Genomic DNA, 56,349 nt, shown 5'->3' with positions numbered 1-56,349 from the left:
CCAGCGCGAAGAAATAGCCGACGTTCACAAAAAGATAGAGCGCGATGATCAACACGCTGGCGCCAATGATCGCGCGCGGCAGCGTGACACCAGGGCGTCGCACCTCCTCGGCCACGAAGGACAGGTCGGCCCAGCCGTTATATGCCCACAAGGCGCCGATCATCGCCGCGCCGAAGCCTGCGACTCCGCCCCGCGCGCTCGCCGGGACGTCCGCGCACGCGACGCTTTCCGCGTTGCCCGCGAAGTGCGCGATCGAGCCGCCAGAGTACCAGAAGGCGGCGCCCCCTATCCCGACGATCAATAACAGCTTCAGCACGGTCGCCACGGCGAAGATTCTGCCGTTGGCGTGCATCGAGGCGCAGGCCAGCGCAGTCGTGACGGCGATCGTCGCTTGCGTGGCCAGCATCACCTCGCCCGGCGACAGCGCGCCGCCGCTCAAGTCGTTCAGGAATACCGCGAACACCATGGCGATCGCGGCGATGCTGGCCGCGCCGTCGAGAAACGTCTCCATCCAGCCAAACAGGAAGGCCCAGAAACGGCCGAAGGCGGTGCCGATATAGGCATAGTGGCCGCCCGAACGGGGCAGCATCGCTCCCAGTTCCGCGAAGGTGAGCGCGCCCGCGAGCGTCAGCAGGCCCGCCGCCGCAAAGGCCAGCAGCACCAGCCATGGCGAGCCGACGTTACAGGTCATCACGCGGGTTTTTGTGAAGATGCCGGTACCGACGACGTTGGTCACGATCAGCGCCATCGCCGGCAGCAAGGTCAGTGCGCGGGTCAGCGACGCTTTGTCGGTCCGTCCATCGATACCAATATCCATCGGCGCCTCTCGGGACGTGGTTGTTTATCTGTCGCGCTTCGTTGAACGAGTGTACCATCTGCGCAAAGCTTACCAAGGCCACTTCCTAAGGCGTCATGAAATCCTCTGAAATCCCACCTCCCGCAGGCGACGCTCACGTCGACCACCTACGCTTTCATCGCGAGCACGAACACCTGGCCAAGCCTTTCGGCGGCGATATGTTCGGACTCAAGGCGGAAGCCTTCGCCAGGCTATTCGGCACACCCGGTTTTCTCGGCGTGCAGACCGTCCTCGTGGCCGGCTGGATCGCGGCCAATGTGACGGGACTGGTGAAGTTTGACGTCTACCCGTTCATCCTTCTGAACCTGGCATTCAGCCTGCAGGCGGCTTACGCTGCGCCGCTGATCCTGCTCGCGCAAACACGCCAGGCGTCGCGCGACAAGGCGCTTTCGGACGCCGACGCCAAGCACCGCGAGGCGATCTCCCTGGCTTCCGCCCAACAATCCAAACAGATGCTGGAACTACTCCGTCAGAACACCGAACTCACGGAGATCACGAAAGCCATGGCGCAACGCATCGAGAAGCTGACGGCGGAAATGCACTGCCACTTCCTGGAGGATAAGCGCGAACATTGATCGATTGGTGCTTAGGCGGCACCAGAGTGCTTACCGATGCGTGTCTACCGCGAGGCCCGGCTGTTACCTACAATCCGGCGCGCGATAATCGCTACCGGTACTCAGCCGCACTGAGATTTCTATGAAGGACCCGCCAATGTTCCGCCTCTCCCGCCTCCTCTGCGTTCTCTTGCTTGCCGCCGGCGGCGCACAAGCCCAGAACCATGCCCATGAAGTCCCGTCCAAGAAAATCGTCACGGAACTGATGACCAAGGCCTTGCCTGATATGCCAGGCAAGGAAGTGCTCATGCTGACGGTCGTCTATCCGCCGGCCGGCGACGACGAAATCCACCGCCACGATGCGCACGGCTTCGTTTATGTCCTCGAAGGCGAGATCGTCATGGGCGTCAAAGGCGGCAAAGAGCAGACGCTGGGCCCAGGCCAGATTTTCTATGAAGGCCCGACCGACATCCACACGGTGGGACGCAACGCCAGCAAGACCAAGCCGGCGAAATTCGTCGTCTTCCTGCTCAAGGATCAGAACAAGCCACCCGTGATACCGGTCGCTAAATAACGATCAGATCCAGCTCGCGCATGAAGCTTGCGGCTTGGGCGTGGGAGATCACCGCGCCTTTAAACAAGCCGGCCTCGTTCAGCTTGACGCCTTCGATATCGGTGCCGCGCAAATCGGCGCCCTGGAATTTGGCCAGCTTCAGCGTGGCGTTGCGCAGGCTGCCGCCTTCGAACACGGCGTCGCGGAAGTCGCAGCCGGCCAGGTAGGCATCCGAGAAGTCCAGCTCCTTCAGCGTGGTTTTCTTGAACGAGAAGCCGCGCAGGTCGGCGCCGACCAGCAGGCATTCTTCGAAGCTGACCGCCAGGTGCGACACTTCTTCGAACGAGGCGCCGGTCAGCTTGCAGCCCCGGAACGTGGCGGCGGCCAGTTTGCCCCGTCGCCATTTGGTGTTATTCAGGTCGCAGCCTTCGAAGCGTGCGTCGACCGCGTCGACCGATTCAAGGTCTGCGCCACCGGCGCGGCAGCGCAGCAAGCTGACGCCGGCCATTTTGCAGGCGAACAGCGTGGTGCCGAGAAAGGTGCAGCGTTCGAAGCTGCAGCCTTGCAGGTCCAGGCGCGACAAGTCTTCGTCGTCGAAGCTGCACGATTCGAAGTTGCGTACCGATTGCGACAGATGCTCTTCAAGCTCGGCGCGCGTCAGGGCGACGCCGGTGATGGTGGTGTTCTTCGATTCCATTGATTTACTTGGCCTCGCTGGACCAGACCTTCATCGTCTGCACCGCCAGCAGCTTGCAGGCGCCGCCGACGTTCACATAGGTGCGCAGGAACTGATAGCGGTTGCTGCGGAAGGTCTTGCCGTCCTTATTCCATTGATCGACGGTGCTCAGGCCGCGCAGCACGACGGTGTCGCCCTGCACATGGGCGTGGACCTCGCTGGTGGTGCGGGCCTTGTAGATGGTGGCTGGCTTTTCGGAACGGGCCAGGATCGCGGCCTTGGTTTCGATCTGCGATCCCAGCGTGTGCACCCAGACGTATTCGTCGGCCAGCAGGTCGCGCAGGAACGGCACGTCGCCGACGCGCAGCGCTTCCTCATACTGCGAATCGCGGGCGATCAGCGCGTCGGTGGGCAGGCATGGCGCCGCCAGTGCGGATAGTGGAAGTACGCTCAAGGCATACAACATCAGCTTTTTCATCTATCATTCCCGTCATGAAAAGTCATACGATTATTTGTTTCGATATCGGCGGAAGCGCGATCAAGTGCGCCGGCGCGGCCGACGACGGCCAGGTCGGCCCTTTACGCCGCGTCCCGACGCCCACCAACGACTTCGACGCCTTCGTCGCCGCCATGCGCGCGTTGATCGATTCCGCCGGCGCCGTGCCGCGCGGTGTGGCCATCTCCATCGCCGGGGTCATCGATCCCGCCGATGGCCGCATCAAGTGCGCCAATATACCTTGCATCGATGGCCGAACGCTAGCCTCCGATCTTGAGGATGCATTCAATCTCCCGGTCTGGATCGCCAACGACGCGGATTGCTTTGCGCTGGCCGAGACGCAGGCCGGCGCGGGACGCGGCCATGCCAACGTCTTCGGGCTGATATTGGGCACCGGCGTTGGCGGCGGCCTGGTGATCGACGGTCGCTTGATCGGCGGCCCGGGCGGCTTCGCGGGGGAATGGGGACATGGGCCGGTGGCGGCGCACTTTGCGGGCACGCCGCCGCAGGCGATTCCGCGATTCGCTTGCGGCTGCGGCCAGATCGGCTGCCTGGATACCGTCGGCGGCGCGCGCGGGCTGGAGCGCCTGCACATGGCGCTGCATGGCGCGGCGACCATCGCGCTCGACAGCCGGCAGATCGTCGATGCATGGCAGGCCGGCGATGCCGACGCGGCCCGCACCATCGATTGCTTCATCGATCTGCTGGCCGGTCCGCTGGCGATGCTGGTCAATACCATCGGCGCTTCGGTGCTGCCGGTCGGCGGAGGGCTAGCCAACAGCGCAGCATTGATCGCCCGCTTGGACCTCGCTGTGCGCGGGGCGATCCTGCGCAAGACTACACAGCCCATTATCGTGTCCGGCCAGTCTGGTGCGGAGCCGGGGCTGATCGGCGCTGCCTGGCTCGGCCTCGCCAAAGCTGCGGCCCCGGCAAAGGCCGCGCCATGACTGGGCACCCGATCAAGCTGGAAGTCTGCGTCGACAACACGCACGGGCTGGCCGCAGCGATCGCCGGCGGCGCCGACCGCATCGAGCTATGCGCGGCGCTGGAGACCGGTGGTCTGACGCCGAGCGCGGGCCTGCTGCGGCTGGCATCGGCATCGCCCATTCCGGTGGTGGCGATGATCCGTCCGCGCGGCGGCGCGTTCTGCTACGACGGCATCGAGATCGACCAGATGCTGGGCGAGATCGATGCCGTGGCCGCCGTGGGCTTGCAGGGAGTAGTGCTTGGCGCTTCGCTGGCCAGCGGCGATCTCGATCTGCAGACGCTGGAGCGGCTGCTGCGCCACGCGCGGGATCAAGGCTTGCCCGCCACGCTACATCGCGCCATCGATCTATGCCCGGACATCGCGCTGGCCACCCGCCACGCCGTCGATCTCGGATTCGAGCGCATCCTGACCTCGGGCGGCGCATTGGCCGCGACGCAGGGCATGGACGGCTTGCAGCGCTGTTTCGACGCCGCCGCCGGCCGCATCACCATCATGCCCGGCGCGGGTATCGGGCCGGATAACGTCGGGCAGTTGATGGAGCGCTTCCCGTTGCGCGAGGTCCACGCCTCCTGCTCGGTGGCGGCGCCGCCCGGATCGCCGCAAGAACTGGCCTTCGGCTTCGACACCGCAGGGCGTCGGCAGACCAGCGGCGCGCGCGTCGCGGCGTTGAAAGCGGCATTGGCACGGGCGTCTGGCGGCAGCTGATTGCGCCCTCCCTCTTGAAAGTCGCGCCGGTTTGTGTGACACTCGTCCGCATTGGAGTGAAACCGGTTTCACTCGGCTAAGCTGGAGCTGTACGTTTGACGTTCGATCCGACCATCCTCACTCCCTATCTCGGCGACCTCGCGGCCGGCGCGCGCCTGACCGCGCTGGCTTGCGCGCTGGCCCTGAGCGGCGCACTGGCGCTTGGCATATGCGTCGCCTTGATGCGGACCGCCGCGTCGGCGCCGGCCCGCCGAGCTGCCGAGATCTACGTCGACGTGTTCCGCAACGTCCCCTTCATCGTCCAGCTGTTCTTCCTGTTCTACGGCCTGCCCGAGATCGGCATGGAGCTCGACGCCTTCAGCACCGGCGTGCTGGCGCTGTCGCTGGCCGGCGGCGCATACACCTCCGACGCGATCCGCGCCGGCATCCTGGCCATCGAGCCGGGCGTGCTGGAAGCGGCCCAGGTCAGCGGCCTGTCGCGCCTTGTGATCTACCGCCGCATCGTGCTGCCGATCGCATTGCGCACCTCGGTGCGTCCGCTGGGCGCGGTGTTCGTCAACCTGATCCTGACCTCGTCCATCCTGTCGGCCATCACGCTCAACGAACTGACCGGCGCCGCCAAGATCGTCGCCGCCGACACCTTCCAGCCGTTCGAAGTGTACGCGGTACTGCTGCTGGCCTACGTGACGCTGACTTATGCGGTGTCGCTGTCGGCCGGCGCCCTGCACCGCCGCCTGAACCGCGACCGTGCGATGGGCAACGGCTGATGCGCTTCACCGACTTCACCCCCAACGATGTCCTGCTGCTGTTGCAGGGCCTGGGCGTCTCGGCCGCGCTGTTCGCCGCCACGACGCTGATCGGCCTCGCGATCGGACTGACATGGGCGACGCTGCGCTACTACCGCGTGCCGCTGCTGGCGCCCTTGTTCGCCGCCGTGGCCGAGCTGTTGAAAAACTCGCCGGTGCTGGTACAGCTGTTCCTGGTCTTTTTCGGTCTGCCGGTGCTGCTGGAGACAGACATCACGCCGGTGCAGGCGGCTGTCATCACACTGTCCGGCAACACCGCCGCGTTCATCTACATCATCGCCGTCTCCGCCATTGAATCGGTGGGCCGGGAGCAGCTGGAGACGGCGCGCGTGTTCGGCTTGAGCCGCTGGCAGACGTTGCGCCGCGTGGTGGCGCCGCAGGCTGCGGCCTTCGGCCTCGGCCCCTTGACCGGGCTGCTGGTCAACCAGCTACAGGTGACGTCGCTGATCTCGGTGGTCGGCGTGCTCGATCTTACACGCATGGGCGCGATCCTGAACCTGCGCACGCTCAAGCCATTCATCGTCTGGACCGTGGTCGGCCTGCTGTACTACCTGATGGCGAAACTGATCGCCAAGACCTGCGCCCGTCTCGAAACGCGCTTGCGCGCCCACACCGCTTGGAAAGGCTTGTAGCATGATTCACATCGAAGGCGTCGGCAAAAGCTTCGGCGCCACCACGGTGCTCGACGGGATCAACCTGCGCATCGCGCCGGGCGAAGTGGTCTCCATCCTCGGCGCCAGCGGCTCGGGCAAGTCGACGCTGATCCGCTGCATCAACGGCCTTGAAAAACTGGATCGCGGCACGATCAGCGTCGACGGCTTCGATGTCGCCGATCCAAAGCAGTTGCAGCAGGCGCGCCGCTGCTCGGGCACTGTGTTCCAGCTGTTTAACCTGTACCCGCACATGACGGCGCTGCAAAACATTGCGCTGGCGCCGGTCGAGATGCTGAAAGTGCCGCGCCGCGAAGCCGAGGAGCAGGCACGCGCGCTGCTGGCCTCCGTCGGCCTGGCCGACCGCGCCGACGCTTTCCCGGCCCAGCTGTCCGGCGGCCAGCGGCAGCGGGTCGGCATCTGCCGCGCGCTGGCGATGAAGCCGCGCTATCTGCTGTTGGACGAAGTCACCAGCGCGCTCGATCCCGAAATGACCGGCGAGGTGCTCGATATCCTGGCCAAGCTGGCGGCCGGCGGCACGACAATGCTGTTCGTGACCCACGAAATCGAATTCGCGCGCACCATCTCGAACCGCGTCGTATTCCTCGACCAGGGCCGTCTGCTGGCCGACCTGCCGACCGCGAAGTTCTTCGCCGCCGACGGCGGCCTGGCGCATCCGCGCATCACCCAATTCCTTACCCGTATGAGTAAATCATGAAAATGCTGCTTGCAAACGCCGAGGCCTGGCCCGGTTTCGATACCACCGTGGCGCAATTGAAGGACGGCGGCGCCGGCCTGGACGCCATGGTGGCCGGCATCGCCAAGGTGGAGCGCGAGGCCAAGGTGCGCAGCGTCGGCTACGGCGGCTGGCCCAATATGCTGGGCGAGATGGAGTTCGACGCCGGCGTGATGGACGGCACCACCCGCGACGTCGGCGCGGTCGGCGCGGTGCCGGCCACCCTGCCCGTCTCCGCGCTGGCGCTGGAAGTGATGCGCAATTTGCCGCACGTGATGCTGACGGGCGCCGGCGCGCGCCGCTTCGCGACCGAACGCGGCTTCGCTATCGACGAGACGCTGCACCCGGACAGCAAGCGTGTTTGGTGGGAGCGCCTGCAAAAAGAGATGTCGCCCGAGCAGTTGGCGGCCTTCCCCGACATTGCGCTGGCGCCGCTCAGCAACGCCATCACCGACCCGGAACGGGTGCGCGACACCACCGTCTTCCTCGGCCGCGACGCGAGCGACGGCATCGGCGTGGTCACGTCGACGTCGGGCTGGGCGTGGAAGTATCCGGGCCGCCTGGGCGATTCCCCCATCGTCGGCGCGGGGTTTTACGCGGACAGCCGCTACGGCGCCGCCGCCTGCACCCACACCGGCGAGATGACGATGCGCTGCGGGACCTCGCGCAGCATCGTGCTGGCGCTGCGCCTCGGTCATTCGCTGGGGGACGCCGTCAAGCTGGCGGTCGAGGAGCTGGGTGAATTGACCACCGGTTTCCTGGCCGGGGTGGTAATCCATGCCATGGACGCCAAGGGCAATCACAAAGTCGTGAGCTTCCGCTGCGAAGAAGAGATACGCTACTGGTATTGGGACGAGCGCATGGCCGCTCCGGAATTGCGCATCGCTGACAAAGCTTAAACCATCAAAGGACAGCACATGCATACGTTGAAACGCTACGCCGCCACCGCAGCTGTCGCACTGGCCGCCGTGATCGCGGCACAGGGCTCCGCCGTCGCCGGCCGCATCGAAGAAATCAAGGCCCGCGGTTATGTGCGCATCGGCGTTTCGCTCGGCGGCGAACCGGTCGGCTTCCGCAACGCGAAGAACGAGCCGGTCGGCTACGACGTCGATGTCGCCACGCAGCTGGCGGCGAAGCTGGGCGTGCCGGTGCGCTTCTCGGATGTGTCGAGCGATGCCCGCATCTCGATGCTGATGTCCAGGCAGCTGGACGTGGTGGTGGCCAATGTGTCGATCACGCCGCAGCGCTCGCGCGTGGTGGACTTCTCGGCGCCGTACAACCAGGCCGGTTTGCGCGTGATCGTGCAGAAAAGCGCCGGCGTCAAGACGGTCAAGGATTTGAACGGCAAGCGGGTCGTGGTCGGACGCGGCACGACAGCCGACGCCTTTCTGCGGCAAGCCGCGCCGCAGGCGATTTTCATTTACACCGACACCTTCGCGCCGGACGGCGTGCTGATGTTGCAGCAAAAGCGCGCCGACGCCGGCGTCGAGGATTCGTCGCTGCTCGACTACCTCGCCAGCAAGAACCCGCAGTTGGAGACGCTGCCGGGACTGTATGCGAATTCGCCGATCGGCATCGCCATCGCCAAGGGCGATCCGGCGCTGCTCCAGTTCATCAACAACTTCGTCGCCGACTACGTCAAGTCCGGCGCCTACGAGGCCAATTACAAAAAATGGTGGGGCCCGAACAACGTGCCGCCCAAGCTGTAACGTCTAGCCGGTCAGGCGCGGCACGTAGCGGGTGGCGACCAGCACATGGCCGCCGCCTGAGGCTAGGCCGGCCGGGTCGTTGAGGATGCGGACGATCTGCGCCACGTATTCCTTGCGGTCGGCGCCGATCGACGAAATCGGATAGGCGTCGAACTGAGTCAGCGAGATGTTGTCGAAGCCGTAGAGACGGAAACGCGCCGGCCGGTGATCCGGAAAATGCTGGCGGTGCGCGTCGAGCACGCCCATCGCCATCGCGTCCGAGGTGCAGAACACCGCGCCGGTGGTGTCGACATCGATCTGCCGCGCCAGTTGTCGCCCGCTGGCATAGGAATAATCGCCCGCCAGTTCGGCCAGCAGCTCGATGCCGTGCGCTTGCAGCGCGGCGCGGTAAGACGCCACGCGCGCCTGTTCCACCAGCGACATCATGCGGCCGGTCAGCAGCATCGCGCTGCGCACGCCCTTGGCCGCCGCGTCGGCCACGGCTTCTCCGATCCCTTTCGCCTCGTCCATCGTGACCGATGCCGCGCCGGCGTCGTGATGGCCGTTCAGCATCAGCACTGCGTTATTGCGGAACATGGTGCGCATCGTCGCCGCGTCGGCGAAGTCGGCGAATACCAACGCCGCATCGACGTGATAGGCGACGCCGTCGCGCAAAAAGCGCTCCGCGTCCTCGCCGGCGCCGACGCGGATGAAGATCACCTGCTTGCCGATGGCCTGTATCTCCGTCAGCAGCAGGTCGAACAGATCGAGATCCGACAAGTCATGGATATGGTTAACCAGGATGGCCACCAGGTTGACGCTCTTGTTGGCCAGGCCGCGCGCCAGGGAATTCGGCCGGAAGCCGAGAGTCTCGGCGGCCCGCATCACACGCTCTCGCTTGTCGGCGGACACCGGCCGGGGCTGCGCCGACAAGGCCCGCGACGCGATCGCGCGCGAAACGCCGGCCAGCGCGGCGACGTCGGACAAGGTTGGTTCCGGGGCGGATTTCGGGACAGTGCTCATTGCATGATTATAGACGCACACAGTGCCCTAACCCACAGACGGCACGGACAAAACCTCATACTCTATGGGTATGAAAAAGTATCGTAAACAAGATTTCGACACCGCCGATGTGCGCCGCCTGCTGGAACCGGGGCCGGTGGTGCTGGTCAGCTCCGCCTGGAACGGCAAGACCGACATCATGACCATGGGCTGGCACATGATGATCGGCTTCACGCCCGCGCTGTTCGGCTGCTACATCGATGAAAGCAATCATAGCCATGAGCTGGTCCGGCGCAGCAAGGAGTGCGTGATCAACCTGCCGACCGCAGACCTGCTGGAACAGGTGATCGGCATCGGCAATTGCAGCGGCGCCGACAGCGACAAGTTCGCGCTGTTCGGCCTGACGCCGGAACCGGCCATTGAAGTGCGGGCGCCGCTGATCGCCGAGTGCTACGCCAGCTTCGAATGCAGGCTGGCCGACGCCGAGCCGAATCCGAATGGCTCGCTGTTCGTCTGGCAGATAGTGCGCGCCCATGTCGCCAGGACGCCCAAGCTGCCGAAGACGCTGCACTATCGCGGCGATGGGCAGTTCATGATCTCCGGCCGCGAAATCGACAGCCGCCGACAGTTTCCCAATCAGGCCAAGTAATAAACAAGGAGGCGGTGTGGGTACAAACCAGTGGTTTCTGCTGATCGGCTGCGTGATGCTGGCGCGAGGACTGGCGGCGACCACGATCTCGCGCTCGCCGTTCACGTCGGCAATCGTGTATCTCGGCGTCGGCATCCTGTTCGGCCCGAGCGTCTTGAATGTCTTTGGCTTCGATCCCACCACCCAATCCGCCCTGCTAAAGCTTTTGACCGAAATCGCCTTGCTGATTTCACTCTTCTCGGCCGGGATCAAGATGCCGGTGCCGTTCAAGTTCCGGCGCTGGGATGTGCCGCTGCGGCTGGCGTGGCTGTCGATGTCGCTGACGGTGGGTATGGTGGCGCTGTTCGGCTACTACGTGCTCGACCTGCCGGCCGGCGCCGCCGTGCTGTTGGGCGGCATACTTGCGCCGACCGATCCTGTGCTGGCCACCGACGTACAGGTGCGCCACGCCGGCGACAAGGACCAGCTGCGCTTCACGCTGACCTGCGAAGCCGGCATGAACGACGGCAGCGCCTTCCCCTTTGTGATCCTGGGCCTCGGCATGCTGGGCCTCGGCGACACCGGCGACTATCATCTGCACTGGCTGCTGGTCGATGTGCTGTGGGCCACGGGTGGCGCTGTGCTGGTCGGCGTGGCCGCCGGCGCGGGCCTGGCGCGGCTGGGCTGGAAACTGCGTATTGTCGAACCGCGCCACGAGATCATGGACGACCTGGTCGGCCTCGGCATGATCGCCGTCGTCTACGGCACGGCGAGCCTGATCAAGGCATCCGGCTTCCTGGCGGTGTTCTTCGCCGCAGTCGCGCTGCGCCAGACCGAATTGATCCTGGCTGGCGCCCCCAAGGACCGTCACGGCCTGATGGAGCCGGACACCGCGAAATCCGAAGTGGCCAAGGCCAGCGAGACGCACGAAGCCCCGCTCACCGTCAGCGCCGAGTCGCTGGTGTTCAAGGAACACCTGGAGCGCCTGTCCGAACTGACGCTGGTGCTGGTATTGGGCGGCATGCTGACGCTGAAGGAGATGCCGTGGGAAGCGCTGGCCCTGGCCGCCTTCCTGTTCGTGATCGCGCGGCCGGTCAGCGTCCACCTCGGCCTGATCGGCAGCGACACCAGCATGCGCCTGCGCGGCATGACCGGCTGGTTCGGCGTGCGCGGCATCGGCTCGATCTTCTACCTGGTGTTCGCCATCGAGGCCGGCCTGCCCGCCGACCTCGCGGTCAGGCTGACGAACATCTCGCTGTTCGTCATCATGCTGTCGATCCTGGTGCACGGTTTCAGCGTCAAGCCCTTGATGGACCGACGTTAGTTCGCGCCGGCGCCCTCCACGTACACTTCGTCGGCGCAGCCGATCTCGCGCGACGAAGCCGGCGATGCACTGCCCACCATCGTGGTCAGGTCGCGCTCCGCGCTGAATTCCAGCGGCAGCGAGACGCGGATCTCTTGCAGGTATTTGTGCTGCGTGCAGACCAGCGTGATGCTGCCCGCCACCTTGTCGCCGTAGCGCGCCTTGACGCGGTCGAAGAATTCGCTGACGCGGAACGATTTGCCGACGCTGCCCAGCACGATCTTGCCGACTTCCGAATCGTTGACCACCTTGACCGCCGATACGGCCTTGATGAAGTACTCGTCCGGCGGCAGCGACTGGCATTTGCCATGCTTGTTCCACTCGTACGCGCCGAACGTGCGCTCATAGAAGAAGTTGGGCATCCACGGCGCGACCTTGTCGATGGTCTCCTTGGTCAGCGCGAAAGCTTCGCCGGTGCAGCTGCCGTACTGCGTGCCGCACTCCTTCTTGTTCGGCCACAGGCCGTGCAGGCTCAGGGTCTTGGCCGGCAGCGCGCCTTTGTTCATGGCGTCGCATTCCGGCTTGGTGCCCTTGTAGCTGACGTGCTCGCAGAAGCCCGGCTGCCACGTGATCGCCAGCACATAACTGTCCTGCTTGTTGGCGACGCTGCAAACACCGCCGCCGTCGCGCGGAATGGCGGCCTGCTTGTCTTCCAGCGCCGGCGTGCCGCAGCCGCGCTGCACCCAGCGCAGCGATGGTTGCGCGCCGGGCACTTCCACCCGCACCCAGTCGTAATCGGCTTTATTGATTTCACGCACCACATAAGCCGTGCCCGGCGCGACCTGCACGGCGCCCGGATTGCTGCGCTTGGCAAAGGAGGAGAACGCTTCGCAACTCTTGGTGGCGGTGAAGGTGCCACCGGCGGATTCGCTGGCGCCGCAATCCAGCACGGTAAAGGCAAACAGGACAATTGCTAACTGGCGATGCATGGGGTCTCCTACGGTTTGCCAAATGAAAACATTTTACAACGCTTGACGGCCTAGTCCTACGCGCACGCCTCAAGAACGCTGATAGCGTCTCCTGGAAAGATTGGTTAGGATACAACTCAGCCTTTTTCCCTCCTAGGAGCAAACCATGAAACAGCTACACCTCACCGGCAAGATTGCATGTGCAGTGGTACTGACGGCCGCCGCCGTCGCAGGTTGCAAGGATAAGGACCCGGTTACGCCGCCGACTCCTTCGGTGGAAACGCCAGCCGTGACGCCGGCCCCGACTCCGGCGCCCGATGCCAGCGCGACGCCGCCAGCAGCCACCCCGGCGCCGGATGCTGCGGCACCCGCTCCGGCGCCAGCGCCCGAGCCAGCACCGCCGGCACGTTAAGTTCGCTTCAAGACCAGTTGCGCCGCGATCAGATCGCTCAAGGCGGTGCCGACCGATTTGAACAAAGTGATCTGATCGCGACCGCGCCGGCTGCTTGCAGCGGCGCGGCACAAGTCCTTGAGCTCTCCTGCGATGGCGTCGGCGCGGAACTCGCCTTCCGCGATCGGGATCAGCAACTCGCCAGCTTCACGCAGCACATTGTCGAGGCTATCGACATAGACGGTGCTGTTCGCAACCAGCGCGCTGTCGCACTCGCGACGGTCGGGACTGTGATTGCCCAGCAGATCGACATGGCAGCAGGCGGCGATCCACGCGCCGTGCAGCAGCGGCGTCGCGGAGCCGGTCGCGCTGACGATGATGTCGGCGCTGGCCGCATGCGGCTCGATGTCGTCGACACTAATAAATTCCACCTCCGGATGGCTGGCTTGCAAGCGGGCTTGTAGTGCGCTTGCCTTGGCGCCGTCACGTCCCCACAGCCGGACCCGCTTCAGGCCGCGCACCGAGAGATGGGCGGCGACCAGAAACGGCGCCAGCTTCCCGGTCCCCAACAGCAGCAACTCGGTCGCGTCGGACCGCGACAGATGGCGCGAGGCCAGCGCAGAGACGGCCGCCGTACGCCAGTAGGTGACCGAGGTGCCGTCGACCAGCGCCATCGGCACGCCATGGGCGCGGTCGAACAACAGTATTTTCGAATACAGCGACGCGAAACCGGCCGCCTCGTTTTCCGGGAAATAGGTAAAGGCCTTGAGGCCGATCAGCGTATCGTTCCACGCCGGCAGCAGCGCGAAGCCGTCATGGGAGGACGATGCCGCGCCGCCCAGTTGAAACACCTGACGCGGCGGCATGCCGTAATCGCTGCGGAAGCCCGCTTCCAGCGCATCGATCAGGCTGGGGAAATCCAGCACCGCGTCGACCTGGCCTGCTTCGATGATTTTCATGTGAGCTCCTTTGGCTGTCACCAGTCCAGCTTTTGACGGATGAAGGCGGTCAGCAGGTCCGCATTGGCCTGGTGATGGCGCACGCGCGGGTGCGCGGTGTAGCCGGTGAATTCGAACATCAGCGTGTCGATGCGCTGGTCGTTCTGCTCCTCGCGGATCTGCGCCACAGCGCTACGCACGTAGTCCGGCCACTTGGAACCGGGACGGATCATGTCCATGCTACCGAGCGCGCAGACGATGTAAGCCTTCGGATACAGCGCGCGGATCTTTTGCACGAACCGCTTGTAGGCCTGCACGCGCTGCGCGTCGTCGGGCATCGGCACCAGGCGCTTGTGGTCGTCGATCAGCCAGTGGTCGTTCTGCATCAGGTTGATGACCACCACGTCCGGCGTCCAGCTGCCGAAGTCCCACTTGCTGTCGTTCTTGCCGACCGCACTCAATTGTCCGTAGAAATCCGGCATGGTGAACGGGAACCAGCTGATCATCACGCCGATGCCGCTTTGCGAAATGATATGCGCCTCGGCATCCAGATTGCGCGCCGTGATCGACGCATACGACATGAAATTGTTCTTTTCATTCAGCAGATGATCGGGCTGGCCGTCGGCCGCCTCGTTGCCCATGCCGCTGGTGATCGAATCACCGAAGAACTCGATGCGGCGCTGCTTGCGCGGCGGCGGCGCCAGCAGCTTGCCGCCGTCGGCCAGCTCCAGCCCGAGGAAGGCGGTGGCGCCCTCCTCGCCTTCGGTGCGCTTGGTGATCAGGAAGCGGTGCGGCCCAGGCGCCAGGTCGGATGCCACCGGATAGGTCTTGCCGCCCTTGGCCGCTTCGACAATCACCGGATGCGCCAGGTCGCCGTCGATGAACACGTTGAAAAAGTTTTTGCCCAAGACGTCGTCCAGCTTGATGGCCAGGCTGCCGCCGGTGAAATTTCCCTCGATGCTGGTGCCGGGCCAGGACAGCTGCGGCGCCGCGCGCTCGGTGAAGTCCACCCGGCCGATGTATTGCAACTGGGCGTCGTCGGGCTGGACGGCGGTGGCGGCCAAGGTTTGGCCGGCCCACAGGATGGCGCTCATCACGAGCAGTTTGAAGGTATGCATAGGGCTCTGTCGCAAAAAACGACAACATTACCATCACAACGAAGCGCTGTGCGAAAATGCCGAGCGTTGCCACAGCCGTAAAGCCCAGCATGATCCAGTCCGCCGCCTCTCCCCTGTCCCCGCGCGATGCCCGCCGTATCGAGCGCTATGCCGCCCTGGCCGAGGCGTCGCGCTTCCTGCATCCGGTACAACAAGCCTTGCTGCACCGGCGCGGCTGGCTGAAGATGCTGGCGCCGCGCGCCAGCGGCGGCGCCGAGCTGCCCTTGCCGCAAGTGGTGCGTCTGGAGGAGGCGGTGGCGGGCGTCGACGGCAGCATGGCCTGGGTATTGACGCTGTGCGCCGGCGCCGGCTGGTTCGCCGGCTTCCTGCCGCCGGACCTCGCGCGCGGGATCATCGGCACCCACCGCGTTTGCCTGGGTGGCAGCGGTGCGCCGACCGGCCACGCCGAACAGGACGGCGACGGCTGGCGCATCACCGGCAGCTGGGACTACGCCAGCGGTGCGCCGATGGCGACCCATTTCACCTTGAATGCCGTACTGCGCGCCAATGGTCAGCCGCTGCTCGACGAGCATGGGGCGCCGCGCATCCGCGCCTTCCTGGTGCCGGCGGCGCAGGTACAGATCGTGCCGTCGTGGCGCAGCATCGGCATGCGCGCCAGCGCGTCGCACAGCTACCGTATCGATAATCAATGGGTGGACCAGCGGCACGGCTTCACCATCAGCCCGGCCGCGGCCACCGCCGATGGCCCCCTGTATCGCTATCCGTTTTATTCGCTGGCCTTCGTCACGCTGGCGGCGAACGTCGCGGGCATGGCCGGCCACTTCCTGCGCCTGGCGCCGCCGTGCATGGGCCGCCGCCGGCATGCGGTCAAAAACCTGCCGTTGCTGGACGTGCCCGAAGTCGCCGCGCTGCTGCGCGACAAGGAAGAGGCGCTGGCCACGGCCCGCGCACATTTCTACGCCGAGCTGGATCGCAGCTGGACGCTGGTGGCGTCCGGCACGCGGTTGGCGCCGGACGATGCGCTGTCGGTGCAGACCGCCTCGTTGGCGCTGGTGGCAGCGTCGCGCGCGGCGGTCGATGAGCTCTATCCCTACTGCGGCCTGTACGCCGCGCACGAGGACAGCACCATCAACCGGGTCTGGCGCGACTTCCACACCGCCAGCCAGCACACGCTGCTGTTGCCGTGATCACTTGAGCACACGCTGCGCCAGCATCGTCACCGCGCCGATCAAGGAAAGGACCAGAAGGAACGCGAAGTAATCCAGGCTGGCCAGCAAGGTCGCCTGCTGGATCAACTGCTGCGCCAGCTGGCCGACCGCTAGTTGCGCCGCTTGGGCGCCGTGGCTGGCGCTTAGTGCCGAAGTCAGCTCCCCGGCCGCTTCGGCGAAGGCGGTGTCGCCGGGGCTGAAACGCGCCGTCAACGCCGTGTAATGCTCGCCGCTGCGCCATTGCAGGCTCAAGGCCGCGCCAGCGACGCCGGCGGCGATCCCGAACTGCGACATCATGTTTTTCAGCTGCTGGCCGTGGCTGAACGCCTGCGCATCGGCCTGCAAGCCGGTGAAGGCTTGCAGGGCGGTGGTCGCCATGACCAGGATGATGAAGGCGCCATAGCCGGCGACGGCGGGAAACACGTCGCGCCACAAGTCGGCGTCGCCGTTGAGGCGCGTCAGCAGGCCGCCGCAAGCCGCCAGCAGCACGAAGCCGGCCACGTAGAATTTTTTCGGGGACGGATCCTTCGGCATGATGCTGGCCATGGTCCAGAACGCGACCAACGCCGCCAGCAGGCCGGCGCCCTGCACCATGCCCGCCACCTGCCAGCTGAAGCCAAGCGCGCGCTGGGTCAGCACCGGCAACATATAGTTGTTCGCGCCCAGCACCATGTAGCACAGCGTGAACAGCGCCAGTCCGGACAGGTAGCGCGGCTGGCCCAGCCGCGCCAGCACCAGCAGCGGATGCGCTTGCCGGCGTTGGTGGTAAACGAAGTACCACAGCAAGGCGCTGCCGGCGGCGAAGGTGGCCAGCAGCGGCAGCGCGTCGTGGTAGAAATCGTAGGTCGCGCGCTGCAGCGCGTACAAGGTCAGGAAGCAGCCGCCGACCAGAGCCAGCATCGCCAGCGGATGGCCGCCGGAGCGCTGATCGCGCGGCGCGCGCTCGGTGGGCAGGCACAGCGTGGCGAAGCCGGCGGCGGTCACGGCGGCGACGCCGAGGATGCCGAAGATCATGCGCCACTGGTCGCGTGTGACCATTTCCCCCGCCAGCCACGGCGCCAGCGCATTGCCGAGCGCCAGCGCGGTGGCGAATACCTTGATGCCGAGGAAGCGGCGCGGCGTCGGCGGCATCAGCGTGATCAGCACACGGGCGCTGGTCATGAAGGCCGCGCCGCCCAGGCCCATCACCGCGCGGCCGAACAGGAACTGGCCGAAGCCGTCGCTGCCGCCGCAGATCGCGGCGCCGGCGACGAACACCGCCACCGACGCCAGGATGAAGCCGCGCCAGCCCATGCGCTCCACCAGCCAGCGCTGTTGCGAAATGGTCGCCACCGCCACCACGGCGTACACCACCGTGGCCAGCGTGAACTCCTCCGGCGACGCGCCGATATGCCCCATGATCGGACCGGCGCCGAAGGCGATCATGCCGGCGTGCAGGAACTCGATACCGTTGAGCAGGAAGATCGTGGCCAGCAGCGTCTTCTCGCGCGGGTGCTTGGGCGACACCATGTCAGTCCGCCTTGACCAGACGCTGCGAGCCGAGATTGGCGGCGATCACCTTCTGCACCAGCTGATCGGCCTGTTCCAGTTCGGCGGCGAACACGGTGGTCTCGTAGTGTGGGCGCTCGGCGACGGAGTTCATCGCCAGCGCGCCGCTGCGGTCGGCGGTGTCGACCGAGACACGCATCGACAGCCCGACCTTGAGCGGATGCGCCGCCAGCTCCTTCGGATCGAGCGCGATGCGCACCGGCACCCGCTGCACCACCTTGATCCAGTTGCCGGTAGCGTTCTGCGCCGGCAGCAAGGCGAAAGCGCTGCCGGTGCCGGCGTCGGTGCCGATCACGCGGCCGCGGTAGCGCACTTCCTTGCCGTACAGGTCGGCGTGCAGCTCGACCGGCTGGCCGATGCGGATCTCGCCCAGCTGCGATTCCTTGAAATTGGCGTTGACCCACATCTGCTCCGGCGGCACGATGGACATCAGCGCGGTGCCGGCGTTGACGCGCTGGCCCAGCTGCACGCTGCGCTTGGTGACCAGTCCGCTGACCGGCGCGCGCAGCGTGGTGCGCGACGCGGCCACGTAGGCGTCGCGCAGTTGCGAGATCGCGGCCAGCACGTCCGGATGTTCGGCGATGCTGGTCTGGTCGGTCAGCGCGCTGGCGCCGATCGCCTGTTGCTCGGCCACGGTCAGCGCGGCGCGGGCGGTGCGCACCGCATCCTCGGCGTGGCTGATGTCCTCGCCCGACACCGCGCCGCTGCCGGCCAGTTGATTGCGGCGCGCCAGGTCCGCCTCCGCGCGCGCCAGGTCGGCAGCGCGCAAGGTGATATTGGCCTTGCCCTGGCTGGCGTTGGCGAACTGCGAGCGTACCTGCCGCACCGCCTTCGACAACTGCGCCTCGGCCCTCGCCAGCGCCAGCTGCGCGTCGACCGGGTTGAGCCGCACCAGCACCTGGCCGGCCTTGACGTAGTCGGTGTTGTCGGCGCCGATGGCGGTGACGCTGCCGTTCAGTTGCGGCGTCACCTGCACCACGTTGCCGTCGACGTAGGCGTCCTCGGTGTGCTGGCGGCCATCCGGGGCCAGCATCAGCCAGGCGGCGACGGCCGCGCCGCTCAGCAGCACGGCGGCGCCGATGTTTTTTGCGCTCAATGCGCGCGCGGCCGGCTTGGTTTCCGCCGGAGTTGGAGTGGTCTGGGTCATGGCGTTCACCGGGAAGAGAAGGTTGATTCGGGCTGGTAGCCGCCGCCGAGGGCGCGCACCAGTTGCATGTCGAGGTCGAAGGCGCGGGTGTCGAGTTCGATCTGGGCGCGCTGCTGGGCCAGCACTTGCAGCTCGGCCGACAGCACCTGCAGATAATTACCGAGGCCGCCGCTGTAGCGCTGCGCCGCCAGGTCATAGGCTTGCTGCGCGGTGGCGGTGGCCTCGGCCTGCAAGACACTGCGCTGTTGCAGCCACTGGATCGACACCAGCTGGCTGACCACGTCGCGCACCGCTTCGGTCAAGGCCAGGTTGTAGCCTTCGACCGCGACGTCGTAGTCGGCGTTGCGCAACGCCAGATTGCTGCGCAGCCGGCCGCCGTCGAAGATCGGCAGGCTCAGGTTGGAACCGGCGCTGGCGATGGCGCTGCCGGCGTTGAGGAACTGGCCGAAGCCCAGCGTCTGCAAACCGACCAGCGCGGTCAGGTTGAAGCTAGGATAGAACTGCGCCTTGGCGACGCCGATGTCGCTGCGCAGTGCTTCGACGCGCCAGCGTTGCGCCACCACATCGGGACGGCGGGCGATGAGTTCGCTCGACAAGGTGCTCGGCAGCTCGGCCGGACGCACGCTTTGCAATTGCGGGCGGGTGATCGTCGCGCCGCGATCGGGGCCGGCGCCGGTCAGCGCCGCCAGCTGGGTCTGCGCCAGCTGGATCGCTTCGCCAAGCGCCGCGATCTCGCCCTTGGCGACCGGGATGCCCAGTTCGGATTGCTTCAGCTCCGCCTCGGAATCCAGTTTGGCCGCCAGCCGTTTGCGCGTCAGGGACAGGATCTCCTGGCGCTGGCGCAGCACCGACACCGCCAGCTCGCGCTGCGCATGCAGTTGCGACAGTTTCAGATAGGACTGCGTCAACGCCACCATCAACACCAGCCGCGCGGCTTCCGCATCGACCTCCGCGGCGAGGCGGCGGCCCAGCGCCGCGTCCACTGCGGCCTGGTTCTTGCCCCAGAAGTCCAGTTCATACGAAAAATTCAGCGACGCCTCGTTGCTCCAGTTCCAGCTGCCGGCCAGCGGCTTGGGAACGTTGCTGTGCTCGCTGAAGCGCTGGCGGTTGCTGCGCGCGCCGCCGTTGACCTGCGGCGACAGCGCCGACTCGGCCAGTCCCTCGACCGCCGCCGCCTGGCGCACGCGGGCGGCGGCGATGCGCATGGTCGGGCTGGCGGCCAACGCTTCGGCCGCCAGCTGGTTCAGTTGCGCGTCGCCGTAGCGGCGCCACCAGTCGTGCGCCGGCCAAGCGGCCGGAGTCACGGCGACATCGGCCAGCGTTGCCGACGCGGACAGCCTGGCGCCGTCCTGCAAAGCCGCCGACGGGCGCAGGCCGCCGTCGCTGGCGCAGCCGGACAACAGCGCCAGCGTCGCGGCCATTGCCGTGGCCAGCGCCGTGGTGCGGGCGAATCGGGTGGTGATTTTTGTCATGGTGGACCTCGGAAATACTCCTGCCTAGGCAGGCATTTAGCTAAAAAAAATCAGGGGGACGAGCCGTCGATAATACGTCGCAAATATCCTTGCAGTTGCAGCGCCTCCTCCTCGCTGAAGCCTTGCAGCGAACGGGCGTGCACGGTGCGCGCGGCCTGCATCACACGTGGATACAGCGCCGTGCCTTCGTCGGTCAGTTCGAGGATCTGGCTGCGGCGATCCTCGGCGCAGCGCACGCGGCGGATGATGCCCTTCTCCTCCACCCGGTCCAGCAGGCGCTTCATGGCGCCGCTGTCGTAGCCGAGGAAGGCGGAAAACTCGGTCAGCGTGCGGGCGCGCTTGTGGGCGATGCCGACCACCACCAGGAACTGGGCGGCCGTCAGGTTCAAGGGCGCCATCTCGTTTTCCATGTCGGCCAGGAAGGTGTTGCGCGCCTGAACCAGCAGGAAGCCGAGGCCGCCACCAAACATTTTATTCCATTCCAGGGAGGGGTCAAATTTCATGATCAGGCCCTATGTAAAATTTAGCTGCTTAGGCAGGCAAATCCATTATACACAGTTTTCGTGGCGCAGTGCGTCCACCATCAAAGTGAAGGCGGACGACGGGTGGCGCCGGCTCGGATAGTAGAGATGGTAGCCGCTGGTGGCGGGACACCAATCGTCGAGCACGGCCACCAGCCGGCCGGCCTCGATATGGGGGCGCACCTGATCCTCGGGCATGAAGGCGAGGCCCAACCCGTCCAGCGCCGATTGCAAGCGCAGCGCGAGGTTGTTGAACACCATCTGCCCGTCCACCCTGACCTTGACGTCCTTGCCGTCTTTGGCGAACTCCCATATGTAGAAGCCGCCGTGGGTGGGCAAGCGCATGTTGATGCAATTATGCTGCGTCAGCTCCTGCGGCATCGCCGGTACGGGATGGCGCGCGAAATATGCCGGCGAAGCCACCACCAGCCAGCGCAAGTCGGGGCTGATGCGTACCGCGATCATGTCCTTGGCCACCTGGTCGCCCAGGCGCACGCCGGCATCGTAGCGGTCGGCCACGATATCGGTCATGCGGTTTTCGGCGATGATTTCCACCTTGATGTCAGGATATTGCGGCAGCAGGCCCAGCAGCGCCGGTTGCAGCACCGTCAACGCGGAGTGCTCGCCGGCGCTGATGCGTATGGTGCCGGCCGGTTTCAGACGGCGCTCGCTCAACATCGCCAGTTCGGCATCGATCTCTTCAAAGCGCGGCGCCACCGTGCGCAGCATCTGCTCCCCCGCTTCGGTCGGCGAGACGCTGCGCGTGGTACGCAGCAACAATCGCATGTCCAGCCGTTGCTCCAGGGTGCGGATGGTTTGGCTGAGCGCCGACTGTGAGACACCCAGCTTCGCCGCGGCCTTGGTGAAGCTGCCCTCTTTCGCCACCGCGATGAAAGCGAGGATCTCGTTATAGTTCGATGGTTGCATTGATTAGTTCCGCTAATAAGTCCATGCCGACTTTACCATCTATTCGCACGATTGAGCAGCCGGTACATTAGGCAGCTACCGAAGGAGCCATACATGAATCAATCTCTATTCATGGCGGGGGTGCTGATGCTGGCCAGCGCAACGCCCCACGCCGCCGAACCGATCAAGGAAAAGTCATCCATGCAAGCCGAACACACACTGTCCGCCAGCCGCCTGGCGATCGCTCCCATCGGCGCCTTCGCGGCGACCGGCAATCTGCCCGCGCTGCATGCCGCGCTGGACCAGGGCCTCGACGCCGGGTTGAGCGTCGGCGACTGCAAGGAAATCCTGGTGCAGCTCTACGCCTACGCAGGCTTTCCACGCAGCCTGAACGCGCTGGGCGAATTGATGAAAGTGCTGGAGGAACGCAAGGGACGCGGCATCGCCGATGCACCGGGCAGCCTCCCCGGCCCGGTTCCGTCCGGCGACGCCATGTTCGCGCTGGGCACGGCCAACCAGACCAAACTGGTTGGTGCGCCGGTCAAAGGCCCGGTGTTCGAGTTCGCGCCGGCGATCGACCAGTTCCTCAAGACCCATTTGTTCGGCGATATTTTCAGCCGCGACAATCTCGACTGGCAAAGCCGCGAACTGGCGACGGTCGCCGCGCTGGCGGCGATGAGCGGGACCGAGCCGCAACTGCTATCGCACCTGCGGGTCAGCCTGAATGTCGGCCTCACTCCGCAGCAGCTCAAGCAATTCATACAAGTGTTGGCGCTGAAGGTGGACGTGGGCGCGTCCCAACGCGCGCAGGCCGCGCTGGAGAAAGCGTCATGATGGAATACGTCACGCTGAACAACGGTCTGAAGATGCCGCTGCTGGGCTTTGGCGTGTTCCAGATTCCCGACCCCGCCGAATGCAAGCGTTGCGTGATCGACGCGATTACTTCGGGCTACCGCCTGCTCGATACGGCGACCTCGTACCTCAACGAGACGGCGGTCGGCGCCGGCATGCGCCACAGCGGCGTCGCCCGTGAGGAGCTGTTCGTCACCAGCAAGCTGTGGGTGCAGGACACCGGCTACGAGAAAACCAAACTGGCCATCGACAAATCGCTGCAGCGACTGCAATGTGATTATCTGGATATGTACCTGATCCACCAGCCATTTGGTGACGTGTACGGATCCTGGCGCGCGATGGAGGAAGCCTATCGCGGCGGCAAGCTGCGCGCCATCGGCGTCAGCAATTTTCACACCGACCGGTTGATGGATCTGATCGCGTTCAACGAGGTGACCCCGGCGGTCAATCAGGTCGAGGTCAATCCGTTTCACCAACAAGACGACGCCGCAGTCTTCATGCAGGCGAACGGCGTTCGGGCGGAGGCATGGGCGCCTTTCGCCGAGGGCAAGAACAATCTGTTCCACAACACGCTGCTGGAGGGCATCGCGTCCAAACATGGCAAATCGATAGGCCAAGTGGTGCTGCGCTGGCTGCTGCAGCGAAGGATAGTCTCGCTGGCCAAGACCACCCGTCGCGAACGCATGGCGGAAAACCTCGACATTTTCGACTTCGAGCTTGACCACGCCGACATGGCAGCCATCGCCACGCTTGAAACCGGCGCCAGCAGCTTCTTTTCTCATCGCGATCCGGCCATCGTCAAGTGGATGAAGGAACGAAAGCTTGATCTATGACTCATCACTTAAAGGAAGCGACACCATGAATGAAGCATGCGACATCAAGATGACCCGGCGCGCGATGTTAAAGGCCGGCGCCCTGTCGGCCGGCGCCGCCGCCGTGCCGTCGCTGGCGGCGACGCAACCGAGCAGCGGCGCCGTCGTCGCCGGCGTGCCGGTGATGAACAAGGTATCGCTCACCGTGAACGGCGCCAGACACCAGCTGGAGCTCGATACCCGCACCACGCTGCTCGACCTGTTGCGCGAACATCTGCACCTGACCGGCACCAAGAAAGGCTGCGACCACGGCCAATGCGGCGCCTGCACCATCATGCTTGACGGTCGCCGCATCAATTCCTGCCTGACCCTGGCCGTCATGCACGACGGCGCCGCGATCACCACCATCGAAGGTCTGGGAACGCCGCAAAAGCTGCATCCGATGCAGGCCGCCTTCATCAAGCACGACGGCTACCAGTGCGGCTACTGCACGCCCGGCCAGATCTGCTCCGCCATCGCGGTGCTGGACGAAATCAGACAAGACATACCCAGCCATGTCACCCACAACCTCACCGAGCGCCCGCTGCTGAGCGTCGAGGAAATCCGCGAACGCATGAGCGGCAATATCTGCCGCTGCGGCGCCTACTCCAACATCGTCGACGCCATCGCCGACGTGGCCGGAGGCGCGGCATGAGAACCTTCTCCTACGAGCGCGCCGCCTCGCCCGCCGAAGCGGCTGCGGCGGCGCAGCGTACGCCCGGCGCGCGCTTCATCGCCGGCGGCACCAATCTGCTGGACCTGATGAAGCTGGAGATCGAGACGCCGCTGCATCTGATCGACGTCAACGGCCTGGCCCTGGACCGGATTGACCCGCTGCCCGGCGGCGGCCTGCGGATCGGCGCTTTGGTGCGCAATACCGATCTGGCGGCGGACCAGCGCGTACGGCGCGACTACGGCGTGCTGTCGCGCGCATTGTTGGCCGGCGCCTCTGCGCAGTTGCGCAACAAGGCCACCACCGCCGGCAATCTGCTGCAACGTACGCGCTGCGCCTACTTCTACGACACCAACCAGCCGTGCAACAAGCGCGTGCCCGGCAGCGGATGTTCCGCCATCGGCGGATTCAGCCGTCAGCACGCGGTCATCGGCACCAGCGGCGCCTGCATCGCCACCCATCCGAGCGACATGGCGGTGGCCATGCGCCTGCTCGACGCCGGCGTGGAGACGGTGCGGGCCGGCGGCGCCACCCGCGTCATCCCGATCGCGGACTTCCATCGCCTTCCCGGCGATACGCCGCATCTCGACTCGGTGCTGGAGGCGGGCGAGTTGATCACCGCCGTGACCTTGCCGGCGCCGTTGGGCGGCGTGCATTCGTACCGCAAGGTACGCGACCGCGCCTCGTACGCCTTCGCGCTGATTTCGGTGGCGGCGGTGATCCAGAAAGACGGTGGCGGCCGGCTCGCGTTGGGCGGCGTCGCGCACAAGCCGTGGCGTATCGAGGCGGCCGAGTCCAGATTGCCGTCGGGCGCCAAGGCGGTAATGGATCAACTGTTGGCCGGCGCACAGCCGACCGACGAAAATGCATTCAAGATCACCCTGGCCGAGCGCACCCTGGCGGCAATCCTGGCGGACCATGAAAGAAGCAAACGATGAAATTCGACACTCCCGCAATCCGCAACCCCATCGACCGCTTGAAGGTCGTGGGCAAGGCCACCACGCGGATCGACGGTCCGCTCAAGACCAGCGGCGCCGCGCCCTACGCCTACGAGCAGCATGACGCCGCCCCCGGCGCCACATACGGCTACATCGTCGGCGCCGCGATAGCCAAGGGGCGCATCGCGTCGATCGATGTCGCGCCGGCCCGGTCCGCGCCGGGCGTACTCGGCGTGATCACCGCGCAGAACGCCGGCACGTTGGGCGTCGGCGCATTCTATGTGGCCAAGGCCCTGGCCGGGCCGGAAGTGGATCACTACCACCAGGCGGTGGCGATCGTCGTGGCCGAAACGTTCGAGCAGGCGCGCGCGGCGGCGCAACTGGTGCGGGTACGCTACGCCCCGGCCAAGGGCGCGTTCGATCTCGCCGCCGCCAGCCGTCTGGCGCCGGTCAAGCCGTCGAAACCGAATCCGGCGCTGGCTTCATCCATCGGCGATTTCGACGCGGCGTTCGCCAAGGCGGCGGTCACCCTCGACGCCGCGTACACCACGCCGGACCACTCCCACGCGATGATGGAGCCGCACGCCACCATCGCGGCGTGGGACGGCGACAAGCTGACCTTGTGGAGCGCCATACAGATCGTCGGCTGGGGTCTGCGCGACATCGCCAAGATCCTCGGCGTGCCGAAAGAAAATGTGCGTATCGTCGCGCCGTACATCGGCGGCGGCTTCGGCGGCAAGGGATCGATCCTGAGCGACGCCGTGCTGGCCGCCGTCGCGGCAAAGCAGCTGGGCCGGCCGGTCAAGGTGACGTTGCAGCGGTCGCTGATGTTCAATAACACGACCCATCGCGCAGCGACCATGCAGCGGATCCGCATCGGCGCCGGCAAGGATGGCCGCATCACCGCGATTGGCCACGAAAGCTGGTCGGGCAATCTGGGCGAGCGGCCCGAGACCGCGACCGCGCCGACCCGGCTGCTGTACGCCGGCGCGCATCGCATGACGCGGCTGAAGGTAGCGCACCTCGACCTGCCAGAAGCCAGCGCCATGCGCGCGCCGGGCGAGACGCCGGGCATGATGGCGCTGGAAATCGCGATGGATGAAATGGCGGAGAAACTTCAGCTCGATCCGGTGGCGTTCCGCATCCTGAACGACACCCAGGTCGATCCGGAAGCGCCGCACAAACCCTACTCGCGACGCCAATTGGTCGAGTGCCTGCGCACCGGCGCGGAACGCTTCGGCTGGGAACAGCGCCCGGCGCGTCCGGGCACCCGGCGTGACGGACGCTGGCTGATCGGCATCGGCGTCGCCTCGGCCATCCGTGGCGCGCCGGTAATCAAATCGGCCGCCCGGGTGACGCTGGACCGCAAGGGGGTGGTCACGGTGGAAACCGACATGACCGACATCGGCACCGGCAGCTACACCATCCTGGCACAGACGGCGGCCGAAATGCTGGGCGTCGGCCTGGACCAGGTGGTGGTGCGGCTCGGCGATTCGCGCTTCCCTGAAGGCGCCGGCTCCGGCGGACAGTTCGGCGCCGCCTCCTCGACCGCTGGCGTCTACGCCGCCTGCGTCAAACTGCGGGCGATGGTCGCAGAGCGCCTGCGGCTGGTCGGCGCCGACATCGAGTTCGCGGATGGACGGGTGCGGACCGGCGGCAACAGCCGGCCGCTGACCGACGCGGTCGCGGCCGGAGAACTGAGCGCCGAAGACGCGATGGAATATGGCGATCTGGCGCAACGCTATGCGCAGCAAACCTTCGCCGCGCATTTCGTCGAGGTCGGCGTCGACGCGGCCACCGGCGAGATCCGTTTGCGCCGCATGCTGGCGGTCTGCGCCGCCGGGCGCATCATCAATCCGATGGCGGCGCGCAGCCAGATCATCGGCGGCATGACCATGGGCGCGGGCGCCGCGTTGATGGAGGAACTGGTGGTGGACAAGCGCCGGGGCTTCTTCGTCAACCACGATCTGGCTGGATACGAAGTGCCGGTGCATGCGGACATCCCGCACCAGGAGGTGATTTTCCTGGACGAGGTGGATCCGACCGTCGGACCGTTGAAAGCCAAGGGCGTCGGCGAATTGGGCATCAGCGGCGTGCCCGCCGCCATCGCCAACGCCGTGTACAACGCGACCGGGATCCGGGTGCGGGACTACCCGGTCACGCTGGACAAGCTACTGCACAAACTGCCGGCCTGACCTTCAACGTGGCAGTTTGTAGCGCTGCTCGCGGTACAGGATCGACGGCAGCAGCACGTGCGACATCGCCTTGTCCACCAGTACCGGGTCGGGGGCGACCGTGCTCGGCGTCATGACGCCGGTGGCGTAGTCGTAGTCGCCGCGCAGCGGTGTCTGGCCCGGACGCAGGATGGTGGCCGACGGTCCCTCCAGCCAGGCGAAGTAATTGTCGAACTGGATCAGCGCCCTGCCCGGCGTCTCGCTGTCGCGCGCCATGTCGCGGCCTATCATCGGATGCTCGCTCGACACGCCGATCAGCGACAGCAAGGTCGGCGCAAGATCGATCTGGCTGGCGATGGTCTGGATGCGCTTCGGCTGCACGTCGGCGCCCATGATCAGGCCAGGGATGTGGAACTTCTTGATCGGCACCAGGCTGTCGCCGTAGACGCGGTTGTCGTGGTCGGCGACGATCAGGAAGACCGTGTCCTTCCAGTAGGCTTCCTTCTTCGCCTGCGCGATGAAGCGGCCCAGCGCGTAGTCGGCGTATTTCACCGCGTTGTTGACGGTCTGCTTCGCGGTGTCGTGCAAGTCGATGCGGCCGTCCGGGAACTGGAACGGTTCATGGTTGGACGACGTGAAGATCAGGCTGAAGAACGGCTTCTTGGCGTCATGCAGCAGCTTGAGCCGCTCCAGCGATTTATCGAACAAGTCCTCGTCCGACGCGCCCCAGCTGCCTTCGAACACCGGCGTCATGTCGCGCCGGTCGACCACTTTCTGGAAGCCGTTACCGGTGAAGAAGCCGCGCATATTGTCGAAGTGCGCTTCGCCGCCGTAGACGAATTCGGTGTGATAACCCTGCTTGCCCAGTCCCAGCGCCAGCGTGTAGAAATTCTGCTGCGCCAGCGACAGCTTGACCACGCTGCGCGCCGGCGTCGGGCCGTAACCGGCGACCACCGCCTCGATGCCGCGCACCGAACGGGTGCCGGTGGCGTACAGCTGATCGAACCACCAGCCTTGGGTTTTCAGTTTCTCCAGCTCCGGCGTGACCGGCAAGCCGCCCAGCGATTCGACGAAGGTCGCGCCCAGGCTCTCTTCCAGCACGATGACCAGGTTGAGCGGCCGTTCACGCTGCATCGCCGCCACTTGCCTGTGCAAGGTCGGCAGCTCGGCCGAGGTGAACTCCAGGTCGCGCAGCCATGGCGCGCTCTTCACCGTCGGCACCACTTTGGCATGCGGGTACTTGCCGTAGATCTCGGACGAATTCGCCTCGTCGCTCATCGAGTTCAGCGCGGTCAGCACCGACCATGGCGAGTTGATGATCAGCGAATTGACCATCGAGTCGCCGGTCAGCGCGAACAGCGCCGGATTGGCCGGACGGTGCGACAGCGTCGAGCGGATCTGGAACGCCACCAGCAGCACCAGCAGCGGCCACACCAGCAGCATCTTCAGCGGACGCCAGACGGTCGCATGGGCCGAAGCGTCGCGCATCAGGCGGTAGATGACCACGCCCAGGAATATGGTGAAGCCGACGCCCAGCACCAGCGCGATGCGGAAGCCGTTCCACAAGGTGGCGATGACTTCGCTCGGATAGGACAGGTACTCGATGAACAAACGGTTCGGCCGCACGTCGAACTGCATGACGAACTGCGGCGTCGACAATTCCATGAAGACGATGAAGATCAGCGCGAACGTGGCCCAGCCGACCGAGATCGCCTTCCACAGCCGCTGCGTGCGCTGGTAAGCCAGCAACGGCGCCAGCACCAGCGGGATCACGATGAAGTAGCCGAGCAGGATCAAGTCGGCGCGCACGCCCTGGAGCATGACCTGTCCGACGATGCCGGTGGCCGACACGCGGCCCCACTGCCACGCCACCAGCCCGGCACGCGACAGCGACAACAGCACCAGCCCCACCAGCAGCAATTGCACCAGGCTGGCGTAGGGGCCGGCCCAGCGGGTCAGTTTATCCAGCGTGGCCGCGCCCTTCTTCAACATCTGGTTCATAGTTCAGCGCCGAAGCCTGGATGGGTGGCGATGTACTGCGGCGCGCCGGCGCCGGCGCTGAGGATCCAGGCGATGAACAACAGGTAGACCATCAGCATCACGAACAGCGTCGAGACGCGGCGCGCGTCGCCGGCCTGCTCGAACACCGGACGCTTGCCGTAGCCGACACCCATGAAGTAGGCCGCGAACACGGTGGTCATGTAATGCACGGCGCCGAACACTTCGCCCAGCTCGCCCTTGCGCGGATGGTCGATCGCCAGGTGCGACACCGCCACCAGCGCGACGTAGATCACCGACGGCAGCAGCGGCGGCAGATAACCGCCCAGCTTCTCGATAAAGGTGCGCACGCCGGGACGCTTCATCGCCACCAGCGGCAGGATGATGTTGTGCGTGATGCCGACGATGGCGATCAGCTTCAGCAGGATGTTCTTGTGCAGGCTGCCCTTGCCCAGCGCCAGATTGTGCAGATTGGTTTCGCCCTGGCGGTTGTTCTGCATGAAGTATTCCGGCGAGGCGATGTGCAGGATGCGCTGGAACCAGCTGATCTCTTCCAGCGCGGCCAGGCCGACCAGCAGCGACAGGCCGACGAAGGCCAGCAGTTGCAGATTGATCTTCGGCGTGCGCTGCCATTGTTCCACCGCGAGGAAGGCCAGCAGGCCGGAAGTCATGGCGAAGCACAGGAACTGCATCCATTCGACGATGCCATCCTCGACCAGCAAACGCCACAGCGCCGGCTGGTTCTTGGACCAGTACAGCGCCATCGCCATCACGAAGATATTGATGATGACCCCGATCGCGATCACCGGATGAACGTACCACTTCTTCGTTACCATGCTTACTCCCTTGCTTTATTTATTAAAGTTGTTTGTCGACGCCGGACGCGTGCACCGGCACCAGCTCCGCATCGGCCTCGGACGCGAACACCGGCGCCGGCTCCAGCAGCGGCGGCAGCGCGGCCAGCTTGCGCAGCGACTGGCGACGCGCGAAGGCGGCGATCGCCGACCCCGCCGCCCAGGCCCACAGCAACGGGTCGAGCAGCGCATCCCACAGGTTGCCGGTCGGCAGGCGCAGCAGCGAGAACAGCATCACGGCGATCAACAGCGCCCCGGCGCTGCCGGCGGCGCGGCCGCGCACGATGGCCACGGCGCAGGCGGCGGCCACGGCGCACGCCAGCAGCGGCGCGCCGACCGCGCTGAAGCCGCCGTAGTACCAGCCCAGCGCCAGTACGCCGAACGCGTCCAGATACAGCACCAGGCCGGCCAGCGTCAGCGCCAGCGCCAGGCCAGGACGCAAGGCGAAGCGCACCGGCTTGCCCTGCCAGCGGGTCCACAGCGAGACCATGCAGCAGCCCAGCAGCAGTCCGCTCGGATACTGGAACACCAGGATCAGCGAGTAGGCCGGCGACGCCGCGCCGGGCAGCGCCATCAGCGCCGCCATGGCGGCGACGGTGAGCGCGATGGTCCTGCGTCGCGGCGCCGGGATCAGCTTCGGCAACGCGACCGGCAGCAAGGCCAGCAGCACGGCGGCGGCGACCAGCGCCCACGCCAGCCGGCCGTAGATTATTTGCAGGGCCAGATCCGGCAAGCTCATATCGGGTCCTTCCCCAGATTGATTTTCAGGCGGTGGTGCGCGATGGCGCGCCGCTGATACGTATAAGTGATGTGCAGTTCGTCGCCGACCTGGAACATGGCCGGATACGAGAATTCGTCGCCGGGCTGGCCGTTGACGATGTCGGCCAGCTGGGTCCAGTTCTGGGCGTCGTTGGACAGCCACAGCGACAGCGAGCTGCGCTGCGTTTCGCGGGTATCGCCATGGTTGCGCAGCATCACCAGACTGCCGCTGCTCAGGCGCAGCACGGCCAGCGAGGTGCCCTGGTTGGACATCGAACTCGCGCCCAGGTCTTCCCAGCTCTGGCCGCCGTCGCGGCTGACCGCCTGCTGGATGCGCTTGTCGGCGCCGTTGTCGCGCATCCAGGCCCGCACCTCGGTGGCCGAGACCGGCACAAGCGTCGGCTGCAAGGAGCGCTTGCGCGAACCGATGCGCGCCAGGCGTTGCGGCTCGCCCTGGGCGTTGAACGACATCAGCATCGGATATTTATAGCCGATTTCGAAATAGATCGGCAGCCACCAGCCGCCGTCGGCCAGGCCGACCGGCGCCGCGCGCACCAGCACGCTGGTATTGAACACGGGGGACATCGGCAGCAGACGGCGCACCTGGAAACTGGCGCCCTCGTCGTGCGACTCCATCTGCACCACGCGCGACGCGGCCCAGCCGCCGAGCCCGGTCGCCACCACGTACAGGTGGACCGTGCCGTCGGCGGCGGTCCAGGCCACCGGGTTGCCGATGCGGCGCACGCCGTGGCCCAGCACCTTGCCCAGCGACTCGCGGCTGGCCACCTCCCATTGCTCGCTCCACTTGCCTTCGGACCAGCGGGACGCGTACACCTTGACGTCCGGACCACTCTCGCGGCTGCCGGCCCACCAGAAGGCGATCAGGTCGCCGTGCGGCAGGCTGGCCAGCGCGCTGGCGTGCGCCGACGGCACGCCTTTCGGCATCGGGATCATGGCGCGGGAAAGTTCGGTCAGGCTGATGGCCGGCGGCGTGGCCGTATCGACCTGGGCAGGCGCGTCGGTGTGCCGCGCGGTGCGCGACCAGCGCCACGTTTCCGTGGCCGCCATGGCCAGCACGGCAAAAATACATGCCAACACGACCAGGCTGACTGGCCGCTGCAACTGTGGGCGCGAAGCTCCCATTCCGTCTCCAAGAGATCGGGACATGAAGGACGCGAACTCCGTGATCCTTTGCCCTAGAATTAACTACCCGTCCTAAAAGCGGACGAAGCCGGTATCCTACAGGAAAATCTCGCTCCACATCATATAAATTGTTTATACGCCCGGCAGAATTGCCATCGGCTAAAAATTATCTTTCGGATAAGGTCACCATGAAAACACCCCAAGCCCAGCCGGCGCCCGCCACGCGCTCCGCCGATCCGCATCAACGCTTCGGCAAGCCGGAACACGGCTGGCGCGCCGGCCTGTACGCGATCATCTTCGAATCCGACACGCCGACCGGGCGCGCCTTCGACCTGGCGCTGATCGCCGCCATCCTGCTCAGCGTGCTGGTGGTGGTGCTGGCCACGGTACAGCCGATCGCGGCGGCCTACGGCGACTGGCTGCTGATCGCGGAATGGTGCTTCACCGCGCTGTTCACCATCGAATACATCGCGCGCTGCCTGTGCGTGCGGCGGCCGGACGTGTATGCGCGCAGTTTCTTCGGCGTCATCGACCTGATGTCGATCCTGCCCAGCTGGCTGTCGCTGTTCATCCCCGGCGCCCACGTGGTGCTGGGCGTGCGTATCCTGCGCCTGCTGCGCATCTTCCGCATCCTTAAGCTGACCTTGTACATCCAGGAATACGGCATGCTGGGCGACGCGCTGCTGGCCAGCCGCCGCAAGATCTTCATCTTCCTGTCGGTGGTGATGCTGATCGTGTTCCTGCTGGGGACGGTGATGTACGTGGTTGAAGGCCCGGCGCACGGCTACACCAGCATTCCCACCGCCGTCTATTGGGCGATCTCGACGATGACGACGGTGGGCTTCGGCGACCTGGTGCCGAAGACCGACATCGGCCGCGCCATCGCTTCGTTCATGATGCTGCTCGGCTGGGGCATCCTGGCGGTCCCGACCGGCATCATCAGTTCCGAGATCGCGCACCAGCGCGGCCGGCAGCTATGGTCGTCGCGCACCTGCACGCGCTGCATGACGCAGGGCCACGAGGACACCGCGCGCTTCTGCAAGCAATGCGGGGAACCCCTGCCGATCTAGGGACATGGCGCCTGGCCGGCCGCCCCCAGCGTTTCGGCGCTGGTGACGACGGTGGCCTTCGGCAGGTTGAAGCGCATGCCGAGGAAGGAAAACAGCGGCTGGTACGGCACGCCGTTGCAGGCCTCCGGCACCGCCGGATCGCAGACCCGCGCCCGCACCAGCCGGATGCAGCTGTCGCCGTAGGGATCGGCCATGCAGGCGATCCGGTTGTTGGCCGGGCACGACGGCAGCGCCGGTGTCGGAATCGGCGTCGGCGTCACGCCGCCGGCATTCGACAGCGCGAGGTAATCGATGCGGATATGCGCGTCCGTTACCGGCGCGCCAAGCAACAGGCCGCCGGCCGAGTCGCGCAATACCGCTTGCCGCCGCACCTGGTCGAGCGCCGCCGCGTCGCGGAAATCGACCTGCGCCGCCAGCGCGGCGGCGCGCTGTGTCGCCACCTGCAAGGTGTTGTACAGGTAGATCAGCCGCGCCAGTTCCAGCACCGCGCAGGCCATGGTCAGGAACAGCACCAGCACCAGCCCGAACTCGGCGGTCAACGCTCCGGTTTGTCGCGACACGGTCTGTCTCCCCGGCGTCATCGATACAGCTCGATCGGCCCGCCCAGCGCTTGCTCGGGCACCACGCCGCCGAACTCGGCGTACAGGCTGGTCGCGGTGGCGGGCACGGTCATCAGGAATTTGCCGACCGCGAGCACGGTCGCCGTCGTGGTCGCGCCGGGGCTCACCGGGCAGGACAACAAGGCGACGTTCAATACGCGCCGGTTGGCGACGCCGCGATGCGCGAGCGGTGGCGGAAGCAGATTGGTGCCCGCCTTGTACGGCGTCGAGCCGCCGCCGGGATAGCCGGCCGTGGCCGCCGGCGCGCCCGGCGCATACAGGGTGCTCCAGGCGCCGGGCGCGAAGCTCGCGTAGCCGGCGGCCGGCTCCGCAACGCCGGCCACATATGACGCATACGGCACCGCCCTGGCGTAGGCCCACAGCGGCCCGTACATCGCGGCGGTGGTGCCGGCCGGCGCGGGCCAGGGATCGGCGACGGTCAGCAGCTTGCCGCCGCCCGCCAGCGGTTTCGCCGCCTGCCGGTCGGGCGCCGTCGCCATCCACGGCGCGCCGCCATTGAAGGCATAGGAACGAATATTGGCGTCGGGCGGCGCGGTGGCGTAGCTGCATAGCGCGTCGTCGTATTGGTCGAAGCGCGAGTTGAGTTGCTTGTACAGCGACGCCAGCGGGAACGGCCGGCCGACGGTGATCGCGCCGCCGGACACGCTCGGGATCGCGAGCTGGCCGGTGCACGCGTAGGGGCCGACGAAGGCGGCTGCGGTATCGGCCGCCGATCCGGGCGTGCCGGCTGGCGCAAAGGGATCGATGACGAAGTTCTCGGGTGCGACGCCGTTGGGATTGAGTTGCATCAGATCGTAGCCGACGCCACGGCGGAAGCCGTACTCCACCAGCTCGGTATTAGCCGGCGGGCCGGGATTGGCGCGCGGCGCGGCGGCGGTGTTCGACAGCGCGCACAGCGCCAGCGGCGCGACGTCGATACCTGAGCGCCCCGCCACCGCCTTGACGGCGATGTCGGTCGAGGTCAGCGCGGCGGAGATGGCGCGCATGAACACCAGGTCCAGCGTGCCCATCGCCGCGCCCAGCCTGGCGGTGTCGACCTGGACGTACAGCAGGCCGGCCGGGGCGTCGTGCGCGGCCGCAGCGTCGATCCAGCCGCCGTTGGGCGAGGCGCCGAACGATAGCGCGTCCCGGTTCCAGGCGATCTTGCGTTGGTTGTATTGGTAGGTCAGCTCGTTGACCGCGTCGCTGGCCTTGGTCGCGGCGGCGTCGATGCCGGAGGCCGTGCCGTTCAGCTGTGCGGCGGCGGCCACTGCCGCGACATTGGCGACCGCCTGCAGTTCGGATCGGCGGTTATACACACGTCCCAGATCCAACGCCAGGCCGATGAAGGCGAGCAGCCCGCCGACCATCAGCGCGAACACGATAGCGATGGCGCCCGTCTGCCTCGTCCGCCGACGCCCTGCTGCATTTGCGCGTTTGCCCATGTCTCTCGCCCCACGATCGCCGATGGCCGAGAGGCGATTGTAGGCCGGCAAGATCTGGCCAGAGTTGACTTACGACAATAACGCTTGCGCGACGCTAGCCCTCGGCGGCGATCCGGGTCAGCACGTCGCGGACGTGGTCGAAGTCGACCGGCTTGGTCAAGTGCAGGTCGAAGCCGGCCGCGCTGGAGCGTTGCTTGTCTGCGTCGGTGCCCCAGCCTGTCAGCGCGATGATTTTCGCCTGCGCCATGCCGTCGATCTTGCGCAGCGCCAGCGCGGCGTCGAAGCCGCTCATGTCAGGCAGGCCGATATCGAGGAACACGACGCGCGGCAGGAGCTCGGCGCCGCGGCTCAGCGCGGCGGTGCCGCTGTGCGCCACGCTGACCTGGTGGCCGTAGAACTCCAGCAGCGCGGCCAGCGTCTCGGCGGCGTCGACATTGTCGTCCACCACCAGCACGTTGAGACCTTGCGCCGCCCCATCGCCGCCCGCCGACTGCCGATCAGGCAAGGCCGGCGACGCCACTGACGACGGCGTCCCGGCCGCCGCCGCCGGCTGTCCGGGCAACGGCAGCCACACGGTGAAGCGACTGCCCTGGCCGATGCCGGCGCTGTGCGCCGCCACCCGCCCGCCGTGCAGTTGCACCAGCTGCTGCACCAGATGCAAGCCCACGCCCAAGCCGCCTTGCGCCAGCAACTCCGCGCCCTGCGCCTGCGCGTACATGTCGAACACCGACGCCAGGAAATGCGGCGCGATGCCGACCCCGTTGTCCGACACCGAGATGACCGCCTCGCCACCCTCGACCACCGCCGCCACCTCGATACGCCCACCAGGCGGCGTATATTTGGCCGCGTTGTTGATCAAGTTGCTCAGCACCTGCGCGATGCGGTGACGGTCGGCATACAACGCAACCGGCGCCGCCGGCAGATCCAGCAACAGACGATGCCCGGCGCCGTCGAGCAGCGGCGTGCTGATCTCGACCGCATCGGTCACCACCTCGGCCAAGGTCACGCCGTCGCACCGGAGCGCCACCTTGCCCTCCGCCAGCCGCGCCGTATCCAACAGATCGTCCACCAGATGCACCATATGATCCACCTGGCGCCGCATCATGCCCTGCAAATCCACGGTCGACGCCGTCTTCCCGCCGGCCGCCATCAGCTCCAGCCCGGCGCGGATCGGCGCCAGCGGATTGCGCAACTCGTGCGCCAGCGTAAACAGGAACTCGCTCTGCAAGCGATTGCGCTCGGTCACCGCGCTCGCCAGCCGTTGCAACTCCAGCTCGGCGTGTTTGTGCGTGCTGACGTCGACACTGATGCCGTCGAACAGCACCGGCAGCCCATGCTCATCGACGTCGCACCAGCCGACCATGCGCAGCCAGCGCGGCGCGGCGGCCGAAGCGGCATCGCCGGCGACGCGGAACTCGGCCTCCAACGGTGTACCCTCGCGCAGCGAGCGCGCGACGCCGGCCGCCAGCCGTTCGCGGTCATCGCCATGCACCGCCGCCAGCCACTGCGCCACAGTCATGTTGTGGCGCCCCGGCAGGCCCAGATGTTCCGCCGTCTGCGGATTGATGCGCAAGGAATCGAACGGCGCATCGGCATGCCAGACGCCGACATCGCCCGCGCTCGACACCCGCTCGAAACGGTCCTGCAACACCTTGCGCGCGTGGATGTCGATCACCGTGCCGACGAAGCCGGCCGGACGACCCTGCTCGTCGAAGCGCGGCATGCCGGCATCGATGCACCAGTGATACACGCCGTCGTGCCGCCGCAGCCGGAAGTCCGCCGAGTACGGCGCATGCGCCGCGCTGGCCGCCGCGAACGCTGCGCTCACGCGCTCGACATCGTCGGGATGCACGTTCTCCAGCCAGCCCACGCCCAGATCCTGTTGCGACGTGCGCCCCGTGAAGTCGTACCAGCGCTGGCTCAGATAGGTGGTCTGGGCGTCGGCGTCGGTGGTCCACAGGATCACCGGCGAGGCATCGATCAGGGTGTGGAAGTAGGCTTCCTGCCGCGCCGCTTCCTGCCGCTGTTGACTGCGTTCGCGCGCCAGCATCACCTGGCGCAGCACCCGCGCCAGCAACTCGCTGGTGGAGAACGGCTTGACCAGGTAATCGTCGGCGCCGGCCCGCAAGCCCTCGACCTTGGCCTCCTCGCCGGCGCGCGCCGACAGCAGGATCACCGGCAAGTGCCGCAGCGGCTCGTGGGCGCGGATGCGAGCGATCAGACCGAAACCGTCCAGCCGAGGCATCATCACATCGCTCAGCAGCAGGTCGGGCGGATCGCGCAGCAGGATCTCGAAGGCCGCCTCGCCGTCGGCGCACACCATCACATCGGCATGTGCGTCCAGCAGCGACTTCAGATAGGCGCGCATATCGTTGTTGTCGTCGGCGATCAGGATGCGCGGACGCTCCAGATCCGGCATCGCCGGTTCGCCGTTCGCGGCCGGCGGACGCGCGGGCGCGGCCTTGCCCTCGTCCACGTCCGGCAGCCAGCGCAAGGCTTCCTCTACGAAGGCGGCGCCGGTGCGCGCGGTATCCGGCGCGATGTCGGCGCCGTCCGCCGACGGCGTGACGATGCGCTCGCCCGGCAAGTGCGCCAGGCCGAACGGCAGGTCGACATCGAAGCGGGTGCCCTCGCCGACCACGCTGTGCACCGCGATGGCGCCGCCGTGCAGCCGCACCAGCTCCTGGATCAGCGCCAGGCCGATACCGCTGCCCTCGTAGGTGCGGCCCTGCGCGCCCTCGATGCGATGGAATCGCTCGAAGGTGCGCGGCAGCTCCTCGGGCGGAATGCCGCCGCCGGTGTCGCTGACCGACAGCCGCGCCATGCCCGCATGCTCGCGCAAGGTCAGCGTGACGCCGCCGGCCAGCGTGAACTTGAAGGCGTTCGACAACAGATTGAAGACGATTTTCTCCCACATGTCGCGATCCACGTACACCGGCTGCGGCAGAGGCGGCAGGTCCAGCGTGTAGCTCAGGCCGCCCTTGGCCATGGCCGATTCGAACACCCCGGCCAGCTCGGTGGTGACGTGGGCCAGGTCAAGCGGCTGATAGCTGGCCTGCACCCGGCCGGCCTCGATGCGCGAGAAATCCAGCAGCGAGTTGACCAGCTTGAGCAGGCGCAGCGCGTTGCGGTGCGTGGTCTCGATGCGCCGCCGCTGCTCCGGCGCCAGGCCGTCGTTGGCCAGCGCGTCGTCCAGCGGACCGAGGATCAGCGTCAACGGCGTGCGGAATTCGTGCGACACGTTGGAGAAAAACGCGGTCTTGGCGCGGTCGATGTGCGCCAGTTCCTCGGCGCGCCGCTGCTCCTGCTCGTAGGCGGTGACATTGCCGACGGCGGTGTTGAGCGCTGCGTTCAGCAAGGCGTAAAAGTTATGGTAGTCGGCATCGAGCGCGCGGCAGGCGCTGACGCCGGCGACCAGGAATCCGAACACATCCTGCTGCCCCGGCAGCGTCAAGGGCATCACCAGCGCCGAGCGCGGCTGCTCCTCGTAGGGACCGCAGCGCTGATCGCCGAAGCGCTGTTCCAAGCCATCGACCTGTTGCGCCTTGCCGGTCGCCGCCACCTGGGCGAACGGCCAACAGGCGTCGTCGAGCGCGGATACGACTGGCGCCAGCGCATGGCCGGCGGCGATGCCGGCGTGGCCGCGCAGGTGCAGCTGGCCGCTGTCGGCGTCGCGCTGGTAAAACAGCAGGAACGGCACATCGAGCGACATCTGGTCGAATTGCGCAGCCAGGTCGCGGCCGATGTCCTCGACGGTGCGCGCGTCGCCCAGGCCGGTGCTCAGGTCGCGCAGGCTTTGCGAGCGGCGCGCGTTCAGCACCTGACCGGTGGCCTCGGTGATCGGATGGAAGATGCCGCCCACCTCGCCCGACTCGGCGCGGATCGGCGAAAACGAAAACGTCATGAACGCTTCTTCCAGATACCCGTCGCGGTCAAGGAACATCTGCTGATTGTGGATGTAGGTGCCCTCGCCCTCCAGCGCGCGGTCGAACTTCGCCCCGACCACCGGCAAGGCGGTGGCCCAGCAGACCTTGAACGGCTCGCCCATCGCCTCCGGATGCTTGCCGCCGCAGATCGGACGGTAGGCATCGTTATAGATCTGGATGTGTTCCGGACCCCACGCCACCAGGATCGGGAAGGTCGACGACAGGCACAGGCTGACCGAGGTGCGCAGACTCTGCGGCCACGACTCCAGCGGCCCCAGCGGCGTGCGCGACCAGTCGATGGTTGCGATCAGGGCCCCCATTTCGCCGCCGCCGGCCAGCCAGTTGAGATCAGAGGAAGGAACGACAGGCACTAGGGAGGGCATACGTTTCGAGGGTAACGGCAAGGATAGTCATTCTAAACGATATCAAAAGTCAACAACGCGCCATATATCTTGATTTTGATATAAGGTTTGCGGTCTGACCATGTGCAGGAGTTAAAATGGACGAGAACAAGCGCAAAAACACTTTATTGAGTTCGGCGGTCGAGCACGGCATTTGGCTGTCGATGTCACAAGGCAGCGCCGTCGCCTGGGCTTACATGCAGGCCTACCACGTACCGCTCGACGCGATCCGCCGCGTACTGGCCTATCCCGAGGCCCGCAGGCAACGGCCGGTGGAATTCATGCGCTAGCCGCTCAACGCACCAGCCACATCCAGGTGCTCAGCGTGAAGAACGATGTCATCATACAGATCAGTAAAGCGGTGGCGCTGCGATCCGCCTCACCATAGGCCTGCGCCAGAATCGGATAAATGCTGAGCATCGGCATCGCCGCCATCAGCAGCGCTGCGGCACGCAGTTGCGGCGCCATCGGCGCGACGCCCAGCAGCGGCAGCAGGGAAATCAACAGCAGCACCGCCAGCGGATGGCCGACCAGCTTGCCCGCCACCAGCGGCATCACCCGCTGCCAGCCGCCGCCGATCGGCAGACCGAACAGCGTTCCGCCGATGACGAACAGCGACAAACCGCCGCTGGCCTGCGAGAACAAGGTCACGGTGCGCAGCACCGGTTGCGGCAGCGCCAGTTCCGCCAGGCTGACCGCCAGCCCGGCCGTGACCGCCAGCACCAACGGATTGCGCGTCAGCCGCTTCAGCGTTTGCCACAGCACCTGCCGCCACGGACCGGCGCCGTCCCTGGTATGCTCCGCCATCGCCAGCAACAGCGGCAACATCACCAGATTCTCGACGATCACATTCAACGCCAGCGCCACGCCGGCCACCGGCGCCACCATCAGCAACAGGATCGGAAAGCCGATGAAGCTGCTGTTGGAGCAGGACATGCCCATCGCCAGGAAGATGCTGCGGATCCGGCTCAGCCCCGCCAGATGGCGGCCGGCCAGGTAGGCCGTCGTCAGCATCAGCAGCGATCCGCCGAGATAGGCCAGCAGATAGGCCGGATGCAATACCTCGCGGATATGGCGTTGCGCCAGCGCGTTGAAGATCAGCGCCGGCAGCGCCAGGTTCAGCACGAACTTGCCGAACACCCGCATGTCCGGTTTGTCGAACAGGCCGAAGCGCGTGCTCAGATAGCCCATCAGGACAATGATGTAGATCGGGCTGGTGATGGCGAGGATATCGAGCATGGGCTCGCATGCTAGCACGCGGTCATGCGGCGCGGCAAATCGCCGCCTCAAATCTCAACCCCAGCGGTTGGCGGCGAACCAGCCCGCCGTCGCCGCCGCGCCGGACAGCAGCGTGCCCCAGGCGATGTCGGCCAGCGTCAGGCCCAGCGGCCACACCTTGAGGATGGAATAATTGGTCAGGTCGTAAGTGGCGTAGGCGATCAATCCCAGCACCGCGCCGTTCAACGCCGCCGTCTGCCAGCTCAGCGCCCGCAGTCCCGGCGCCACCGCCAGGAACACCGTGCCGGCCGCGAACAGCAGATAGAACAGCACCGCCGACGCGATGCGCGGCTGGCTCAGCATCAGGTCGCCCAAAGTGTTCTTGTAGGCCGGGGCCATGTAGAGGCCGATCCACAGCGCGTCCAGGGCCAACATCGACAGCAGCGTGCCGCTATAGGCGAGCAGCCATTGCTGCACACTGAGCGTGGAGTCGGCGACGGGTGCGAGCATGGGGTTTCCTTGGCGTGGAATGATGGGACCCCGATATTAGCTCAGCCGTGCCGGATTCGGCGCGCCGATCGCGGCTTCAGCGCGTACCGGCGTCGCGCGGCGGCACTGTTTTCAGAAAAAGATACAAGGCGTCGACATCGGTATCGTTCATTTCCCGCAGCGATTCGAAGGGCATGGCGCGGTTGACGGCGCTGCCGTCCGGCCGCAGCCCGGTGCGCAGCATGGCGCGGAACGGCGCCACCGTCGGATAATTCGGCATGACGCTGCCCTTGCCGGGCGTCAGATTGGCCGCCGCCGGCCACTGCGGCGGGCCGCCGGGCACCTTGCCGCCGCCCAGGCCCGGGCCGTGGCAGCCGATGCAGGTGTTGGCCACATACGCGCCGTGCGCCGGCGACACGCCAGCCTCGACCGGCGCGCTGGACGCCAGGCGGTGGTCGATCTTCTGCGCCGCGTCGCGCACCACGCCATAGCCGTAGAGCACGTTGAGCGGCAGTGGAAAGCGCAAGATCGCCGGCTTGCCCGCGACCGCCGGCAGTTGCTGCACGTAGCGGATCAAGCCGGCGGTGTCGATATCGCTGAGGCGGTTGTAATCCTCGCTGGGCATCACCAGCACCGGCCGGCCGTCGGGCTTGACGCCATGGCGCAGCGTGCGCACCCAGTCGCGCGTGGTGTAGCGCCGCACCGCGCTGTTCTCGCCCGGCGTGATATTTGCCCCGACCACCAGCATGCCGCCGCTGTCGATGACCACGCGGCCGCCGCCATTGGCGCCGTGACATTCGAGGCAACCACGGGTGCGGTACAGGTAGGCCCCCTGCTCGATCCGGCCCTGGGCCAGGTCGATATCCAGCGACGCCATCTCGACGTCGATGCGTCGGCCCTTTTTGTGTGTGCTCAGCAATTCGCCGACCGCGACCACGCCGCCCGCCAGCACCACGACGCCGGCCAAGGTCCACAGCGATCGTTTAGCGTATCGATGCATCTCCGCTCCCGTTTCAGGTATGCCGTATCCAGGCGTACCAACATACTACGAAAGCCGGATCGATCAACGCGCCTCGGCGTGCTGGCTATGCGTTTTGGCAAAATAACGCGTGAAATCCTGCGGCGATGGAATCGACCTTAGAAAATAACGTCGGCGTGCGGTGGCGGCGCTCCGATCAGGATCGCCTTGGCGACGTCAAAGCCGACACCGCCCGATGCGGCCGTATTCAGCTTGCCGTCCTGGTCATACGCCAGGTGTGAGTGGGTGAACGCCTTGTAGACGAGATCCACGCTGTTGCCGGCGTCGCTCTGGTTGGACACATCGACCACAAAGGCATCTGTGAAGATGTATTCGTCGACCAGCGTCGGCTTGCCGCCGTTGCCGCTGGCCGCGTAGGCTTCCACTTCCACCGTTTTGAACGCCGTGCCCAGAATTTCATTGTTCAGCATCGCCGTCATCAGCTTGCTGATGCCCAGCCCCAGGCTGAGCTCCGACGGCACCGCCTTGCCCACGCTGGCCCCGGTGCCCTTGAGGAAACTCGTGTCGGCCGCGTAGTCCAGCGCGAAACTGCTGAGCGCGACCCAGGCGCCGCCGGCATCCCTGCCGTCATTGGTCAACACCCGCACGTAATATTCCAGCGGCGTGTCGCTGTCCACCGTCGGCGTCGGGTGCGACAGATCATGCGTGTCGACCGGAATTGTCGCATCGGACGGCGACGTGGTCATTTTGGGGATGCTCCAGCCGACCGACGCCACGCTGATCGGCAAGCCGTTCGCGCCCAGCGGCGAGACGCCCTGGACGATCTCCTTGTACACCACGCTCAGCGTGGTCTGTGTCGCGCCGTCCTCGCCGGCGGCGGTTTTCACCGCCGTGACGTAGGCGTCGCTCAGCGCGTACTGCTGCACCAGTTTCAGTCCGTTTGCCGTGCTGACGTAAGAGACCACGTCCACGTTGTCGATCTTCTTGCCCTGCAATATCGCGCTGGTGAAGTCGGTGGCGGCCCGTCCGTCGCCCAGCGTCAGCGTGAACTCGTCCGGAGTGGGCTTGCCCACCGCCGCGCCCGAGCCCTTGAGATTGCTGTGCTCGGCCTCGGCGCCGATCGTGTAGCCGTCGATCTCCACCCATTGGTCCAGCCCGGACGTGGTGTAGTGCAGATAGTGCTTGAGCTCGGCGCCCTGCTCCACGCTCGGCGGCGCCGTCACACCGGCCGCGTCCGCGACCGCGCCCGTGACGGCAACGGCCTTCATTTCCGCCTTCGCCACATCGTAGCCCACGCCGCCCGAAGCGGCCGTATTCAACTTGCCATCCTGGTCATACACCAGGTGCGAGTGCGTGAACGCCTTGTAGACCAGCTGGACGCTGTTGCCGGCGTCGCTCTGATTGGACACATCGACCACAAAGGCGTCGTTGAAGATGTATTCGTCGACCAGCGCCGGCTTGCCGCCGTTGCCGCTGGACGCGTAGGCTTCCACTTCCACCGTTTTGAACGCCGTGCCCACAATTTCATTGTTCAGCATCGCCGTCATCAGCTTGCTGATGCCCAGCCCCAGGCTGAGCTCCGACGGCACCGCCTTGCCCACGCTGGCCCCGGTGCCCTTGAGGAAACTCGTGTCGGCCGCGTAGTCCAACGCGAAACTGCTGAGCGCGACCCAGCCGCCGCCGGCATCCCTGCCGTCATTGGTCAACACCCGCACGTAATATTCCAGCGGCGTGTCGCTGTCCACCGTCGGCGTCGGGTGCGACAGATCATGCGTGTCGACCGGAATTGTCGCATCGGACGGCGACGTGGTCATTTTGGGGATGCTCCAGCCGACCGACGCCACGCTGATCGGCAAGCCGTTCGCGCCCAGCGGCGAGACGCCCTGGACGATCTCCTTGTACACCACGCTCAGCGTGGTCTGTGTCGCGCCGTCCTCGCCGGCGGCGGTTTTCACCGCCGTGACGTAGGCGTCGCTCAGCGCGTACTGCTGCACCAGTTTCAGTCCGTTTGCCGTGCTGACGTAAGAGACCACGTCCACGTTGTCGATCTTCTTGCCCTGCAATATCGCGCTGGTGAAGTCGGTGGCGGCCCGTCCGTCGCCCAGCGTCAGCGTGAACGCGTCCGGAGTGGGCTTGCCCACCGCCGCGCCCGAGCCCTTGAGATTGCTGTGCTCGGCCTCGGCGCCGATCGTATAGCCGTCGATCTCGACCCATTGGTCCAGCCCGGACGTGGTGTAGTGCAGATAGTGCTTGAGCTCGGCGCCCTGCTCCACGCTCGGCGGCGCCGTCGCACCGGCCGCGGCCGCGACCGCGCCCGTGACGGCAACGGCCTTCATTTCCGCCTTCGCCACATCGTAGCCCACGCCGCCCGAAGCGGCCGTATTCAACTTGCCATCCGCGTCATACACCAGGTGCGAGTGGGTGAACGCCTTGTAGACCAGCTGGACGCTGTTGTCGGCATCGCTCTGGTTGGACACATCGACCACAAAGGCGTCGTTGAAGATGTATTCGTCGACCAGCGCCGGCTTGCCGCCGTTGCCGCCGGACGCGTAGGCTTCCACTTCCACCGTTTTGAACGCCGTGCCCAGAATTTCATTGTTCAGCATCGCCGTCATCAGCTTGCTGATGCCCAGCCCCAGACTGAGCTCCGACGGCACCGCCTTGCCCACGCTGGCCCCGGTGCCCTTGAGGAAACTCGTGTCGGCCGCGTAGTCCAGCGCGAAACTGCTGAGCGCGACCCAGCCGCCGCCGGCATCCCTGCCGTCATTGGTCAACACCCGCACGTAATATTCCAGCGGCGTGTCGCTGTCCACCGTCGGCGTCGGGTGCGACAGATCATGCGTGTCGACCGGAATTGTCGCATCGGACGGCGACGTGGTCATTTTGGGGATGCTCCAGCCGACCGACGCCACGCTGATCGGCAAGCCGTTCGCGCCCAGCGGCGAGACGCCCTGGACGATCTCCTTGTACACCACGCTCAGCGTGGTCTGTGTCGCGCCGTCCTCGCCGGCGGCGGTTTTCACCGCCGTGACGTAGGCGTCGCTCAGCGCGTACTGCTGCACCAGTTTCAGTCCGTTTGCCGTGCTGACGTAAGAGACCACGTCCACGTTGTCGATCTTCTTGCCCTGCAATATCGCGCTGGTGAAGTCGGTGGCGGCCCGTCCGTCGCCCAGCGTCAGCGTGAACTCGTCCGGAGTGGGCTTGCCCACCGCCGCGCCCGAGCCCTTGAGATTGCTGTGCTCGGCCTCGGCGCCGATCGTATAGCCGTCGATCTCCACCCATTGATCCAGCCCGGACGTGGTGTAGTGCAGATAGTGCTTGAGCTCGGCGCCCTGCTCCACGCTCAGCGCCCGGTTGGAGGGAGTCGCTTCGTCGCGCCCCTGAACCGCGACATTCACATGCGCAGTGCTGGTGCCGCCGTGGCCGTCGGAGATGGTGTAGTCGAAACCGTCCACCCGCGCGGCGCCACTTGCCAGCGCCTGCAGCGCAGCCGAGCCTGTCGGATTGTAGGTGAAGTCGCCGTTGGCCTTGAGGGTGACGCTGGCGCCGAGGGCGGTGGTGAAGCTGCCGGACGACGTCACCACCAACTGGTCGCCATCGACATCGGTGTCTCGGCCAGCGCCATTCAGGACGTTGCCGGCCACTGCGGTGTCTTCATCGGTGGCGACGGAGTCGTTCACCGCCACCGGCGCGTGATTGACGTGGTTGATCGTCAGGTTGACCACGGTGACGTCGGACAAATCCTTACCGTTGCTGGCGCGGTAGCTGAACGAATCCTGCCCGGAGTACAGCGCGTTCGGCTGGTAGCTGAATGTGCCGTCGGCATTGAAGGTCAGCGTGCCGTGCGCCGCGCCGGTCTCCAGCACGGCTGTCAGCGGTGCCTGGTTGGCGTCCTTGTCGTTGGCCAGCACGCTGCCGAAGATGGCCGACGGCGCATCCTCGTTCAAGGCGTAGCTGTCGGCCGTGGCGGCCGGGCGCGCCAGCGCGAAGCTGACCGAGTGCACCAGGAAATCGCTGCCGTGTTTGGTGCCGCTGGTGTAGCTGTCGCTGCCAAAGCCGCCGCTACCGTCGCCGTAGCCGCCGAACGAGAAGCTACCGTCGCCGCGCTGTGCGCCGGCGCTGATCTCGACCGAGCGGAAAGCCAGCGCGGAGTTGATCAGCACCAGCTGGTTGCCGCTGGTGCCGCTGGCATAGGCGAACGATTCGCCGACCTGCCTGCCATCGGCGTCGAACAGGCGGATGCGCGCACCCTCGGCATAGCCGGTGCCGTCGTCGTTGGCGTAGAACGACGACAGGTTGATCGACACCGATTGCGCCGCTTCGGCCAGGCTGAAGCGCAGCGCTTCCTTGCCGTCGATTTCCTGCTTGACGGTGCCGGTGGCGGACGACTGGCCGCTGACACCCAGGTCGCCGCGATAAATGTCGCCGCCGGCCAGTGTGGACGCCAGCAGGTCGGTGTACTTCACCGCCGACCACGCTTCCGCAGCGTTGGTCGCATCGGCTTTTTGCGTCGTCGTCACGCCGGTCACCGACCAGGCGTTGACCCACTGGCCGCCGGCGCCGGTCTGGGTGGCGGGCGCATCGCCGAGGGCGAGGATGCGGGCGAAAGGATCAACGGCAGGGTTGGCGGCTACGGACATGGCGGGTTCCAATCAAAAGCGGGCGAAGGCGGAGTTGGTTCAAGCCAGGCGGCGGCGCAGCAAGAGCGCGCCCAGGCCGAGCGCCAGCATCAGCACCGTCGACGGCTCGGGAACAGAAGGAATGGTTGGCGGCACTTCGCTGACCGCGACGTCGTCCAGCAGCCAGAAGTTTTCGTCGTGCTTGAAGCTGAACGCCAGCACGGTCGACGACGACGTGGCGGTGAACGCTTGCTGGAACTTGGTGTAGCTGGTGGCGGTCTTGTCTTGCACGTCGAGCAGCTTGGCGCCGTCGATCAGTATCTCGAAGCTGTTGACGGTGTCGATGTTGTTGACGCTGCCGCCCAGGTTGGACAGCCAGAACGACACGGTGTAGGCATGGCCGGCCACGGTGGCCAGGCTTTGCGACAGCGTGGCCGCAGCGTCGGTTTGGCCGAAGAATGCGGAGAAGTCGCCGGTATGAGGGTTGTCGCCAGCGACCACGTTATAGTCCTGGTCGCCGACCAGCGACCAGCCGGTGAAGTCGCCGGCTTCGAAACCGCCGTTGACGACGGTTGGCGCAGCCTGTGCCGTCAAAGCGGCGCACAGCAGCGCGCCAACGCACAACGATTGCTGGACAAATCGATTCATGACACCACCCCTGAAGTTGTTAAAATTATCTTAGTGGCGGATTATGTCATTTAAATTGGCATTATTGAATCTTTATTTGTGGGTTTGATAATGAAATTGACGACAAATACAACATTCGTGGCCGCCTGCGACGGTGGTGCCCTCTTGCTCAGCGCTTTCAGCTCCTGAACGCGCCCTTCTGCTCGCGACGTCTTCAGCAGCACGCCGTCCGGCAGCATATTCACACTGAGCTTGTCCTCCGCGATTCCAGAGTTGATGAAGCGCCACTATGATCATCGTTTTCCGAAGGGGCGATCGCCTACCCTGTAGGGCGGCGCAGCAAATCGACCCGGAACGGCGCTTCGAACGCGGCGCCCTGCTCCGTCATGTGGGCGTCGAAGCGTTCGCGCACCTGCCGGTGCAGCGCAGCAGACAAATGGTGCTCGGTGTGCGTGACGCCGATGACGGCGCGTTCGAATTCGTCGAAGCTGCGGTAGCGTACCGGCGCCAGGAAGAAGGTTTGCCCGACCAGCTCGAAGCAGCGGGCATCGACGGCGCGCACGGTGGCGTCGAACGCGGCCTGGCGCACCGCCTGTTCGTCATGGAACAGGCGCAGGATCTCGTTGTAGTCGCCGCCGAAGATCGGTTCCGAGATGTACAACAGGCCGCCCGGCTTGAGGACCCGCCGCATCTCGGCGAAGGCCTGGTCCAGCAGTGCCATCGGCACGTGGTGGAGTGACTTGAACAGGAACACGGCGTCGACGCTGGCGTCGGTGGCCGGTATCGCCTCCGCGCCGCCGAGGCCGAAGCTGACGCCGGGCAAATCGTCCAGCAGCAGATTCAGTGCGTGCTGGCGGGTGTCGACCTCCAGCGCGGTGATGGCGTCGAACTTTCCGCTGCGCAGCAGCGCACGCGTCTGCCGCGCCGTGCCGCAGCCCAGCTCCAGCGCCCGTGCCGAGAGCGGCAGAGGCAAGGCAGCGATCAGCTCGCGCTCGTCGCGCAGCGGTCCCGGATCTTCGCCGGGCGACGTCGCGATCTTCATGCCGGGCTTATTTTGCGGCGACCGGCACGGCCGTGGCTTTCTCGATCGCGGCGATGGTGTCCTTGCCGAGTCGTGCCGCCATTTCCTTGCGTACCGGCAGCAGCGCCGCGCGCCATTGTTCTTTCTCGGCCGGCGTCAGCGTGTAGATGGTGGTCTTGCCGGCCTTGCGGATGCCTTCCATCGCCTGGTCGTTCTCCTCCTGCGCGATCTGGTTGGAGTACTTGGTGGCTTCCTTCATCGCGCCTTCCAGCTGGCCGCGCACGTCCGGCGGCAGGCTGTCCCAGAACTTCTTGTTGACGATGACGGCGTAGCCGATGTAGCCGTGGTCGGAGACCGTCAGGTGCTTCTGCACTTCATGCATCTTCTGCGTGTACAGGTTGGAGGGCGTGTTCTCGACGCCGTCCACCACGCCGGTCTGCAGCGACTGGTAGACCTCGGAGAACGCCAGCACCTGCGGGTTGGCGCCCAGCGCGCGCATCTGCGCGTCCAGCACCTTGGACGACTGGATGCGCATCTTCAGGCCCTTGAAATCGGACACGGCGCGCAGCGGCTTGTTGGCGGTCATCTCCTTGAAGCCGTTGTCCCAGTAGGCCAGGCCCTTGATGCCTTTCGGCTCCAGCCTGGCCATCAGCTCTTTGCCGACCGGGCCTTCGGTGACGCGGTACAGCGCGGCCTTGTCGGGGAAGATGAACGGCAGGTCGAATACTTCGAATTCCTTGACGCCGAGCGGGCCGAACTTGGCCAGCGATGGCGCCAGCATCTGCACCGCGCCCAGTTGCAGCGCTTCCAGTTCTTCCTTGTCCTTGTAGAGCTGGCTGTTCGGGTACAGCTCGACTTTGACGCGGCCGTTGGTGGCTTTCTCCGCCAGCTCCTTGAAGCGCTGGGCGCCCTTGCCTTTCGGCGTGTCGTTGGCGACCACGTGGCTGAACTTGATGACGATGGGGTTTTGGGCGAACGCGCCGCCGCAGGCGAAGGCGGCGGCCAGGACCAGGATTTTCAGGTGTTTGGTTTTCATGCTTGTCTCCGTTGGCTGTGTTTTTTAGTGGTGTGCTGGTTGCTTGCTCAGGCCAAGCCTCTGCGGGCGGCTTCGGCCATCATTTGCCGGGCGATCAGGATCACCGGCAGGTCGATCATCTTGCCGTCGAGGGCGACGGCGGCGCCGCCGGATGCTTTGGCGGCGGCCTCGACGCGCAGCGCCCAGGCCATTTCTTCCTTGCTGGGCGCCCAGGCGGTGTTGACCAAGGGCACTTGCCGGGGGTGGATGCACAGCTTGCCGCCGAAGCCGAGGCCGCGCGCGTGTCTGGCGTCGTCGCGGACCAGCGCGGCGCCGGCTTCGTCCAGGGCGGTGGTCACGCCGTCGACGGGGGCTTGCAGGCCGGCGACGCGCGATACCTGCACCAGTTGCGAGCGGGTGTAGAGCAAGGCTTCGCGGCTTTCGGTGATGCCGGCGTCGAGGCTGAAGTCGATGGCGCCGAAGATCAGGCGCAGGACTTTGGGCGCGCGCGCCAGCGCGACGGCGTTCCACAGGCCTTGGGCGCTTTCAATCAGCGGCAGGATGGATGGCGCGCCGGCGTCGGCCAGCGCGGCCAGGTCTTGTTCGCGCTCGGCTTTGGGCAGGACGATGCCGGCCACGCCGGGGTGGCCGCACAGGGCCAGGTCGGCGGCGAACCAGGCGCTGTCGGCGGCGTTGATGCGGATGTAGACCGGGTGGTCCGCCGAGAGCCAGGCCCCCAGCGCCTGCCGGGCCTTGGACTTGTCGGCGGCTGGCACCGCGTCTTCCAGATCGACGATGACGGCGTCGGCGCCGGCCGCATGGGCTTTGTCGAAGCGCTCCGGCCGGTTGCCCGGCACGAAAAGGTAGGATCGGGCGACGGCGCTCATCGCGGTCATCCTAGCAGCTTGCCGACGACCGGCAGCTCGGCGATGTTCCAGATGCGCGGGAACAGCGCCAGCATCTCTGCTTCACTGGCGGCGTCGCCGAACTGGGCCAGGCGCAGGGCTTTCTGCTCCAGCTCGTCGCGCGAGAGGGTGTTGCCGGGATCGCCCTTCGGCTCGTCGACGCGGCCGCTGAAGGTGCGGCCGTCGACGGTTTCCACCGTCACCTTGCCGATCCAACGTGCCGGATAGGCGGTGTTGACCTCGTCGTCGAGCACCATCTCCACCTTGCCGCGAAACTGGGCGACGCGGCCATCGTTGTACGAACCTTCGAATTCCTTCAGCCCCGCCGTGCCGAACTGCGCGATCAAGCCCAACACCGTGCCCATCGAGAACTTGGCCTGGTGCACCGTCTGCGGATTAACCACCGGCCCCAGCACATCGATCGCGCCCTGGTGAACATGGGTGACAACGCGCGCGATCTCCTCCGGCCGCAACTTCTGCTCGGTCACAACCTTCAACAGCGCATCGGCCGCCGGATGCGTATGCCGGCACGAGGAATGGAACTTGAACGACGTCTCGGCCAAGGCCCACCGCTCGCCCAGCCGGTCGGTCAGCTTGGCCGGATCGGCGTCGCTGGACATGCCGGCCGCCATGCCTTGCGGCCCTTCCAGAATATGGCGCGCGCCGGTGAAGCCTTCGTTCGCCAGATAGGCCGACATCAGCCCGTCGGCCGCCGCCTTGGCGGTGTGCAACTGCTTGGAATCGGCCGCGTCGCGCAGGAATTCCCATAGGCCGGCGGCCTGCGTCCCGGCAGAGCCGAACGCATGCAACATCCGCTCCGGCGACAACTTCAGCAGATGCCCGGCAGCGGCAGCGGCGGCCACCGTGCCGGCGGTGCCGGTGGTGTGGAAGATCCGGTAATGCGATCGCCCGAGGAACTCGCCGACGCGGATGCCGACCTCGTAACCGGCCACCGTCGCGCTCAGCAAATCCTTGCCGCTGGCGCCGATCGATTGCGCGATCGCCAGCACCACCGGAAACACCACCGCTGCCGGATGAAACACCGAACCGTTATGCACATCGTCCTGCTCGGCGAAGTGCGACGACGCGGCATTGACCATGGCCGCGAACATCGGACTGGTGCCGCGCCGCGAGACCAGCACCTCGCACGCGCCCTCCTGCGGCCCCATCTGCCGCGCATACCACTCGATGGTGCGCACCGGCCGCCCGCTCTTGCCTGCCAGCGCCGAGCCGATCCAGTCCAGCAGCAAGTCCTCGGTGCGGCGCAACACCGGCGCCGGGATGTCTTCGAAGCGCAATTCAGCGGCGAAAGTGGCCAGCGCGGCGCTCGGATGGTCGTGGGTCATATCGTGGTCTCCTGTTTATTATTTACTACACCGCGCGCTGTTCGCGCAGCGCGGCGATGGCGTCGCCGCCGTAGCCCAGTTCGGCGAGGATCGCGTCGGTGTGCTGGCCCAGCGCGGGCACGGCGTCCATGCGCGGCGTGTAGGTGTCCGGCACGCCGGGCGGCAGCAGCGCCGGCATGGCGCCGGCCGGCGTGTCGATCTCGACCCAGCGTTCGCGCGCCTTCAGCTGCGGGTGATTCCACAGATCGTGCATATCGTTCAGATGCGCGTTGGCGATCTGCGCCTGATCCAGCCGCGCGATGACCTGCTCGGCGCTCAGCCCCGCGAACTCGGCGACAATGATGGCGCGCAGCTCGGCGCGCGCCACGGTGCGGGTCGAATTCGAATCGAAGCGCGGATCCTTGGCCAACTCCGGCTTGCCCAGCACCTTGGCGCAGAAAACCTCCCACTCGCGCTCGTTCTGCAAGCCCAGCATGACCACCTTGCCGTCGCCGGCCGGGAACGGGCCGTACGGATAGATGGTAGCGTGGGCGGCGCCGGCGCGCGGCGGCGGCTCGGCGCCGTCGATGGCGTAGTACAGCGGGAAGCTCATCCACTCGACCATGCTCTCCAGCATGGAGACGTCGATGTGGCTGCCCTTGCCGCTGCGGCCGCGCTGGATCAGCGCCGCCAGGATATTGGTGTAGGCATACATGCCGGCCGCGATGTCCGAGATCGAGCAGCCGGCCTTGGCCGGTTCGTCCGGGCTGCCGGTGACCGACAGGAAGCCCGCCTCGCTCTGGATCAGCAGGTCGTAGGCTTTCTTGTCGCGGTACGGGCCGTCGGCGCCGTAGCCGGAAATGTCGCAGACGATCAGGCGCGGATAGCGTTCGCGCAGCACCGTATATGACAAGCCGAGCCGCGCGGCCGCGCCCGGCGCCAGGTTTTGCACCAGCACGTCGGCGCCGTCGAGCAGCTTGTCGAGGATTGCGCTCGCCTCGTCGTGCTTGACATCCAACGTCAGGCTTTCTTTTGAGCGGTTGGTCCAGATGAAGTGCGACGCCATGCCGCGCGCGCGCTTGTCGTAGGCGCGGGCGAAATCGCCGACGCCGGGCCGCTCGACCTTGATGACGCGCGCGCCCAGGTCGGCCAGCTGGCGGGTGCAGAACGGCGCGGCGATCGCGTGTTCCAGGGTGACAACGGTGATGCCGTCCAATGGTCGCATGCCGGCCTCCTCAGAATGAACGTGGCATGCCAAGCACGTGCTCGGCGACGTAGGACAGGATCAGGTTGGTGGAGATCGGCGCCACCTGATACAGCCGCGTCTCGCGGAACTTGCGCTCGACGTCGTATTCGCAGGCGAAGCCGAAGCCGCCGTGGAATTGCAGGCAGGCATTGGCCGCTTCCCAGGATGCGTCGGCGGCCAGCATCTTGGCCATGTTGGCCTGGGTGCCGCAGGGCTGGTGCGCGTCGAACAGCTCGCAGGCCTTGTAGCGCATCAGGTTGGCCGCCTCCAGGTTGACGTAGGCCTTGGCGATCGGGAACTGCACGCCCTGGTTCTGGCCGATCGGGCGGCCGAACACCACCCGCTCGTTGACGTACTTGGTGACCTTGTCGATGAACCAGTAGCCGTCGCCGATGCACTCGGCGGCGATCAGCGTGCGCTCGGCGTTCAGGCCGTCGAGGATGTACTTGAAACCCTTGCCCTCCTCGCCGATCAGGTTCTCGACCGGGATTTCCAGGTTCTCGAAAAACAGTTCGTTGGTCTCGTGGTTGACCATGTTGAGGATGGGCTGCACCGTCAGGCCTTTGCCGATGGCCTCGCGCAGGTCGACGATGAAAATCGACATACCCTCGGATTTCTTGGTGACCTCGGCCAGCGGTGTGGTGCGCGCCAGCAGGATCATCAGGTCGGAGTGCTGGACGCGCGAGATCCACACTTTCTGCCCGTTGACCACGTAGCGGTCGCCCTTGCGCACGGCGGTGGTGGTGATCTTGGTGGTGTCGGTGCCGGTGGTCGGTTCAGTGACGGCCATCGATTGCAACCGCAGCGCGCCGCTGGCGATCTGCGGCAGGTACAGTTGCTTCTGCGCTTCCGAGCCGTGGCGCAGCACCGTGCCCATGTTGTACATCTGGCCGTGGCAGGCGCCGGAATTGCCGCCGGCGCGGTTGATCTCTTCCATGATGACCGAGGCTTCGGTCAGGCCCAGGCCGGAGCCGCCATACTCTTGCGGAATCAGCGCAGCCAGCCAGCCGGCCTGCGTCAGCGCATCGACGAACTTGGCGGGATAGCCGCGCTCCTCGTCGATCTTGCGGAAGTATTCGGCGGGGAACTCGGCGCACAGAGCGCGCACGGCGTCGCGGATGTCTTCATAGGAATTTTGGTCGGTCATGCTTGTCTCTTTATTGTGTGTGAAGGATTGAAGCTCAGGCCAGCGTGACCTCGGCCTGCATCGCCAGCTCGGCGCGCTGGTTCTGCGCCCACAGGTGGACGGTGCGGCCGTCGGCGTCGGGCCGGCCGCAGACGGTGAACGGTTCGGCGTCGAACAGCGAGCCGACGGCGCGGAAGTTGAAGCTGCGCATCACCGCGTCCGGCATATTGCGGCGCAGCAGATCGGCCAGCAGCGTGGCGATCAGCGGGCCGTGCACGATCAGGCCGGGATAGCCTTCGACCTTGGTCACGTACTCGCGGTCGTAGTGGATGCGGTGGCCGTTGAAGGTCAGCGCCGAGTAGCGGAACAGCAGCACCGGATCCGGCGTGATGAGCCGGCTCCAGGCCGCGTCCTGCGGCGCCGGCTTCGGTGGCGGCGGCACGCCGCCGGCCTGCGGCATCTCGCGGTAGACGATGTCGTGTTCCTCGCTGATGCACGCTTGGCCGTCGTGGCCGATCTCGTGGCCGACAGTGACGAAGGCCAGGTTGCCGCTGGCGCCGCGCTTGGCGTTGACGCTGAGGATGGTCGAGGTGCGGGTGGCGTCGGCGCCGACCGGCAGCGGCGCGTTGAAGCTCAGCCGCCCGCCGGCCCACATGCGGCGCGGCAGCGGCACCGGCGGCAGGAAGCCGCCGCGCTGCGGATGGCCGTCCGGCCCCAGCTCGGCCTGCGGGGCGACGGCCCAGAAGTACATCCAGTGCCACAGCGGCGGCAGCGCGGCGCCGCTGTCGAAGGTCGCGGCGCGGTCCAGCGTGGCGGCCAGCGCGTCGGCGGCATGGGCGGCGACGCGCGCGCGCGCGGTCTCGGTCTTGCCCACCCACTGTTGCAGCAACGAAGTATCAAAGGCATCTGAAATCATGGTGACGGCGCCGGATGGTTAAAGTCCGGACAGTGTCATCCACACGCTTGGATGCCACAATCGGCATTTTTGGAAGGGGGGGTATGATTTCCGTGTAGGGTGGCGCCGCGCCATGCCGGTAGAATGCGTTTATTCAGAAATAAAACAAGGGACTCCGATGTTGTTCGACCTGACCGACCTGCGCCTGTTCATCTTCGTCGCCGAACTGAAAAGCCTGACCAAGGCCGCCGAGCGGATGCACCTGTCGCTGGCGGCGGCCAGCAACCGGGTCAAGGAACTGGAGTCGCGCTTCGGCATGCGTTTGCTGTACCGCGAAAGCAAGGGGGTGCTGCTGTCGCCGGCCGGCGAGACGCTGCTCAGCCACGCGCAGCAATTCATGCAGCAGGTCGAGCGGCTGCGCAGCGACATGCAGCAATATAACAATGGCATCCGCGGCCATATCCGCATCTTCGCCAACACCACGGCGGTGACCGAGTTCATGCCGCAGGTGCTGGGCGCGTTCCTGAAGGCGCATCCGCACGTCAACGTGGCGCTGGAGGAAAGGCTGAACCACGACATCGTGCGCGGCGTGCAGGACGGCACGGCCGACATCGGCGTCGCCGCCGGGCCGGTGCAGGGCCAGGGCCTGGAGATCATCAACTTCTCCACCGACCGCCTGCTGCTGGCGACCGCGCTCGATCATCCGCTGGCCAAGGCCGGCAGCATCAGCTTCGCCGAGACGCTGGCCTATCCGCACATCGGCCTGCACGAGGGCAGCACCCTGCAGCACTTCCTCAACAAGATGGTGCTCGACACCGGCGTGCGGCTGGAACTGCGCATCCAGGTGCGCGGCTTCGACGCCATGTGCCGCATGGTCGAGGCCAACGTCGGCATTGGCATCCTGCCGCAGTCGGCGGCGGCGCGGCACAGCAAGTCAATGAAGCTGGCGCTGGTCGAGCTGACCGACCCGTGGGCGGTGCGCGAGCGCAGCGTGGTGGTGCAGAACCTCGACAGCCTGCCGGGCTATGCGCGCGAGCTGGTCGAACTGATCCGCTCGGAACAGGTGCGCGAGCATGGCGCCTCGGCAGGCGTGGCGGGCGTTCAGTAATCCCACAACATCGGCATCCAGCGGAAGCCCTTGCCGTCGACCGCCACCCGGCCGACCGAGGGGAACGACAGGTGCGAGGCGGCCATCAGTGCGCCGTTCTGCGCCAGTTCGCGGAACAGGGCGACGCGGACGCCGACCGATTCTTCCGGATCGTGTTCGAAACCGTTGTGCCAGTCGGGGTGGTCGAAGCCGGCCGGGAACACGGCGTCGCCGACAAAGGTCAGCCGTTCGCCGC

The 56,349-nt window shown here is 66.1% G+C and carries 53 protein-coding genes (2 of these 53 only partly in view); 20 read left to right on the top strand and 33 right to left on the bottom strand.

From position 1 onward, the window contains the following. On the bottom strand, positions 1–817 hold the 5' portion of the coding sequence (locus tag GW587_RS13805) for an APC family permease (RefSeq protein WP_166103733.1). The gene continues 584 nt to the left of window position 1, outside the view; the window shows 817 of its 1,401 coding nt (coding positions 1–817); its start codon is at positions 815–817; its stop codon lies off the left edge, out of view. Positions 818–912: 95 nt separating this feature from the next. Here GW587_RS13805 and GW587_RS13800 point away from each other — a divergent pair, with 95 nt between their 5' ends. After that, positions 913–1,431 carry a DUF1003 domain-containing protein gene (locus tag GW587_RS13800; protein WP_166103730.1) on the top strand — a complete coding sequence of 173 codons (519 nt, stop codon included), beginning with the start codon at positions 913–915 and terminating at the stop codon, positions 1,429–1,431. 136 nt (positions 1,432–1,567) lie between these two features. After that, a complete protein-coding gene (locus tag GW587_RS13795; RefSeq protein ID WP_166103726.1) occupies positions 1,568–1,984 on the top strand; it encodes a cupin domain-containing protein in 417 nt (138 codons plus the stop codon). On the opposite strand, the gene GW587_RS13790 is transcribed toward GW587_RS13795, so the two are convergent. Then, positions 1,977–2,660: a pentapeptide repeat-containing protein gene (locus GW587_RS13790; RefSeq protein ID WP_166103723.1), complete on the bottom strand. Its 684-nt coding sequence runs from the start codon at positions 2,658–2,660 to the stop codon at positions 1,977–1,979. The genes GW587_RS13795 and GW587_RS13790 overlap by 8 nt on opposite strands. 4 nt (positions 2,661–2,664) lie before the next feature. After that, complete coding sequence (locus GW587_RS13785) at positions 2,665–3,117, bottom strand: nuclear transport factor 2 family protein (RefSeq protein ID WP_166103720.1); 453 nt, start codon at positions 3,115–3,117, stop codon at positions 2,665–2,667. A 14-nt stretch (positions 3,118–3,131) separates the two neighbouring features. Here GW587_RS13785 and GW587_RS13780 point away from each other — a divergent pair, with 14 nt between their 5' ends. The 7 genes from GW587_RS13780 (at position 3,132) to GW587_RS13750 (ending at position 8,729) form a co-directional block, all read left to right on the top strand. Continuing rightward, positions 3,132–4,082, top strand: coding sequence for an ROK family protein (locus tag GW587_RS13780; RefSeq protein WP_166103717.1), 951 nt, complete (start codon positions 3,132–3,134; stop codon positions 4,080–4,082). Then, positions 4,079–4,828 carry a copper homeostasis protein CutC gene (locus GW587_RS13775; protein ID WP_166103715.1) on the top strand — a complete coding sequence of 250 codons (750 nt, stop codon included), beginning with the start codon at positions 4,079–4,081 and terminating at the stop codon, positions 4,826–4,828. Before GW587_RS13780 ends, GW587_RS13775 begins: the two co-directional genes overlap by 4 nt. A 95-nt stretch (positions 4,829–4,923) precedes the next feature. Beyond that, positions 4,924–5,595: an amino acid ABC transporter permease gene (locus GW587_RS13770; protein ID WP_166103712.1), complete on the top strand. Its 672-nt coding sequence runs from the start codon at positions 4,924–4,926 to the stop codon at positions 5,593–5,595. Next, positions 5,595–6,266, top strand: coding sequence for an amino acid ABC transporter permease (locus tag GW587_RS13765; RefSeq protein WP_166103710.1), 672 nt, complete (start codon positions 5,595–5,597; stop codon positions 6,264–6,266). Before GW587_RS13770 ends, GW587_RS13765 begins: the two co-directional genes overlap by 1 nt. Position 6,267: 1 nt before the next feature. Beyond that, positions 6,268–7,002 (top strand): amino acid ABC transporter ATP-binding protein, encoded by a 735-nt coding sequence (locus GW587_RS13760; protein ID WP_166103707.1) that lies wholly within the window; start codon positions 6,268–6,270, stop codon positions 7,000–7,002. After that, positions 6,999–7,919, top strand: a complete 921-nt coding sequence (locus tag GW587_RS13755; protein ID WP_166103704.1) for an isoaspartyl peptidase/L-asparaginase — start codon at positions 6,999–7,001, stop codon at positions 7,917–7,919. Before GW587_RS13760 ends, GW587_RS13755 begins: the two co-directional genes overlap by 4 nt. Before the next feature lie 18 nt (positions 7,920–7,937). After that, on the top strand, positions 7,938–8,729 hold the full coding sequence (locus GW587_RS13750) for a transporter substrate-binding domain-containing protein (protein WP_166103701.1): 792 nt from the start codon (positions 7,938–7,940) through the stop codon (positions 8,727–8,729). A 3-nt stretch (positions 8,730–8,732) separates the two neighbouring features. On the opposite strand, the gene GW587_RS13745 is transcribed toward GW587_RS13750, so the two are convergent. Further along, entirely contained in the window at positions 8,733–9,731 is a 999-nt protein-coding gene (locus GW587_RS13745) for a LacI family DNA-binding transcriptional regulator (RefSeq protein ID WP_166103698.1), read from the bottom strand. A 70-nt stretch (positions 9,732–9,801) separates the two neighbouring features. Between GW587_RS13745 and GW587_RS13740 the strand changes: the two genes are divergently transcribed. Together GW587_RS13740 and GW587_RS13735 are read left to right on the top strand one after the other, a co-directional pair. Further along, positions 9,802–10,359: a flavin reductase family protein gene (locus tag GW587_RS13740; protein WP_166103695.1), complete on the top strand. Its 558-nt coding sequence runs from the start codon at positions 9,802–9,804 to the stop codon at positions 10,357–10,359. A 16-nt stretch (positions 10,360–10,375) separates the two neighbouring features. Next, positions 10,376–11,662: a cation:proton antiporter gene (locus tag GW587_RS13735; protein WP_166103692.1), complete on the top strand. Its 1,287-nt coding sequence runs from the start codon at positions 10,376–10,378 to the stop codon at positions 11,660–11,662. Here GW587_RS13735 and GW587_RS13730 read toward each other — a convergent pair. The 4 genes from GW587_RS13730 to GW587_RS13715 form a co-directional block, all read right to left on the bottom strand. Beyond that, entirely contained in the window at positions 11,659–12,630 is a 972-nt protein-coding gene (locus tag GW587_RS13730; RefSeq protein ID WP_166103689.1) for a ribonuclease T2 family protein, read from the bottom strand. The two genes, GW587_RS13735 and GW587_RS13730, sit on opposite strands and share 4 nt — an antisense overlap. Before the next feature lie 233 nt (positions 12,631–12,863). Further along, positions 12,864–13,016, bottom strand: coding sequence for a hypothetical protein (locus tag GW587_RS13725; RefSeq protein WP_166103686.1), 153 nt, complete (start codon positions 13,014–13,016; stop codon positions 12,864–12,866). 1 nt (position 13,017) lies between these two features. Continuing rightward, on the bottom strand, positions 13,018–13,959 hold the full coding sequence (gene lhpI / locus GW587_RS13720) for a bifunctional Delta(1)-pyrroline-2-carboxylate/Delta(1)-piperideine-2-carboxylate reductase (protein ID WP_166103683.1): 942 nt from the start codon (positions 13,957–13,959) through the stop codon (positions 13,018–13,020). Between the two features lie 17 nt (positions 13,960–13,976). Beyond that, positions 13,977–15,056 (bottom strand): SGNH/GDSL hydrolase family protein, encoded by a 1,080-nt coding sequence (locus GW587_RS13715; RefSeq protein ID WP_207393478.1) that lies wholly within the window; start codon positions 15,054–15,056, stop codon positions 13,977–13,979. Between the two features lie 89 nt (positions 15,057–15,145). On the opposite strand from GW587_RS13715, the gene GW587_RS13710 reads away from it, so the two are divergent. Then, positions 15,146–16,243, top strand: coding sequence for an acyl-CoA dehydrogenase family protein (locus tag GW587_RS13710; RefSeq protein WP_166103681.1), 1,098 nt, complete (start codon positions 15,146–15,148; stop codon positions 16,241–16,243). On the opposite strand, the gene GW587_RS13705 is transcribed toward GW587_RS13710, so the two are convergent. Genes GW587_RS13705 through GW587_RS13685 form a run of 5 tightly spaced genes read right to left on the bottom strand, consistent with a single transcriptional unit; the run spans position 16,244 to position 21,879 of the window. Further along, positions 16,244–17,773, bottom strand: a complete 1,530-nt coding sequence (locus GW587_RS13705) for an MFS transporter (RefSeq protein WP_166103678.1) — start codon at positions 17,771–17,773, stop codon at positions 16,244–16,246. Between the two features lies 1 nt (position 17,774). Next, on the bottom strand, positions 17,775–18,959 hold the full coding sequence (locus GW587_RS13700) for an HlyD family secretion protein (protein WP_166103675.1): 1,185 nt from the start codon (positions 18,957–18,959) through the stop codon (positions 17,775–17,777). Positions 18,960–18,964: 5 nt separating this feature from the next. Further along, a complete protein-coding gene (locus tag GW587_RS13695) occupies positions 18,965–20,431 on the bottom strand; it encodes an efflux transporter outer membrane subunit (RefSeq protein ID WP_166103672.1) in 1,467 nt (488 codons plus the stop codon). A gap of 50 nt (positions 20,432–20,481) precedes the next feature. After that, complete coding sequence (locus GW587_RS13690; protein ID WP_166103669.1) at positions 20,482–20,934, bottom strand: MarR family winged helix-turn-helix transcriptional regulator; 453 nt, start codon at positions 20,932–20,934, stop codon at positions 20,482–20,484. 45 nt (positions 20,935–20,979) lie between these two features. After that, entirely contained in the window at positions 20,980–21,879 is a 900-nt protein-coding gene (locus GW587_RS13685) for a LysR family transcriptional regulator (RefSeq protein WP_166103667.1), read from the bottom strand. A gap of 180 nt (positions 21,880–22,059) precedes the next feature. Between GW587_RS13685 and GW587_RS13680 the strand changes: the two genes are divergently transcribed. Genes GW587_RS13680 through paoC form a run of 5 tightly spaced genes read left to right on the top strand, consistent with a single transcriptional unit; the run spans position 22,060 to position 27,367 of the window. After that, positions 22,060–22,692: a carboxymuconolactone decarboxylase family protein gene (locus GW587_RS13680; RefSeq protein WP_229259444.1), complete on the top strand. Its 633-nt coding sequence runs from the start codon at positions 22,060–22,062 to the stop codon at positions 22,690–22,692. Continuing rightward, entirely contained in the window at positions 22,692–23,543 is an 852-nt protein-coding gene (locus GW587_RS13675) for an aldo/keto reductase (RefSeq protein ID WP_166103830.1), read from the top strand. Before GW587_RS13680 ends, GW587_RS13675 begins: the two co-directional genes overlap by 1 nt. A 25-nt stretch (positions 23,544–23,568) precedes the next feature. Then, positions 23,569–24,216, top strand: a complete 648-nt coding sequence (paoA, locus tag GW587_RS13670; protein WP_166103664.1) for an aldehyde dehydrogenase iron-sulfur subunit PaoA — start codon at positions 23,569–23,571, stop codon at positions 24,214–24,216. After that, the gene (locus GW587_RS13665) at positions 24,213–25,172 is read left to right on the top strand and encodes an FAD binding domain-containing protein (protein WP_166103661.1); all 960 of its coding nucleotides are present in this window, start codon (positions 24,213–24,215) and stop codon (positions 25,170–25,172) included. The genes paoA and GW587_RS13665 overlap by 4 nt, the downstream gene beginning before the upstream one ends. Next, entirely contained in the window at positions 25,169–27,367 is a 2,199-nt protein-coding gene (paoC, locus tag GW587_RS13660) for an aldehyde oxidoreductase molybdenum-binding subunit PaoC (RefSeq protein ID WP_166103658.1), read from the top strand. Before GW587_RS13665 ends, paoC begins: the two co-directional genes overlap by 4 nt. Before the next feature lie 3 nt (positions 27,368–27,370). On the opposite strand, the gene GW587_RS13655 is transcribed toward paoC, so the two are convergent. From GW587_RS13655 to GW587_RS13640, 4 genes are read right to left on the bottom strand one after another with little or no spacing between them, the layout of a single operon-like run. Then, positions 27,371–29,347 carry an LTA synthase family protein gene (locus tag GW587_RS13655; protein ID WP_166103655.1) on the bottom strand — a complete coding sequence of 659 codons (1,977 nt, stop codon included), beginning with the start codon at positions 29,345–29,347 and terminating at the stop codon, positions 27,371–27,373. Continuing rightward, positions 29,344–30,180: a hypothetical protein gene (locus tag GW587_RS13650; protein WP_166103652.1), complete on the bottom strand. Its 837-nt coding sequence runs from the start codon at positions 30,178–30,180 to the stop codon at positions 29,344–29,346. The genes GW587_RS13655 and GW587_RS13650 overlap by 4 nt, the downstream gene beginning before the upstream one ends. Positions 30,181–30,202: 22 nt before the next feature. Beyond that, the gene (locus GW587_RS13645; RefSeq protein WP_166103650.1) at positions 30,203–30,937 is read right to left on the bottom strand and encodes a hypothetical protein; all 735 of its coding nucleotides are present in this window, start codon (positions 30,935–30,937) and stop codon (positions 30,203–30,205) included. Then, positions 30,934–32,100, bottom strand: a complete 1,167-nt coding sequence (locus GW587_RS13640) for a sialidase family protein (RefSeq protein ID WP_166103648.1) — start codon at positions 32,098–32,100, stop codon at positions 30,934–30,936. The genes GW587_RS13645 and GW587_RS13640 overlap by 4 nt, the downstream gene beginning before the upstream one ends. 188 nt (positions 32,101–32,288) lie before the next feature. Between GW587_RS13640 and GW587_RS13635 the strand changes: the two genes are divergently transcribed. Next, the gene (locus GW587_RS13635) at positions 32,289–33,170 is read left to right on the top strand and encodes an ion transporter (protein WP_166103646.1); all 882 of its coding nucleotides are present in this window, start codon (positions 32,289–32,291) and stop codon (positions 33,168–33,170) included. Here GW587_RS13635 and GW587_RS13630 read toward each other — a convergent pair. The 3 genes from GW587_RS13630 to GW587_RS13620 all read right to left on the bottom strand — a co-directional run bounded on the left by GW587_RS13630 (position 33,167) and on the right by GW587_RS13620 (position 39,460). Then, on the bottom strand, positions 33,167–33,730 hold the full coding sequence (locus tag GW587_RS13630) for a TadE family protein (protein WP_371875589.1): 564 nt from the start codon (positions 33,728–33,730) through the stop codon (positions 33,167–33,169). The two genes, GW587_RS13635 and GW587_RS13630, sit on opposite strands and share 4 nt — an antisense overlap. A 17-nt stretch (positions 33,731–33,747) precedes the next feature. Beyond that, the gene (locus tag GW587_RS13625; RefSeq protein ID WP_166103642.1) at positions 33,748–35,214 is read right to left on the bottom strand and encodes a pilus assembly protein TadG-related protein; all 1,467 of its coding nucleotides are present in this window, start codon (positions 35,212–35,214) and stop codon (positions 33,748–33,750) included. 94 nt (positions 35,215–35,308) lie between these two features. Beyond that, positions 35,309–39,460, bottom strand: a complete 4,152-nt coding sequence (locus GW587_RS13620) for an ATP-binding protein (RefSeq protein ID WP_166103641.1) — start codon at positions 39,458–39,460, stop codon at positions 35,309–35,311. A gap of 179 nt (positions 39,461–39,639) precedes the next feature. Here GW587_RS13620 and GW587_RS13615 point away from each other — a divergent pair, with 179 nt between their 5' ends. After that, positions 39,640–39,831 carry a hypothetical protein gene (locus tag GW587_RS13615; RefSeq protein WP_166103639.1) on the top strand — a complete coding sequence of 64 codons (192 nt, stop codon included), beginning with the start codon at positions 39,640–39,642 and terminating at the stop codon, positions 39,829–39,831. A gap of 4 nt (positions 39,832–39,835) precedes the next feature. Here GW587_RS13615 and GW587_RS13610 read toward each other — a convergent pair whose 3' ends face one another. The 12 genes from GW587_RS13610 to GW587_RS13555 form a co-directional block, all read right to left on the bottom strand. Continuing rightward, the gene (locus GW587_RS13610) at positions 39,836–40,780 is read right to left on the bottom strand and encodes an AEC family transporter (protein WP_166103636.1); all 945 of its coding nucleotides are present in this window, start codon (positions 40,778–40,780) and stop codon (positions 39,836–39,838) included. A gap of 54 nt (positions 40,781–40,834) precedes the next feature. Beyond that, positions 40,835–41,269 (bottom strand): DUF2177 family protein, encoded by a 435-nt coding sequence (locus GW587_RS13605; RefSeq protein ID WP_207393475.1) that lies wholly within the window; start codon positions 41,267–41,269, stop codon positions 40,835–40,837. Positions 41,270–41,345: 76 nt separating this feature from the next. Beyond that, positions 41,346–42,248 (bottom strand): c-type cytochrome, encoded by a 903-nt coding sequence (locus GW587_RS13600; protein WP_166103633.1) that lies wholly within the window; start codon positions 42,246–42,248, stop codon positions 41,346–41,348. A 137-nt stretch (positions 42,249–42,385) separates the two neighbouring features. Next, the gene (locus tag GW587_RS13595; protein WP_166103631.1) at positions 42,386–46,867 is read right to left on the bottom strand and encodes a cadherin-like domain-containing protein; all 4,482 of its coding nucleotides are present in this window, start codon (positions 46,865–46,867) and stop codon (positions 42,386–42,388) included. A 39-nt stretch (positions 46,868–46,906) separates the two neighbouring features. Beyond that, entirely contained in the window at positions 46,907–47,494 is a 588-nt protein-coding gene (locus tag GW587_RS13590; protein WP_166103628.1) for a PEP-CTERM sorting domain-containing protein, read from the bottom strand. A gap of 298 nt (positions 47,495–47,792) precedes the next feature. Then, positions 47,793–48,515, bottom strand: a complete 723-nt coding sequence (locus tag GW587_RS13585; protein ID WP_166103625.1) for a class I SAM-dependent methyltransferase — start codon at positions 48,513–48,515, stop codon at positions 47,793–47,795. Positions 48,516–48,522: 7 nt separating this feature from the next. Then, complete coding sequence (locus GW587_RS13580; RefSeq protein ID WP_166103622.1) at positions 48,523–49,530, bottom strand: TRAP transporter substrate-binding protein; 1,008 nt, start codon at positions 49,528–49,530, stop codon at positions 48,523–48,525. A 47-nt stretch (positions 49,531–49,577) separates the two neighbouring features. Next, entirely contained in the window at positions 49,578–50,405 is an 828-nt protein-coding gene (locus tag GW587_RS13575) for an HpcH/HpaI aldolase/citrate lyase family protein (protein WP_371875588.1), read from the bottom strand. After that, positions 50,402–51,760, bottom strand: a complete 1,359-nt coding sequence (locus GW587_RS13570; protein ID WP_166103617.1) for an MmgE/PrpD family protein — start codon at positions 51,758–51,760, stop codon at positions 50,402–50,404. Before GW587_RS13570 ends, GW587_RS13575 begins: the two co-directional genes overlap by 4 nt. 25 nt (positions 51,761–51,785) lie before the next feature. Beyond that, on the bottom strand, positions 51,786–52,964 hold the full coding sequence (locus tag GW587_RS13565; RefSeq protein WP_166103614.1) for a CaiB/BaiF CoA transferase family protein: 1,179 nt from the start codon (positions 52,962–52,964) through the stop codon (positions 51,786–51,788). Between the two features lie 10 nt (positions 52,965–52,974). After that, on the bottom strand, positions 52,975–54,132 hold the full coding sequence (locus GW587_RS13560; RefSeq protein WP_166103610.1) for an acyl-CoA dehydrogenase family protein: 1,158 nt from the start codon (positions 54,130–54,132) through the stop codon (positions 52,975–52,977). Positions 54,133–54,166: 34 nt separating this feature from the next. Beyond that, on the bottom strand, positions 54,167–55,027 hold the full coding sequence (locus GW587_RS13555; RefSeq protein WP_166103608.1) for an HTD2 family dehydratase: 861 nt from the start codon (positions 55,025–55,027) through the stop codon (positions 54,167–54,169). Between the two features lie 157 nt (positions 55,028–55,184). On the opposite strand from GW587_RS13555, the gene GW587_RS13550 reads away from it, so the two are divergent. Then, positions 55,185–56,114, top strand: coding sequence for a LysR family transcriptional regulator (locus GW587_RS13550; protein ID WP_166103605.1), 930 nt, complete (start codon positions 55,185–55,187; stop codon positions 56,112–56,114). Here GW587_RS13550 and GW587_RS13545 read toward each other — a convergent pair. Further along, positions 56,108–56,349, bottom strand: partial view of an MBL fold metallo-hydrolase gene (locus tag GW587_RS13545; protein WP_166103601.1) — the 3' portion only. The gene runs 676 nt beyond the window's last position; 242 of the gene's 918 nt are visible here — the last part of the coding sequence; its start codon lies off the right edge, out of view; it ends in the stop codon at positions 56,108–56,110. The two genes, GW587_RS13550 and GW587_RS13545, sit on opposite strands and share 7 nt — an antisense overlap.

Source organism: Duganella aceris (assembly GCF_011090165.1).
GTDB classification, from domain to species: Bacteria; Pseudomonadota; Gammaproteobacteria; order Burkholderiales; family Burkholderiaceae_D; genus Rugamonas; species Rugamonas aceris.
This window is presented reverse-complemented; position numbering and strand designations above follow the sequence as displayed.

Coding starts and splice junctions, on each gene's coding strand:
- GW587_RS13800 (WP_166103730.1), top strand. CDS start 913: ATGAAATCCTCTGAAATCCCACCTCCCGCAGGCGACGCTCACGTCGAC.
- GW587_RS13795 (WP_166103726.1), top strand. CDS start 1,568: ATGTTCCGCCTCTCCCGCCTCCTCTGCGTTCTCTTGCTTGCCGCCGGC.
- GW587_RS13790 (WP_166103723.1), bottom strand. CDS start 2,660: ATGGAATCGAAGAACACCACCATCACCGGCGTCGCCCTGACGCGCGCC.
- GW587_RS13785 (WP_166103720.1), bottom strand. CDS start 3,117: ATGAAAAAGCTGATGTTGTATGCCTTGAGCGTACTTCCACTATCCGCA.
- GW587_RS13780 (WP_166103717.1), top strand. CDS start 3,132: ATGAAAAGTCATACGATTATTTGTTTCGATATCGGCGGAAGCGCGATC.
- GW587_RS13775 (WP_166103715.1), top strand. CDS start 4,079: ATGACTGGGCACCCGATCAAGCTGGAAGTCTGCGTCGACAACACGCAC.
- GW587_RS13765 (WP_166103710.1), top strand. CDS start 5,595: ATGCGCTTCACCGACTTCACCCCCAACGATGTCCTGCTGCTGTTGCAG.
- GW587_RS13760 (WP_166103707.1), top strand. CDS start 6,268: ATGATTCACATCGAAGGCGTCGGCAAAAGCTTCGGCGCCACCACGGTG.
- GW587_RS13755 (WP_166103704.1), top strand. CDS start 6,999: ATGAAAATGCTGCTTGCAAACGCCGAGGCCTGGCCCGGTTTCGATACC.
- GW587_RS13750 (WP_166103701.1), top strand. CDS start 7,938: ATGCATACGTTGAAACGCTACGCCGCCACCGCAGCTGTCGCACTGGCC.
- GW587_RS13745 (WP_166103698.1), bottom strand. CDS start 9,731: ATGAGCACTGTCCCGAAATCCGCCCCGGAACCAACCTTGTCCGACGTC.
- GW587_RS13740 (WP_166103695.1), top strand. CDS start 9,802: ATGAAAAAGTATCGTAAACAAGATTTCGACACCGCCGATGTGCGCCGC.
- GW587_RS13730 (WP_166103689.1), bottom strand. CDS start 12,630: ATGCATCGCCAGTTAGCAATTGTCCTGTTTGCCTTTACCGTGCTGGAT.
- lhpI (WP_166103683.1), bottom strand. CDS start 13,959: ATGAAAATCATCGAAGCAGGCCAGGTCGACGCGGTGCTGGATTTCCCC.
- GW587_RS13715 (WP_207393478.1), bottom strand. CDS start 15,056: ATGCATACCTTCAAACTGCTCGTGATGAGCGCCATCCTGTGGGCCGGC.
- GW587_RS13710 (WP_166103681.1), top strand. CDS start 15,146: ATGATCCAGTCCGCCGCCTCTCCCCTGTCCCCGCGCGATGCCCGCCGT.
- GW587_RS13705 (WP_166103678.1), bottom strand. CDS start 17,773: ATGGTGTCGCCCAAGCACCCGCGCGAGAAGACGCTGCTGGCCACGATC.
- GW587_RS13700 (WP_166103675.1), bottom strand. CDS start 18,959: ATGACCCAGACCACTCCAACTCCGGCGGAAACCAAGCCGGCCGCGCGC.
- GW587_RS13695 (WP_166103672.1), bottom strand. CDS start 20,431: ATGACAAAAATCACCACCCGATTCGCCCGCACCACGGCGCTGGCCACG.
- GW587_RS13690 (WP_166103669.1), bottom strand. CDS start 20,934: ATGAAATTTGACCCCTCCCTGGAATGGAATAAAATGTTTGGTGGCGGC.
- GW587_RS13685 (WP_166103667.1), bottom strand. CDS start 21,879: ATGCAACCATCGAACTATAACGAGATCCTCGCTTTCATCGCGGTGGCG.
- GW587_RS13680 (WP_229259444.1), top strand. CDS start 22,060: ATGCAAGCCGAACACACACTGTCCGCCAGCCGCCTGGCGATCGCTCCC.
- GW587_RS13675 (WP_166103830.1), top strand. CDS start 22,692: ATGGAATACGTCACGCTGAACAACGGTCTGAAGATGCCGCTGCTGGGC.
- paoA (WP_166103664.1), top strand. CDS start 23,569: ATGAATGAAGCATGCGACATCAAGATGACCCGGCGCGCGATGTTAAAG.
- GW587_RS13665 (WP_166103661.1), top strand. CDS start 24,213: ATGAGAACCTTCTCCTACGAGCGCGCCGCCTCGCCCGCCGAAGCGGCT.
- paoC (WP_166103658.1), top strand. CDS start 25,169: ATGAAATTCGACACTCCCGCAATCCGCAACCCCATCGACCGCTTGAAG.
- GW587_RS13655 (WP_166103655.1), bottom strand. CDS start 29,347: ATGAACCAGATGTTGAAGAAGGGCGCGGCCACGCTGGATAAACTGACC.
- GW587_RS13650 (WP_166103652.1), bottom strand. CDS start 30,180: ATGGTAACGAAGAAGTGGTACGTTCATCCGGTGATCGCGATCGGGGTC.
- GW587_RS13645 (WP_166103650.1), bottom strand. CDS start 30,937: ATGAGCTTGCCGGATCTGGCCCTGCAAATAATCTACGGCCGGCTGGCG.
- GW587_RS13640 (WP_166103648.1), bottom strand. CDS start 32,100: ATGGGAGCTTCGCGCCCACAGTTGCAGCGGCCAGTCAGCCTGGTCGTG.
- GW587_RS13635 (WP_166103646.1), top strand. CDS start 32,289: ATGAAAACACCCCAAGCCCAGCCGGCGCCCGCCACGCGCTCCGCCGAT.
- GW587_RS13625 (WP_166103642.1), bottom strand. CDS start 35,214: ATGGGCAAACGCGCAAATGCAGCAGGGCGTCGGCGGACGAGGCAGACG.
- GW587_RS13620 (WP_166103641.1), bottom strand. CDS start 39,460: ATGGGGGCCCTGATCGCAACCATCGACTGGTCGCGCACGCCGCTGGGG.
- GW587_RS13615 (WP_166103639.1), top strand. CDS start 39,640: ATGGACGAGAACAAGCGCAAAAACACTTTATTGAGTTCGGCGGTCGAG.
- GW587_RS13610 (WP_166103636.1), bottom strand. CDS start 40,780: ATGCTCGATATCCTCGCCATCACCAGCCCGATCTACATCATTGTCCTG.
- GW587_RS13605 (WP_207393475.1), bottom strand. CDS start 41,269: ATGCTCGCACCCGTCGCCGACTCCACGCTCAGTGTGCAGCAATGGCTG.
- GW587_RS13600 (WP_166103633.1), bottom strand. CDS start 42,248: ATGCATCGATACGCTAAACGATCGCTGTGGACCTTGGCCGGCGTCGTG.
- GW587_RS13595 (WP_166103631.1), bottom strand. CDS start 46,867: ATGTCCGTAGCCGCCAACCCTGCCGTTGATCCTTTCGCCCGCATCCTC.
- GW587_RS13590 (WP_166103628.1), bottom strand. CDS start 47,494: ATGAATCGATTTGTCCAGCAATCGTTGTGCGTTGGCGCGCTGCTGTGC.
- GW587_RS13585 (WP_166103625.1), bottom strand. CDS start 48,515: ATGAAGATCGCGACGTCGCCCGGCGAAGATCCGGGACCGCTGCGCGAC.
- GW587_RS13580 (WP_166103622.1), bottom strand. CDS start 49,530: ATGAAAACCAAACACCTGAAAATCCTGGTCCTGGCCGCCGCCTTCGCC.
- GW587_RS13575 (WP_371875588.1), bottom strand. CDS start 50,405: ATGACCGCGATGAGCGCCGTCGCCCGATCCTACCTTTTCGTGCCGGGC.
- GW587_RS13570 (WP_166103617.1), bottom strand. CDS start 51,760: ATGACCCACGACCATCCGAGCGCCGCGCTGGCCACTTTCGCCGCTGAA.
- GW587_RS13565 (WP_166103614.1), bottom strand. CDS start 52,964: ATGCGACCATTGGACGGCATCACCGTTGTCACCCTGGAACACGCGATC.
- GW587_RS13560 (WP_166103610.1), bottom strand. CDS start 54,132: ATGACCGACCAAAATTCCTATGAAGACATCCGCGACGCCGTGCGCGCT.
- GW587_RS13555 (WP_166103608.1), bottom strand. CDS start 55,027: ATGATTTCAGATGCCTTTGATACTTCGTTGCTGCAACAGTGGGTGGGC.
- GW587_RS13550 (WP_166103605.1), top strand. CDS start 55,185: ATGTTGTTCGACCTGACCGACCTGCGCCTGTTCATCTTCGTCGCCGAA.